Source organism: Pedobacter ghigonis (assembly GCF_903166585.1).
Classification (GTDB): domain Bacteria; phylum Bacteroidota; class Bacteroidia; order Sphingobacteriales; family Sphingobacteriaceae; genus Pedobacter; species Pedobacter ghigonis.
The window spans coordinates 1-57,671 of sequence record NZ_CAESCM010000018.1; the positions used below are offsets into that span (position 1 = coordinate 1).

General features: G+C 40.7%; 42 protein-coding genes and 2 riboswitches (1 of these 44 running past the window's edge). Of the genes, 21 read left to right on the forward strand and 21 right to left on the reverse strand.

Features of this window, described 5'->3' with window-relative positions; translation table 11 throughout:
- Window positions 1-171 precede the first annotated feature (171 nt).
- The 3 genes from HWV58_RS21035 to HWV58_RS21045 form a co-directional block, all read right to left on the reverse strand.
- Window positions 172-1,644: a recombinase family protein gene (locus tag HWV58_RS21035; protein WP_175635980.1), complete on the reverse strand. Its 1,473-nt coding sequence runs from the start codon at window positions 1,642-1,644 to the stop codon at window positions 172-174.
- Between the two features lie 686 nt (window positions 1,645-2,330).
- The gene (locus tag HWV58_RS21040) at window positions 2,331-2,858 is read right to left on the reverse strand and encodes a hypothetical protein (RefSeq protein WP_175635981.1); all 528 of its coding nucleotides are present in this window, start codon (window positions 2,856-2,858) and stop codon (window positions 2,331-2,333) included.
- A 12-nt stretch (window positions 2,859-2,870) separates the two neighbouring features.
- Window positions 2,871-3,311, reverse strand: coding sequence for a hypothetical protein (locus tag HWV58_RS21045; RefSeq protein WP_175635982.1), 441 nt, complete (start codon window positions 3,309-3,311; stop codon window positions 2,871-2,873).
- 711 nt (window positions 3,312-4,022) lie between these two features.
- Here HWV58_RS21045 and HWV58_RS21050 point away from each other — a divergent pair.
- Together HWV58_RS21050 and HWV58_RS21055 are read left to right on the forward strand one after the other, a co-directional pair.
- Window positions 4,023-4,967: a Hachiman antiphage defense system protein HamA gene (locus tag HWV58_RS21050; protein WP_175635983.1), complete on the forward strand. Its 945-nt coding sequence runs from the start codon at window positions 4,023-4,025 to the stop codon at window positions 4,965-4,967.
- Entirely contained in the window at window positions 4,957-7,614 is a 2,658-nt protein-coding gene (locus HWV58_RS21055) for a DEAD/DEAH box helicase (protein WP_175635984.1), read from the forward strand. Before HWV58_RS21050 ends, HWV58_RS21055 begins: the two co-directional genes overlap by 11 nt.
- Before the next feature lie 888 nt (window positions 7,615-8,502).
- Here the strand turns inward: HWV58_RS21055 and HWV58_RS21060 are convergent.
- Complete coding sequence (locus HWV58_RS21060) at window positions 8,503-10,479, reverse strand: hypothetical protein (RefSeq protein WP_175635985.1); 1,977 nt, start codon at window positions 10,477-10,479, stop codon at window positions 8,503-8,505.
- A gap of 132 nt (window positions 10,480-10,611) precedes the next feature.
- Between HWV58_RS21060 and HWV58_RS21065 the strand changes: the two genes are divergently transcribed.
- From HWV58_RS21065 to HWV58_RS21090, 6 genes are all read left to right on the forward strand, one after another.
- Window positions 10,612-16,482, forward strand: coding sequence for an AAA family ATPase (locus tag HWV58_RS21065; RefSeq protein ID WP_175635986.1), 5,871 nt, complete (start codon window positions 10,612-10,614; stop codon window positions 16,480-16,482).
- 97 nt (window positions 16,483-16,579) lie between these two features.
- A complete protein-coding gene (locus HWV58_RS21070; protein WP_175635987.1) occupies window positions 16,580-17,029 on the forward strand; it encodes a hypothetical protein in 450 nt (149 codons plus the stop codon).
- Between the two features lie 98 nt (window positions 17,030-17,127).
- Window positions 17,128-18,822 carry a hypothetical protein gene (locus tag HWV58_RS21075; RefSeq protein ID WP_175635988.1) on the forward strand — a complete coding sequence of 565 codons (1,695 nt, stop codon included), beginning with the start codon at window positions 17,128-17,130 and terminating at the stop codon, window positions 18,820-18,822.
- Between the two features lie 32 nt (window positions 18,823-18,854).
- Entirely contained in the window at window positions 18,855-19,607 is a 753-nt protein-coding gene (locus HWV58_RS21080; protein ID WP_175635989.1) for an abortive infection system antitoxin AbiGi family protein, read from the forward strand.
- A gap of 697 nt (window positions 19,608-20,304) precedes the next feature.
- Complete coding sequence (locus HWV58_RS21085) at window positions 20,305-20,715, forward strand: mobilization protein (RefSeq protein WP_175635990.1); 411 nt, start codon at window positions 20,305-20,307, stop codon at window positions 20,713-20,715.
- The gene (locus HWV58_RS21090; protein WP_175635991.1) at window positions 20,697-21,134 is read left to right on the forward strand and encodes a relaxase/mobilization nuclease domain-containing protein; all 438 of its coding nucleotides are present in this window, start codon (window positions 20,697-20,699) and stop codon (window positions 21,132-21,134) included. Before HWV58_RS21085 ends, HWV58_RS21090 begins: the two co-directional genes overlap by 19 nt.
- Here HWV58_RS21090 and HWV58_RS21095 read toward each other — a convergent pair.
- Window positions 21,105-21,920 carry a recombinase family protein gene (locus HWV58_RS21095; protein WP_175635992.1) on the reverse strand — a complete coding sequence of 272 codons (816 nt, stop codon included), beginning with the start codon at window positions 21,918-21,920 and terminating at the stop codon, window positions 21,105-21,107. The genes HWV58_RS21090 and HWV58_RS21095 overlap by 30 nt on opposite strands.
- A gap of 1,007 nt (window positions 21,921-22,927) precedes the next feature.
- On the opposite strand from HWV58_RS21095, the gene HWV58_RS21100 reads away from it, so the two are divergent.
- Genes HWV58_RS21100 through HWV58_RS21110 form a run of 3 tightly spaced genes read left to right on the forward strand, consistent with a single transcriptional unit; the run spans window position 22,928 to window position 28,641 of the window.
- Window positions 22,928-24,319 (forward strand): TolC family protein, encoded by a 1,392-nt coding sequence (locus tag HWV58_RS21100; RefSeq protein ID WP_175635993.1) that lies wholly within the window; start codon window positions 22,928-22,930, stop codon window positions 24,317-24,319.
- Between the two features lie 7 nt (window positions 24,320-24,326).
- The gene (locus tag HWV58_RS21105) at window positions 24,327-27,548 is read left to right on the forward strand and encodes an efflux RND transporter permease subunit (RefSeq protein WP_175635994.1); all 3,222 of its coding nucleotides are present in this window, start codon (window positions 24,327-24,329) and stop codon (window positions 27,546-27,548) included.
- A 13-nt stretch (window positions 27,549-27,561) separates the two neighbouring features.
- Window positions 27,562-28,641, forward strand: a complete 1,080-nt coding sequence (locus tag HWV58_RS21110) for an efflux RND transporter periplasmic adaptor subunit (protein ID WP_116250541.1) — start codon at window positions 27,562-27,564, stop codon at window positions 28,639-28,641.
- 198 nt (window positions 28,642-28,839) lie between these two features.
- Here HWV58_RS21110 and HWV58_RS21115 read toward each other — a convergent pair whose 3' ends face one another.
- The 11 genes from HWV58_RS21115 to HWV58_RS21165 all read right to left on the reverse strand — a co-directional run bounded on the left by HWV58_RS21115 (window position 28,840) and on the right by HWV58_RS21165 (window position 39,707).
- Window positions 28,840-29,253, reverse strand: coding sequence for a DUF6691 family protein (locus tag HWV58_RS21115; protein ID WP_175635995.1), 414 nt, complete (start codon window positions 29,251-29,253; stop codon window positions 28,840-28,842).
- Window positions 29,254-29,264: 11 nt separating this feature from the next.
- Window positions 29,265-29,822 carry a YeeE/YedE family protein gene (locus tag HWV58_RS21120; RefSeq protein ID WP_175635996.1) on the reverse strand — a complete coding sequence of 186 codons (558 nt, stop codon included), beginning with the start codon at window positions 29,820-29,822 and terminating at the stop codon, window positions 29,265-29,267.
- 143 nt (window positions 29,823-29,965) lie between these two features.
- Complete coding sequence (locus HWV58_RS21125) at window positions 29,966-30,586, reverse strand: class I SAM-dependent methyltransferase (RefSeq protein ID WP_175635997.1); 621 nt, start codon at window positions 30,584-30,586, stop codon at window positions 29,966-29,968.
- 7 nt (window positions 30,587-30,593) lie between these two features.
- Window positions 30,594-32,012 (reverse strand): MBL fold metallo-hydrolase, encoded by a 1,419-nt coding sequence (locus HWV58_RS21130; protein ID WP_175635998.1) that lies wholly within the window; start codon window positions 32,010-32,012, stop codon window positions 30,594-30,596.
- 90 nt (window positions 32,013-32,102) lie between these two features.
- The gene (locus HWV58_RS21135; RefSeq protein ID WP_175635999.1) at window positions 32,103-32,900 is read right to left on the reverse strand and encodes a sulfite exporter TauE/SafE family protein; all 798 of its coding nucleotides are present in this window, start codon (window positions 32,898-32,900) and stop codon (window positions 32,103-32,105) included.
- Between the two features lie 133 nt (window positions 32,901-33,033).
- Entirely contained in the window at window positions 33,034-33,666 is a 633-nt protein-coding gene (locus HWV58_RS21140; RefSeq protein WP_217707040.1) for a Crp/Fnr family transcriptional regulator, read from the reverse strand.
- A gap of 329 nt (window positions 33,667-33,995) precedes the next feature.
- Window positions 33,996-34,154, reverse strand: a complete 159-nt coding sequence (locus HWV58_RS21145) for a hypothetical protein (protein ID WP_175636000.1) — start codon at window positions 34,152-34,154, stop codon at window positions 33,996-33,998.
- Between the two features lie 240 nt (window positions 34,155-34,394).
- Entirely contained in the window at window positions 34,395-35,618 is a 1,224-nt protein-coding gene (locus HWV58_RS21150) for an exo-beta-N-acetylmuramidase NamZ family protein (RefSeq protein ID WP_175636001.1), read from the reverse strand.
- Window positions 35,619-35,891: 273 nt separating this feature from the next.
- A complete protein-coding gene (locus tag HWV58_RS21155; protein ID WP_217707041.1) occupies window positions 35,892-36,635 on the reverse strand; it encodes a LytR/AlgR family response regulator transcription factor in 744 nt (247 codons plus the stop codon).
- On the reverse strand, window positions 36,635-38,389 hold the full coding sequence (locus HWV58_RS21160; RefSeq protein ID WP_175636002.1) for a sensor histidine kinase: 1,755 nt from the start codon (window positions 38,387-38,389) through the stop codon (window positions 36,635-36,637). Before HWV58_RS21160 ends, HWV58_RS21155 begins: the two co-directional genes overlap by 1 nt.
- 133 nt (window positions 38,390-38,522) lie before the next feature.
- Entirely contained in the window at window positions 38,523-39,707 is a 1,185-nt protein-coding gene (locus tag HWV58_RS21165; RefSeq protein WP_175636003.1) for a TlpA family protein disulfide reductase, read from the reverse strand.
- Window positions 39,708-40,142: 435 nt separating this feature from the next.
- Here HWV58_RS21165 and HWV58_RS21170 point away from each other — a divergent pair, with 435 nt between their 5' ends.
- Window positions 40,143-40,598, forward strand: a complete 456-nt coding sequence (locus tag HWV58_RS21170; RefSeq protein WP_175636004.1) for a hypothetical protein — start codon at window positions 40,143-40,145, stop codon at window positions 40,596-40,598.
- A 71-nt stretch (window positions 40,599-40,669) separates the two neighbouring features.
- The gene (locus HWV58_RS21175) at window positions 40,670-40,888 is read left to right on the forward strand and encodes a hypothetical protein (RefSeq protein WP_175636005.1); all 219 of its coding nucleotides are present in this window, start codon (window positions 40,670-40,672) and stop codon (window positions 40,886-40,888) included.
- 279 nt (window positions 40,889-41,167) lie between these two features.
- On the opposite strand, the gene HWV58_RS21180 is transcribed toward HWV58_RS21175, so the two are convergent.
- The 3 genes from HWV58_RS21180 to HWV58_RS21190 all read right to left on the reverse strand — a co-directional run bounded on the left by HWV58_RS21180 (window position 41,168) and on the right by HWV58_RS21190 (window position 45,103).
- The gene (locus HWV58_RS21180) at window positions 41,168-42,706 is read right to left on the reverse strand and encodes an ArnT family glycosyltransferase (RefSeq protein WP_175636006.1); all 1,539 of its coding nucleotides are present in this window, start codon (window positions 42,704-42,706) and stop codon (window positions 41,168-41,170) included.
- On the reverse strand, window positions 42,703-43,269 hold the full coding sequence (locus HWV58_RS21185) for a phosphatase PAP2 family protein (RefSeq protein ID WP_175636007.1): 567 nt from the start codon (window positions 43,267-43,269) through the stop codon (window positions 42,703-42,705). The genes HWV58_RS21180 and HWV58_RS21185 overlap by 4 nt, the downstream gene beginning before the upstream one ends.
- A 286-nt stretch (window positions 43,270-43,555) precedes the next feature.
- Window positions 43,556-45,103 (reverse strand): sulfatase family protein, encoded by a 1,548-nt coding sequence (locus tag HWV58_RS21190; protein WP_175636008.1) that lies wholly within the window; start codon window positions 45,101-45,103, stop codon window positions 43,556-43,558.
- A 272-nt stretch (window positions 45,104-45,375) separates the two neighbouring features.
- On the opposite strand from HWV58_RS21190, the gene HWV58_RS21195 reads away from it, so the two are divergent.
- The 4 genes from HWV58_RS21195 (at window position 45,376) to HWV58_RS21210 (ending at window position 50,375) form a co-directional block, all read left to right on the forward strand.
- Window positions 45,376-46,491: a glycoside hydrolase family 88/105 protein gene (locus HWV58_RS21195; protein WP_175636009.1), complete on the forward strand. Its 1,116-nt coding sequence runs from the start codon at window positions 45,376-45,378 to the stop codon at window positions 46,489-46,491.
- Window positions 46,492-46,811: 320 nt separating this feature from the next.
- Complete coding sequence (gene kynU, locus HWV58_RS21200; protein WP_175636010.1) at window positions 46,812-48,098, forward strand: kynureninase; 1,287 nt, start codon at window positions 46,812-46,814, stop codon at window positions 48,096-48,098.
- Window positions 48,099-48,134: 36 nt separating this feature from the next.
- Window positions 48,135-49,103 (forward strand): tryptophan 2,3-dioxygenase family protein, encoded by a 969-nt coding sequence (locus tag HWV58_RS21205; protein ID WP_175636011.1) that lies wholly within the window; start codon window positions 48,135-48,137, stop codon window positions 49,101-49,103.
- Window positions 49,104-49,331: 228 nt separating this feature from the next.
- On the forward strand, window positions 49,332-50,375 hold the full coding sequence (locus HWV58_RS21210) for an alpha/beta fold hydrolase (RefSeq protein WP_175636012.1): 1,044 nt from the start codon (window positions 49,332-49,334) through the stop codon (window positions 50,373-50,375).
- Between the two features lie 18 nt (window positions 50,376-50,393).
- Here HWV58_RS21210 and HWV58_RS21215 read toward each other — a convergent pair whose 3' ends face one another.
- Window positions 50,394-50,990 (reverse strand): TetR/AcrR family transcriptional regulator, encoded by a 597-nt coding sequence (locus HWV58_RS21215; protein ID WP_175636013.1) that lies wholly within the window; start codon window positions 50,988-50,990, stop codon window positions 50,394-50,396.
- Window positions 50,991-51,008: 18 nt separating this feature from the next.
- Entirely contained in the window at window positions 51,009-52,598 is a 1,590-nt protein-coding gene (locus HWV58_RS21220; RefSeq protein WP_175636014.1) for an ABC-F family ATP-binding cassette domain-containing protein, read from the reverse strand.
- 585 nt (window positions 52,599-53,183) lie between these two features.
- A riboswitch (SAM riboswitch) is annotated at window positions 53,184-53,289 on the forward strand.
- A gap of 32 nt (window positions 53,290-53,321) precedes the next feature.
- A riboswitch (SAM riboswitch) is annotated at window positions 53,322-53,432 on the forward strand.
- A 175-nt stretch (window positions 53,433-53,607) separates the two neighbouring features.
- Here HWV58_RS21220 and HWV58_RS21225 point away from each other — a divergent pair.
- From HWV58_RS21225 to HWV58_RS21240, 4 genes are all read left to right on the forward strand, one after another.
- On the forward strand, window positions 53,608-54,927 hold the full coding sequence (locus tag HWV58_RS21225) for a peroxiredoxin family protein (protein WP_175636015.1): 1,320 nt from the start codon (window positions 53,608-53,610) through the stop codon (window positions 54,925-54,927).
- 21 nt (window positions 54,928-54,948) lie between these two features.
- A complete protein-coding gene (locus HWV58_RS21230; protein ID WP_175636016.1) occupies window positions 54,949-56,271 on the forward strand; it encodes a peroxiredoxin family protein in 1,323 nt (440 codons plus the stop codon).
- 65 nt (window positions 56,272-56,336) lie between these two features.
- On the forward strand, window positions 56,337-57,002 hold the full coding sequence (locus HWV58_RS21235) for a YceI family protein (protein ID WP_175636017.1): 666 nt from the start codon (window positions 56,337-56,339) through the stop codon (window positions 57,000-57,002).
- A gap of 170 nt (window positions 57,003-57,172) precedes the next feature.
- Window positions 57,173-57,671: the 5' portion of a cytochrome-c peroxidase gene (locus HWV58_RS21240; protein ID WP_175636018.1), read on the forward strand. The gene runs 476 nt beyond the window's last position; 499 of the gene's 975 nt are visible here — the first part of the coding sequence; the start codon lies at window positions 57,173-57,175; its stop codon lies off the right edge, out of view.

Below are 57,671 nucleotides of genomic sequence, written 5' to 3' on the forward strand. Positions count from 1 at the left end.
ATATTCTTTTCTTCAAGATAGATCTGAAGCTCTTTTGGCTCTTTTTCGACTTTGAGTATTTCGAAATAATCCAGAATGCCTTCTGGTAATAAAAAACTGATAAGGGTTTGTTCGGCCTGATTCAAGGGAATTTGTAATTGCTATAAGATACAAAAGAAACAAATTATTCCATCACCCCCAACTTTTCCGCTTGATCCTATGTTGGGCGGTTTCATTGACTAAAGTGGTTCGAAAACGGTCTCCATCATATACCAATTTTTCAATAAAAAGGGTACTTATCAAGTATCTCTTCCCTTCTACACTAGAATTTTCATAAAAAAGATCTAATTGCTTTAAATTATTAATAGCCCGCTCTGCTATTGGTCTTATACTCAAAACTTCTTTATTTTTGGTATTTAGGTCATTTAATTTAGATTCGACAATCGATATTTTTTCATTGCACTCAATTTTTATCGCTCTGAAATCTGTCGCTTCAATTTCGTTATCCAAAAGCAAATCCCTTGCTCTTTCTATTTTCTGGTTGAGCGCCCTTATTTGACCGGAGTATGTTTTACGCTCATCAAGAATAGAGCCTACTTGGTTTGTGTAGGCATCAGAAATTGTTTCTACGAATATTTCATCAAATCCATTACGCGGTAGGTATTCCATCAATTCTGTAGCGAAAGCTTCATTCACTATTTCGGATTTGAACCTAATGCCACAAGATGAAGAGCAATGATAGTAGGTGTGGTACTTATTTCTTCCCTTCGAAGCGCTACCACTTAGAGACTTTTCGCAGTTAGGGCATTTTAGAAATCCTCTTAATAGAAGTTCTTCGCGCGTGGCTATAGGCTGACCAAGAATTTTCTTCCTGCCATTTAGGATTTCTTGAATATTAAAGAACATGGTTTCTGTAATCAATGCTTCATGTAACCCCTTTGCTAAAAATGCATCTTCATTCTTGTATTTAGGGACGAAAACCTTTCCACAGTAAATTGGATTTCTGATGATGGTGTAGAAATTGTTCTTACTGCAGTTGAGGCCTTTTTCTCGTGCAGAGAATAATATTTGTTCCCCAGAATAGGTTCCCTCTGACAATTGGTCGAAAATCCATTTCATTATTGACGCTTCGGGTTGCTTGATAGCAATATATTTCTTTCCGTTTTCCGCAGTCTTATTAGTATATCCAAGCGGGGCTTTGCCTGTCCATCTTCCTTCTTTTTTTGCTTGTCTAATGCCTGCTTTCGTATTTAACCCTCTTCTGTCATTCTCAATTTCTGGAGTAGTAAGATAAACGGCTAGCATCATTTTATTTTCCGGGACATTTAAATCTAAAGGCTGTTCTATTGCTTGGGGGTCAATTCCCAACTTATTAAGCATAGCAATTGTTTGGTATGCGTCGCTCGTATTTCTGCTGAATCGATCCCATTTTGTGAACAACAGAAGATCTGTTTTACCTTTATGCTTTTTGAGGTCAATCACCAGCTTTTTCCATTCAGGCCTATTGAAAGTTTTAGCGGAGTAGTCTTCGACAACTATTTTTCTAATTTTTATGGTGTTTAACTCGCAGTATTTGGTCAGAACATCCTGCTGACTTCTCAAAGAATACCCTTTTTCTGCCTGCTCATCAGTGCTCACCCTTAAATATAAATCAGCTATTTTCATGATCTAATCTTTTTCTGGAATGTCTTTTGAATCCTTTTCTTTTGTCCTTAGTATAACGCTCCGGCAATTGACTAAGTGTTTCTTTCATAGATAAATTACTTAATTTATAGATCAGTTCCAAGATCTTTTGAGCTCTATCTATACTAACTACTATGCTATGGTTACTGAGGATTTTTACCATTTTTTCTGGTGTCATCGATCTTTTCTCTGTAATCTTGTAATAGTTCATAACCTTGATTTTTAATCAAGGTTCGATAGATAATTCAAAATGTTGACAGTAGTACTTGCGTAACTACTATGAATTCTATTTAAGGACATTTATTTAGTTTCCTTTCATTAAAGGGAATGATGAATTCTTTGAACACCTTTAAGGCTTTCTGGAGGTAATAAGTTGGAGGAAGAGGTTGAAAATGTTAAGAAGAAGTAGAATTTTGGTGTTCTAAAAACATTTCCGCCTCATGGTAGGGGAGATTTTTAGAACATTCATCTATTAAGAAACAACTGAGTGCTATCAGCAAGATAGTTAATGACTTTTTTATTGAAGATTTGAAACATACTGCAGAATTGGCGAAGTAAATATTGAAGATTTTCTAAGTCACTTTTATGTAAAAACTTATGCTATTTGAGGGGGGCGCCGTATCCGACCTAATTTATATAATAATCCCTGTCAACAAACAAACTGAGTATCATCGCATTGAATCTCTTTGTAATTTCGGCTTACATTTTTTTGTACGGGCGTGTGGGCGTATAATTTTAGCCTTTTTAGCTGTATTATTTAATTGAACAACAACCTCAACGGTATCCCGACAGCAAGTCGCGATGGTTTTGGATTCAATTTTTTTCTGGGCGGGCCTACCGTTGGTAGGAAAATTCCTTAGCGTAAAAATAATCATGAAAACCATTCCAAGGACAAAGAGCATAATTGCACTTACGGCTGGAAAGGTAATGTTTTTACTGTATACACTATCGGTGCTGCTGGTGGCATTTGCCCCGATATTATTTGCAGTTCCGATAATGGCAAATATTCCCCATAGGCAGAAAGCAATGCATGACACCATCAAAAACCAGCTCAGATAAAGACAAAACGAGTATTGGATTGGTTCCTCACCAATCATATCCTTCATGAAGGTCAGCGTAAAAGCCAGCACTCCTGTGGCAAGGGTGAGGATCAGCTTAAGTGCCTCATTGGCATAGTCAAACGATTTTTCTTTCATGTTTCCCATTTACTAACAGAATGGCCATATAGGACATAGACGGCTTAATGCTGCACTAATGTCCAATGAGGTGATCACAGGACCAGATTGGTATTCCATAATTTCACGGGTCAGGTGAATCACACTTCGCTCTAAAGGAGAGGGGAATTTATAATGAAATGTTGCTGTGTTTCGTCTATAGAATTTTCTTATTTTTTCTCTTCTGCTTGATCTGCCAAGGGTTAAATAAGTCGTACGATGAGGCACTCGAAAAACTTTTTTAGGATGTTTCATATGAAAGGGTTCAGTATCAGGTGATAACGCTGAACGGCTGACAGCTTCCCTCAAAGTTATGCCCATTGTATCCTGCGCGTCTTCGTCCATGGAAAATCCATGACTTTCGAAATTTTTCTTGACTAATGCAAAAAGAGAGGATTCTTTTGATGAGTGTACCAAGGTATCTGATTGAGGCATTATTGATGTTTTGTTTTGACAAATATAAGATTTCCTCATCAAGTAAACTATCCAGCGGCCGTATCTCGGTCAGGATATGGTATAGCTGATTTGGTGACTTTGCGGTTACGAAGATCCGCTTCAAGTAAATTTAGTGATATTTTCATAATATTAATTTTGAAAAATACCAAGGTATTGTATTGGTAAACAATGATAGAATATATTAACTACGTATTTCGGCAAATATGCTCGCTAATTCAATATTTATGCTGTTGAGCTTTTTCGGGGCAAGCTGGTAGTTTTTGCCTTTAGGATCATAACGCTTTTCTTTTACAATTTGATTCGTGAACTTCCTAGTTGGCCATAATCAATGATTGTATTTTGAATCTGAAAAGAAAGATTGACTTATGAAACGCCTATTTAAAGCTTTTAAGCTTCGTTTAAGTTATCAAACATTTGAATTGCAATCGAGGTTTTTTCTCTATATTAACGAATTTAATTTAAGTTTTTTGGAGAGGGAACAGGGAAGAAATGGATTTTCATTTGAAGGAAATATTAGTTCAGAAACAAAGGAATAAAATATACAATTTCCGGAATTCATTTTTACGACCAGTTTGAAACCGAATCGCCAGACTACTTTTGCTGAGATATGCCCTATTGTGGCAAATCATTAAATAAACATATATTTACCTCAACTATTTATCTTACATTAACCTCAAAATCAATACCTAAATGCCATTTGAAGATTGGTCAGCTCATATCAAGATCAACCGAGCCGAGATTCTGGGACAACTCGATCAGCATTATTTTGCCGTAAATGACAAGTTGGCCCTTAGGCTATACACGATTAGGCCTTCCGGTACAAGAATGTTGGTCAACGGTCTCTGCGATGCCCTACATAATGCGCTAGAACATTTCGTTTACAGTGATGAAAAGATCAAACAAGATCCTGGCTGGGCTGCAAGAAATGCAGGTAGGTACTTTGGTGGTAAAGATCCAAGTACCGATGGGAAATATGGTGAGCTTCTACTTTTTGTACTTGTGGAAAGTGTGTTGGGATGTAAAATGGTTGCCCACAAGCTTAAATCCCTCTCCAATTTTAATGATCAGGTAAAGGGTGGGGATGGCATATTCATTGGGAATTATGATCACCAGGGTAAAATAAGCCCAGCCTACCTTATAGGAGAATCGAAAGTCACGGCAACTTTCGGTCATGCACTTGAAGAGGCCCTTAAATCGCTTGATCGGTTTTATAATGAAAATGGCGGAGCAGCATTTTTAGATCAAGAGTTGATTGTTGCACAGGAGTTTATCGGTCAAGGCCACAATAACATCGATGAACTTTACGATAGACTTACCCCAACTAAGCAGGCCTTTAAGGAACAATTGTTGGTCCATCCAACTTTACTGATGTACTCAACTGCAAAATATGCTAATTTTGAAAAAGTAGCTTTGGATTCGAAATCTTTATCAGCTGCGATTTCCAAAGCCCTAAAAGGGCATGAAAAGACCTATTTAAAAAGTATAACCAGTAAATCCAGCCTATATCCAAAACCTTTCGCAAGTTACCTTGACTTTTTTATCATACCCTGCACCTCGGTAAATGATTTCAGAAATGCGATGTTCGAAAAAATACATTACATGCCATACGTAAAACCTGTTAAAAATGGCAAATAATAAACTGATAGAGGATATTTACGAACACCCTGTTTTAGATAAGGTTATAAACGCGTTGACCTATAATGAGTTTTTTCACAGCCGCTTAAATCTAAAACGAATAGAGATTTCTTTTGATGAATTAAGAAAGGCAATTTGGCTAACATCAATTCTTGCCACCAGTGAGAAAGACCTACATCGTAACAAGGCACAATTACTTTCCTCACTGGTTTTTTTGGATAATCCGGACAAGACAGACTTCGCCCGAGCAGCTTATATACTTTTTTCAAGGTTGGGAAACCTTACTGGTACCGGACTTTTGAGGTACAACGGAACGCCGTTTGATGAGCTTTCAGTGGAGCTCACATCCAACTTTTACGATGCTGTGCTTTCTGTGGAACTCAACAATGAGCTTACCGAAAATACTTTGATCAATGGTGAGGAAAGGATTGTTGCCACGAGATATCAACGGGGGCTCTGGGATCAGTTATCTGCAAATAACAACTTAGTAATCTCAGCACCAACCTCGTCAGGTAAATCATTTGTGGTGAGGAAATTTGTTGAAGAACAGATCGGCAAATTCGAAAAATACAATGCTGTATACATCGTACCATCGAGAGCTTTGATTAATCAGGTAAGTGAGGAATTCAGAAAGGACATTACTTTGAGTGATGTTAACATTAAAACAGTTTTCATTCAGGATGTTGAAAAAGACCCGCCGTATAATATCTACATCTTGACTCCTGAACGCTGTTTGCGGCTACTTAAGATTAGATGGGAAAAAGAGTTTCCTATTGACTTCATATTTGTGGATGAGATTCAGAATGTGGAAGATACCCAAGGTAGAGGAACATTATTTGAATATGTATTCAGAGAAATGTCAACACTGTTTCCAAAAGCCAAGATCGTTGCTGCTGGGCCTTACATCGATAAACCAGAACAATTGTATGTCAAGGTTTTTGAAACAGAAAGCTTACCAATCGTAACCACTGTATCACCGGTTTTTCAGATCAGGACCTCTATTAGACCGCTCGAAAATGAACGCTTAAAAATTACAGTGAGTAGTTTAAAAGGGTCTTATAGAAGTCTCGAGATAGAGATATCGATCGATCTCAAAAAGCGCTTTTCAAATATTGGCGTTGGCATAAAGGACTTAGTTAAGCTTTTTGCCAAGCCAGAGGAACAAAATATAATTTATTGCCCAAAAGGAAATTATACTACAATTTGGGCAGGAAAGTTTTCGGAACCGGATAACCAACCACCTGAACTGAGCGGTTCGCTAAAAGACCTCATAGAATTCGTTGAAGAGGAAATACATCCTATGTATGAGCTCATTCCTTGTCTTAAACAAAAAACAGCTTATCATCACGGATATCTTCCAGAGATTGTAAGAAAAGAGATAGAATATTGTTTTCTAGAAGGGGCCATCACAAATCTTTTCTGTACAACTACTTTACTGCAGGGTGTAAACCTTCCTGCCAATAATCTTTTTATTCCAATTGCTGAGAAGCGGAATATAAAACTAACACCATTTGACTTTTCTAACCTGATGGGACGGGCAGGTAGGATAAGAAATTCCCTTTACGGTACAATCTACTGTATTGAACGTGATGAGTCAGAGTGGTCTACAGAACTTTACGAGCGAGCCTCCCAAAAAGTTGTAAAACCTGCAAGTGAGATTGCACTCGAAGATGCTGACGACTTAATCGGAAAGATTCAACAAAAAGTTGGATACCTCAACCATAAGGAAAATAATAGCGCTCCAATTTTCTTTCTCCAAAAATACCTACAGGGGAGTGAGGGGCTCGAATCGTTCCTGAATTCCAGGAATATTGATCCTAGGACGATTGAAAGACTCTCTGAAACATTGTCCGAAGCTACCTCAGGCCTCAGTATACCCTACAGCTTACTTAGACTAAACCCTTCGATAGATCCAAGGGCTCAGGACGTGCTCTATAACAGGATTCTCCAAGATGGTGTTGAAGCTTGGATGATTACTCCACCCAGCGAGAATAAAAATTTTAATGTATATCTGGAGGAATATGCGGATCTTGAATATCGTCAACTTAGCTTCTATCTACAGTTAGAAAGTATTATTGACCGACTAAATGGCATATTTTTGTTCACCGCAGAAGCCTTTTGGGTATACGGTCTTCCCACTTCCGCTAGACAACTCTGTCTGAATGCTTATAGCTGGCTGCAGAATAAAACTTTTCGAGAGATTATTGATGCAGACCTAAAATTCTATGAAAGCCATTCTAACGATGAAAAGAAAATAGATAGCACTGATCCCAAACAGGTCAATTATCGAATCAATCAGGTAATAAAGGGTAACAATACCCTTATCACCCATATTCTGATCAAATACATGAAGTTGCTGAATGATCTTATCGAGCCCAGTTTGAGCGAACAGATGAAAGAAAGATATAAGTTTTCCCTGGCGCTCCCTACAATGCTTGAATTGGGTACAAATGAGGCTGTAGTTATCAGCCTTATTTCAGCTGGAATCTCAAGAAGTATTGCACTAAAGGTGTTCAGGGTATTTAGCAAGATCAAAAATCCCAATAACTTGACTGTATTTCAATGGATGGCAACTCATGATGAACTTCCGTTGAAACCAATTTACAATAGGTACCTGAAGAGAATGAACCTTTTAAAAAGATATTAATTGGCATGATTGATAATAGTTGTTGATCATCTATTCTGAGCTGTCAGTAATGATTAGTCGGACAATGTTTGGCTTTTAGGCTAAGCATTTGCCAATAATTGGATTTTACAATTTTTTAATAAACATTAAAATAGAATTGTGACGCAACAGAGTGCGTATTTCGGCGAAAGTATTCTCTAATTCCGCATTCCTGCTGTTGAGCCATTTCGGGGCAAGCTGATGGTTTTGATCTTTAGGATCAAAGCACTTTTCTTTTGAAAATTTGACTCACTTATATTCCGGTTAGCTATAGTCAATAGCAGTATCTTGAGGCTGACAAAAGATTGACTTTTAATGACCCTTTTTAGATTTTCTAAGCATCATTCTATCTGTTAGACAGTTTGAATTGTGAGCAAGGTTTTTCTCCTTTATCAGTGAATTAGTTAAAACTTTTGGAGCGGGAAATAAAGAAGAGATGAAAGTTGCGTTCTGATATGTATCTGTTCAGTGAGGAAGCCATAAGACATAAAATTCCCAGTATTCATTTTAGCGACCGGTTGATCCGAAATCGCCAGACGACTTTTGCCGATATAGATATCTCAATTATAATGGAATTTGTAAGGTCTTTGAAAGAGTATATTCGATACAACATGCTGTTCAGGATCTTTTTTAGTTCCACAGACTTTTTGAAGATTAGAAAACCCTTAGTAAAATGTAGTTGTTTTTCGATGGAGAGGACTAAGATTAGCCCGAGAAAAATATGTTGTAAATTAAATCACCCAGACTAATTAAAATCTTGATAATTTCAATTGCAAGGGTTACTGACAGAAATTTTCCATTGTTGTTGTCCGTCTTTTTTATCTGTTTTTTCATTGCCGTGTAATTAGTACCCGGCAAATAAATACAAAACTATCCGCCCGCATCCGCCGGTGATTGCCTTCGGCGGGATACGGGGCAAACTTTCTCCAATTGATCTTTAAACTCCCTTTCAAAAGTCGGCGAGTATTCTGAGATCGTCCTTCCACTAACGCCCAGGTTAAACTCTTTAATCGTATCATTCAATATCTGGGCAAGCGTTTCCCTGTTTATTCTTTGTTTGATAATACCGAGATGCTGAAGATGTTTAAACCATGATGCCACTATTCCTTTGTGTTTTGTCTTTCCGATATATACCCAATCTTCAGTTAAAAGGGGAGGTTTTGTCAAGGTCAATGCGTTAAAATATTTTGTGTAATCCTCTTCAATGAAAATATCTTTAATTCCCTGTTTTTGTGCCTGTTTACTGGCTTTTTTGTTCACAATATCCCAATTCAGAAGAGGGATATATTCCCCGGAAATATTAAAATCAGTGTCCTTTATTTCCGAATGGTGTTTCAGTTCAAGGATTTTATGTTTTTTTGCTTCTGTTCTTATTTTTTCAGCTAAATGGGCCAAAGACGCAACATATCCGTTTTGGATTTTCAAAAACATATCATCATTAACCGCTATCCCGTAATCATTATTAAGCTGGCCAAGCCTATATTTTCCAATTTTTGCAAACATCGGCATCAACTGTAAAATTTTGTTGTAATAAACCTCATTTATAAAGGCAGTAAGTCCTTCTGTATTTTGAATGTTATTAAGTAAGATATGGTTAAAATCCTCTAAGAAATCTTTCGCGAAATTTTCATATACAGCGTTCTGTTTTTCTGCTTTGAAACTGTTTCCGGACAACTCTGCGTGTATTGAATGCCAGGCACTGTTAAATGCCTCAAAGAGTTTATCTGATGAGGAATATGACAGGGGAAATGTTGATGGTTCATTTTTGGATAAATGGGTATCATCAGTACTGTGTTTATCGAAATCGCGGAAAAGGATAGGATATTTGGCAATCAGATCATTAACCTCGGAAACTATGCCGGAGTAATGCCCATATTCTGCTACGGTTTGGTGACTTAACATTAATGGGTACGTAGTTTTAACAAAACTCCATCCTTTCTCAAAGTTTTTAATCTCGCTATGATAATAGTGTTCATGTAGATCCTCAATGTAAGCCGATGAATTTCCACCATAAATTATTTCGGGCGTTATCTTGAAATTCTCGGAGAAATATTCTCTTCCTTTTTTGAATCCTTCGAGAAAAGTATTGATGTAGCCCATCGGGTTAACTCTCATGAATTCACCATCCCTTTGCCGCTTCACGCCAAGATCTTTTGTAGTTAAAGTATAAGCCAGTATATGGTTGTATATTTTTGCCTTTAAAGATGGTCCTATGATTTCCATATATCCTTGTCTCTCTATAAGCGATTTATATGTTTCAACTTCTATCTTGATAGTGTCAGCTTCATCGAAAATCTCTTTTAAAAGAAAGTTCTCATCGGCTTTTTCAAAGATTTCTACCGGATAAGACTTTTTCAAGCCCACCAAGTCTTCCAGTCCGGAATTTACAGTCTTTAGGTTTGCATTGATCAGGTATTCAATCTGTTTATCACGTTTATAATTTTGCCAGTTTTTTTGGCAGAATTTTTTCTCGGGGGTTTCGTCCTGAAAGGATAAAAACTCTTTTTCAATGAGTCGCAGCGTGGTATTGAACTGGGGATCCATGTTCTCGATCGGATAACCACCAAACCATTTAAGTATAAAACCGAATACTGTATGTTTTTCCCGGTTATCAAGGGGAAGCTCTTTAAGATAGGTGATGGTAGAGTGTGGCTTCTGTATATTGTCCTTAACGAAACCAAACTGCTTGTACAGGATGTTCAGAAATTCTAAAGGTTCAAAACTGTTTTTTCCCGGGCCTGTTTCAAAGTATTCGACTGTAGCAAATACCAGGTCCTGGTTGGGGATGTTGACGGCATTGTAATAAAAATCAAAATCGTTTTCCAATGAGATTTCATTCCTGTTCATAAAGGACAATATTAATTGAGTCAAATTAATAAAACATTCACACTTCCGGCTCCTTTTTGAAGGACTAATTTATATTGGTATCTTCATCGCAGCTAATCATATTTTGATTATCCCGATTTACCTTTCATCTAAATGATCCGAAAAAATCCTAACAGCTCTATTAGAAGCGGATATAAATTTGAGGACCTTCAAGTGCTACGTCTCTGTGCGGAATGGCTTGCAGATCCGGATAAATTTAAAAGAATTGAAATACAGTACCTACCTGATGGGATCAACGGGAAGGGGTTTGCCATGGATGATATCGTTGTGGAACTCAGTTCGGGTGAATATATTTTCTATCAGTTAAAGTATAAACAGAATCCTGAAACAGATTTCTGGACATTCGGACACTTGATAGAAAAGGGCTTACCAAAGTGGATAAGCTCTTATGCGAAGCTAAACCCGTTCAAGGGTAAAAAATGTATGTTGCTTACTAACGGAGCATGTTCAGCCGAAGTCGGGGAATGTCTTGAATCTTCGCTATTGAAATCTTCAAAAATCAAATCAAAATTTCCTAACGAGTATAATGCACTTTTAAAAGAATGCGGAGATGAAAAATTGCTTGAAGACTTTTTTGAAAATTTTAACTTTCATTTTGAAGAAAAGAATAAAGACTTTCTGGAAGGTGATTTGAGAGATAGCTTGTCTGCTGATCTTAAGGTTACCAAGGCAGGAATCGACAGTCTACTGCTGTTTATAGCCGATCAGGGGTCTGAAAAATACCCCAAATCAATTACGCTTTCTGAAATAAGAAAATATCTTTCTTGGGATAATCCCAGGGCATTAAACCAGAGATTTGAGCTTCCCGTGGATTTTGAATTCTATGATATTAAAAGCCATGAGAAATTATTAGAAGATCTTCATTCTTTGGAAGGTGGGGTTCGGGTTATTATTGGAAAACCTGGCGCCGGAAAGAGTACTTATCTTGCTAAGTTATACGAAACACTCACAACTAAGGGGGCTCCGGTAGTACGCCATCATTATCATTTGAATCCAAAGGATTCGAGTTCCCGCGAACGGCTAAACTTTCAAAGGGTAAAGGAGGCGATGAGGGCCGAGTTCAAAAAAGAAAAAAAAGAGGTTCTAGGAGAGCTGGCGACTATGAATACCGAGTTAGTTGGACTCCATCAGTTTATCGAAAAAATTGCTTCCCATTATAGCCGTTTGAACAAAACATTTATATTGATCGTAGATGGGTTGGATCACGTAATAAGAGAAGGTAAAGATGAGGAAGCGCTAAGGGAATTTCTCGATGAGATACTCTATCCACAGAAAGGCTTTTGGATTGTATTTGGTACACAGGAAATGGCTTCACACTGTTTCCCTAATCTGGTATTTGATTTATGTCCTGTAAAAGAATGGAAAGAAATTAAAGGACTGAGCAGAAAAAGCGTTGATCACATAGTGAAAAAATCCTTTCCAGACTTCTTTATAAATAACCATTCTGCGGTACATGTCAATTCATCTTTATCCGGTATTTTCAAATTGACAGGCGGGAATCCGTTACATCTGAGATACGTCCTTTCAGAAATAAAAAACAGAGGCAGTAATATTTCAGCTTTCGATCTTGATGAAATACCGGCATACAAGGGAGACATAAAATTATACTACGGGGATCTCTGGCGTCAACTTCCTGATCTGTCAAAAACTTTTTGTTTCGCTATTACCACCCTGGATTTTAAGGTTCAGAAAGAACAGTTAAGTGAGCTGGCTTCATATTTTACGGACGATCCAAGTAGTATTTCTGCCGCTTTCCGGTCAATTAAACACCTTCTGAGGATGGATTTAAAGGGAGTCGCTGTCTACCACAACAGTTTGGCTGTTTTTATGCTAAATCAGCCAGAGTTATCGGAGCAAAAAAAGCTTTTGTATAAAAAAATCAGACAATGGCTCACGGATTCAGATCAGGCCGACCTGAAGTGGTCTGAGCTAGCTAAAATTGAATACTTTCTTGGTAATCCTGTACCGCTGATGCAATTAGATGCCAACTGGGTTGTTACAAGTTATCTTGAATGTAGGAACGAGCAACAGATTGAAAACCTACTTTTGCTAGCGACCGAGGCATCTTTTTTATCCGGAAATTATCAGAAAAATATATATATTAATGTACTTTGGGCAAATTTTGCCAACCGTTACTATAACTTATCGGATAATCTAGCAAAGATTTGGGTAACATCATTCCGGTCAAGAAATGAAATTGATATACCATATCCTGACTTCCAGGATCATACCCATTATCAATTGAAAGAAACGCTTATTGCGCTTAAGGAACGCGGTAGGATCAAAGATATCCCAGAAGAGGCATATGAACGGATAAACGATCTTATGCATGGATCAGATGACTATGAGGATATTATCCGATGTTGGATTGAAGTGTTGCTCCATTTTTCAGACGGGGATGATAAGGGGATTCTTGATTTTATCTTAAAGTTCCGTAAAGACGGTTCCTCAACTGGCTATTTTGAATTTTACATTTCTCTATTACTAGAACAACCTAGGAGATATAGGTCAAGGTTGAAATCCCTTTTAAATTTTAGCCTGAATGGGGCTGAAAGATTGCAGGTTGTTTTTCTATTAATTTCGGATGATCTTACAAAAGGAAAAACCGAATGGGCCGACCAGGTAAACAAGACCGAATTTCTGGATAACCCGTTTTACCTGCTTTATAAGGTTTTTATCGGAGTAGAGATAAATAATAGTATTTCAATGTCGTCCCCTGATAATCTGCCTGAAAAGTATAATTCGTACTCTTCAGAGTCTATTGAAGCTGGGGAAACTTATATTGAAAATTTTTTTAATGCTTTTTTGTTGTCCATCCAGAAAAAAGAGAAAGAATTTGGTCCATGGCTGAATGCTAAGAACAAAAAATGGGATGTTGAGCTGATGAAGATCTCAATTATGGTAGCGAAGCGATTGAGCCAGTTGTTCAAACAGGATAAAGAGATTGATATCCGTGAGCTATTGGGAATGCTGGATGCCCTTCCTGAACTTGATTTTTTTAGAGACCGCGATATTTTTGAGCTTACAAGAACAGTTCTTCCAAAACTGATTGTAGAAATAATCTGGCTTTCGAAAGTAACAAATGTTAACAAGGGTTTTGTTTTTGAACTAAGCGTCGATGAGGTTAAATATCTGTTGTCGTATAAATGGTTTAAAAAAGACAGTATTTTTAATTCGCTCACCAGCAATCGACTAAAAATTTCTGAAGCAGCATTTCAGGTTTTTATGGATGCCGAACTTGAAATGCTCAAACATGAGATAACGGATTTCCGCGAAAAATCAGGACGTATGGTTAATCTTGCATTGCTTGCTAAAGGTAAAAAGTTAGAATCTGCCAAAAAAGTCCTCCTACAGAGAGCTGCGGAGAACATCATCGCCTATGGGCATCACGAAGATCCTTTATTGGGCGACATCCTTGAGAGTGTAGCAGCTTGCGGTACTGCGGGATCGAAAAGGATCAATGAGTTTTTGGATGCCATATTTTTATATGTTTATCATATAGAGGCTCTTACCGATGGGGATGCGACAGGGGTTCTGTTATATAATTATTCAGGCCTTTTAAGTGATTTTGATGTCCCGGTTCTTTATAATTTTTATGTTTCCAAAATTGCATCACGTGATTACGATGACTCGGAACTCGTATTTGGTGACATTCTGGATACACTGGATTTTAAAGAGAAAGTATCATTTTCACTTGGTATGACTATAATCAGTTCAACATCAATTTCGGCTGTAGAAAGATTAAGATTGAATGATGCTCATGCCAATGTAGTGTTGGATAAAGTATATGAGCACTTAGGTAAAATAGATTATTCATCACCAGAACAAGACAATCAAGAAGAACTGGTCAAAGAAATAAAACCGATAAATCCTGAAATGTCCAACATCCGGATTGGTATGCTGGAAAAACACCTGTCTGACATGGGGGGTGATGTGAGAACCCTGAAATATGAAAGACCAAAGATGATTAAAGACTGGTTCCGATACTGGATTTGGAAATCGGAGGATCGGGAAGAAGAGATTTTTAAAGAAGTCAAGAAAAATATTGAAGAAGATTTATCATTTATAGACTATGAGCTTTTAGATGAATTGTATGCTCACGCGTTAGTCTTTGACAGGGAATTCGCTTTTACTGTTATTTGCTGGGCACAGGCTAATAGCTATGGCTGGGCCGGGGATATAATTTCACGATTAGAAGATACAACCGAAAGATGGGATGAGGTAGGTCATGAATTTCCTGAAAGGATACACGAATTCTTTCGGTTCAGTATTCAAAATGCCGGCGCGAAGTATGGCAAAACAAATAAGAAATATGGGGTTCCGTTACCTAGAAGTGTACAGTTTTTTATAAGGACCGGAGATCTAGAACAGGCTGAAAATATAACTGCGTATTACATTGAGGCACTCAAAAGCCAATTCCCAAATATAGAACTTCCGGTTCCCGATTTTTATGCTAACCCAAAGACTATATCTGTTTTTGATATTCTTTTGACCAGGCTGGAATGGCTTAGCCCGATTGTAAGAGAACGGTCGGCCTTTCAGATTGCAGATCTTTTGATTAGTGACACTGACGGCAGTATACATGAGCTTTTCTTTAAATATCTTGAGAAGATAAAATTAGAAAATATCGCATGTCAGGGGCTCATTGTTCTTATAAAATCACTTGAAAACGAGGAGTCGCAAACCTTTGTATATCTGAATGGTACGAAATTGGGCAGACTTCTAAGTCTTAGGTGTATGGCTACAGATTTGCTTTCAATGACGATCGCCGATAGAATAGGAGTGAAACTTAAGTTAGGGATGGATCTCATCCTATCTTCATCAAGTTCAAAACCGGATATTTCGCGTGATGAATTTTTAAAGATGGTCGGACATGAAATTCCTAGAATGTATATAGATTTTTTCAAGGAAATAGAAGAGAATAATTCACAGGATCTCTGGAAATCATGGTACCACATGTACAAGAGTAAATGCTGGGAGCTCGGAATTAAGCAACATTATGACGATCAACGATATGCCAATGTTGCCGGGGAAGTCATGATCGGTAGATGTACTATATTTGGTGACATTCTTAAATCAACCTTTTTAAACCTGATTGATTCACAGCATAGTATCGGGGGTATCGATTACTTCGAGTTCTATAATTATACTGTTAAAATTTTTCCGGTTGATATTTCGATCTGGTTATTACCTATAAATGAAAAACCGGCCTGGTGGCCGGAACTCAGCGCTACTCCGTTGGAATATGAAAGCCCAGTAAGTCGTGATCTACTTGATATAAAAAAAATACTGAAATTGGATGATGGATTTGAACTTATCTACCTCAATGGAGCAATATCCCAGAAACAGCAGTTTTATAACAGTCGAAACCTATGCCAACTTACAATTGTTCCTTTTCTTTACAATGGCAGCGATTTAACGAAAATAGATCCTGAACAACTATATAAGAAACTGATTTCCAAACAAGGTGGATGGCATTCAGTGATCGAGGATACTATCAGTGTAAATTTTTTTTCAAACAGATTGGAACATATTAACGGCGAGCATAGTTTTTTTATGGAAAATCATCAAATATTCCCTCTGGTAAGCCCTATTAGACAGTTCGTCGGTACACTATGGCAGTATTACCGTTTCTTTTACCAGTTCAATCTATTTAATCCGATTTTTGCTGATGAGTTGCAATTGGAAATATCGATACAGGGATTGGAGTATAAATTAGATGGTTCTACCGTGGCAGTTATTTGTGATTTTGTAGATGGGTTACGGGATATATCCAAGGTAAATAATGCATTGCCAGCAGGAAAATATATTAAGATCAAAAGCGATGTTTTAACGAGAATTCTCGAGAACAAAAATTTAAAACGTGGTTACGTAGTTAAGGAGAAATTTATGTTTAACAAAGAATATCCCCGCAGTGGAGAACGTTTAAAAGACAAATTTCTCTATAAAATAGTGAATATATAGACTGTCATTAAAGCCGATATAAGGGATGTTCTAAGTATCGAAGAAAAATTTCTAGTGACCAATAGAAAAGCTTATTTTAGCTTTCTAATTCTCGCTCATGAACATTCCCGAAATCTGCATAACTTTTATTGCCGGAATACTTGGAGTTGCCTATCCAATACTATTAGAAGTGGTATCAAGATTAGATGAAAAATACTCATCCCTGGTTGTGGTAGATCTTTTCAAAAAAGAAAAAGAATACACAACCTTCAGGATATTTCTCACCAGTTCGCTCATTCTTGTATTACTTTACATAATATTTAATCTTCCATTTATACCGGTGTGGACTACTTTTGGTGTTATCGCCCCGATCTTGGTAGTGCTCATGGTTATTTCAACAACGACGTTGATTATTATCTTCTTGTTGTTTGTGAAAAAAGTGCTTATTTATTATTCTACTTATCAGGTGCTGCAATACCTCAATCAAAAAAAGGAAACGGAAGATCATTCTTACTTTCAGGCAACATTTGACATATTACACCTTTCGATAAAAAGCAAGATACTGTAGCAGCTAAGACGGCATCGGAATACATTTATAAAAATTTTCGGAATTTCCGTGTTGCTTCAGCCGGAACAGCCGTGTTATATCCTGATATTTATTATCAGATGACCTATAAAACAATACAAGAGCTGATTTTTTCAAAGGATGAGCGCTTCACTTATCTGGAACACAGGAGTATTGGTGGAATATGGTTTCTTGGAGAACATGAGAAAGCAGAAATAAATGAAATTACATTTAGTTGGATGTGGCGTTCTCTCGTGCTTTCCGTTAGATATGAGCGTGATGATATGTTTATGGAATATTGGGGGGTTGCCCATCAACACTTTATTTCTGAGCTGACCAGGGTTCAGGAAGATAGGGTTAGGGACGGTGAAGCTCTTAGAGTGGAGAATGGAAAAGAAGTTGCTAAAAGAGATGCTGAACGTGATAGATTTTTGGAATTTAATTATGGATTAGGAGGATTGTTGCTTTATAGGTCAAGATTCGATGTTATCAAAAGGATGTTCAGTTATACAACCAGTGTTCCGTACTCTTATGATTTACTTCCATTGTGGATGGATCAAGTTTTTTATCTATATTTTAAATTTAGGGATCCCTACGAATACAACTTTCCGTTTATCCATAACCGGTATTATTTTCCAGATGCCGAAGGTATCAATGGAGAAGGGGTTGTGAAAAATTGGATAACTAGATATGCGGCACTATTATTTATAAGGCAATACTCGATAATACCACATCTGAGTTTTATGGAACCTTTAAGATACCCGAACATTCCGGAGAAACAAGGTGAAAAGAGATTATGGATCGATAACTTAGATTATTTCAATCAGCTAGTGTCGGAAATACTCGGAAACCGAGAGCTTATGAAAGGTGTAGGATTGGGATACATGGATGATGATTGGTTCGCGTCCCACGACAAGATAGAACCAACAACATTCATCGATAACCTAAAAGCTAGTGTTATTCAAGAATTTGAAAATACAGAACAGAATCAGCCGATATCTGACGCAAAAAAACAAGCGTTTTTCGACACGAGTAAGAATGTTATCGAGACTTCGTTAAAACCATATACTGAAATCTTCAACAATGATATTCAAGGGGAAACCAAAAGCTGGTTTGTGTCTGGTATGAAGATGGTTGCTGAAAAGAGCGCTTTTTCTGACAATGCAGATGTTCATCACACGAATTTTGATAGCTTCCTCTCGTATAGGGTATCTGAGGGTTTTCAGAAAGCGATTTCAGAAACTTTTCATATGAAATCTCCGAAATCTTATTTGGTGAGAGGTTTAGATCTCTACAAGGCAATCGATAAATTGCCAGCTGATCCATCTGAAAATATTATCGTAAACTTTGGTATTGATCTTAATTATGATATCTCATACACCAAAGTACCAGGATTAACGGCGAAGCGCTATAAAGGGATGGACATTGTTTCTTTTGATAAATACAATAGAGGTTTAATGAATGCTACATTTTTTATACTTCGCAAAAAAGATTTACCCGAAGTAATCCTTAAACAGATTGATCAGGAAGCAACTGATAAGTACACCCTACAGATAATTGATGAGAATGGATTTATCAGGGCATCTGTTGTAGATCTTAATGCAAATGAACAGATAAAACAAGAAGTCGAAGCTGAAGGCAATCACACTAATCTTAATAAATCTGTATTAATGTATATTGCTATGAATATCGAAATACGCTGGAAGAAAGAAATTAAGATTGTTGAATTAGAGCGATACTCGGAGTTCAACAATAGGGGAGTTCCGATCGAACTTGCGGATATAAAATTTGAATAAACTTATATTTTTTAACTATTTATCGACTTGATATGGCTCTCAGTGCAAATTCATTAATTCATTATACTTCAAAAATCGACAATGTTCTTAGCATAATCAGATCGAGGGGATTCCGGTTTAGTTATTGCTCCGAAAAAATAAATACACGTGGCTCAAAGAATTTCAGTGGAGCGATTGCAATGGTTTCATTTTGTGATATTCCTCTATCGGATTATAAAAAGCATTTTTACAATAAAAAAAACACTGACGATCTAGGCTATTATGGTGATTATGGAATCGGACTTTCAAAAAAATGGGCTAACAGAAAAGGTCTCAATTCAGTGTTTTACATTGAATATAATTCCTATGTTAGCACTTCCATTCGTAAACAATTTGAAGTATTTATGTTGGGTGATAAAAGAGTGAGCCATATCGATACTCAACAGGTATTTTTATATACCAAGAACTACGAAGGGGAACTCTATCGTGATTCTAAATTAAAAAGACGTGATTACCGTTTCTATGACGAAAGAGAGTGGCGGCTAGTTCCCGATTCAACTACATTAGGTGGGAATCCAACGGTACTAGATGACCGAGTTTATAATGCTGATAAAGTCATGTATAACACCCTTATCTCTCATAATCTGCTCAAGTTTGAAATTTCGGATATCTCTTATATTATAGTAAAGAATGAGGCCGAGGTTCGGTTGGTATATCAAACTCTACATGATGTTTTTGATAAGGATTTGATTGATCTTACCACAATCCGGGTACTTACTTCAGATCAAATTACCAGTGATTTTTAACTATAATAAGCTTTATCACTTTGGAACATGGTTGACTTGAATGATCTAGATCGTGGGATAGGTTAAATCATTCAATACTCGTTATCTGTTGTTAAATTTGTGCTTTTTTGCTTGATATCTCCAGAATTATAACAATATCGGATATGAACGTCTACTCATCAACGAGTTGTTAAACCCCAGCCACGCTTAAGGATACTGAAAGTTAGTGCTGTCCAATTAAGTCTCTTCTAAAGGACGGAATTCTCCATTTGAATAAAATTCGGGGCTGGCTTATACAGCCCAAGGTTGGGCTGCGTTGGTGAAAAAAAGACCGGATTACGTTCGGAAGTACCAATGTAGTTTTGCTTATCTCATCACTTTTGCTATCTAATACCGTTACCATGATAAGCCAAAAGAAAATTCAGCATAAAAGACTGCGGGTTCGGCCAGGTTCTGCTCGCTATTACCAACATCTCCGATCGAACCTTCGTAGCGTGATCACATCCATCACAATCCCTGAAAATCAAGATAACGAGGATACTGCTTTTAATCACAAACAAAATTAACAGTTACAAAATAGAGTTATCTATAGGAATACTTTAACCACTCGGGTGTTTTGCAAGATGTACTTTTGTATACACAAAAGAATCTTGCGCCCTTGAGGTCGGGCATTTTTCTCGGAACTCGAAAATGCTGAAGACAGTTAAAACGCAAGATCATGCCTAGAAAAAAAGTTAAGAATCCAGAGCAGCTGCTGACCCATCCCATCATCATCAGGGTAAATGAAAATACCTTTAAGCGGCTTGAAAGAATCCAGATGCAGAGCAACTGCCAGTCCATAGGGGAAGTTGCCAGAAATATACTTTCAAAAGAAAAAATCCTGATGCTTACAAGGGATGTAACGATGAATGTTCCCATGGAAGAACTGACTTCGATAAGAAAGGAACTTAAAGCAATAGGCGTTAATATTAATCAACAGACCAGGCATTTTCATACTTCAGACAGTGAAGCTCAGCGTTCATTCTACTTCATGCGTACCAGTGACCTGTATAAAAATGTTGGTGAGAAAGTTGACCACTTATTGGAAATTATAACGCAGATGTCGCTAAAATGGTTGCGCGGATTTTAACCGGAAAAAGTATCAGGGGTCTTATCAATTACAATGAATCAAAGGTCGCTGAGGGAATGGCAGAGCTGATTTTTGCCAATCGCTTCGGGCTCGACATTGAACAGTTGGAGCTTCGCCATAAGGTTGCAAGGTTTGAGCATCTGACCAGGTTAAATAGTAGGATTAAAACCAACGCGATGCACATCATGCTGAATTTTGAACCTTCTGAGAAAATTACTGTAGAAAAACTTCAGTCAATTGCTGCGGATTATATGGAAAGGATCGGGTTTGGGGAACAACCCTTCTTGGTCTACAAGCATCAGGATGCCAATCATCCACATGTTCACGTTGTCACCACGAATGTAAAATCCGATGCTACAAGAATGGATATTCATAATATCGGCAAAAGCTTATCTGAGCAGTCGTCGTCTGCTCTTTAATAGTTCTTGAACCCTTTGAAATAAATCCTCTGAAATAAGGGGTTCGTGGATTCCCTTGATAAACTGTAATTCTTCATCTTTTGTTGCTGATAGCCTAACGATTCCGCAATAAATGGGGTTGTGCACTATACGCCAGAAATTGTTTCTCCCACAGTTGAAACCATCTAGAATCGCCATTTTTTTGACCTGTGCAATCGTATATGAACCAGATGCCAATTGTTGGAATGACCATTTGATAAAATCAGCCTGCGGTTGATTTGGTACAATTAGTTTCTTCCCTTCAGGCGAGGTTGTATTGGTATACCCTATTGGAGCTTTCCCAGGCCATCTTCCCATCTTTTTTGCCCTTCGCATGCCGTCTGAGGTGTTTTTTCCACGTCTGCTGTTTTCCGCTTCTGGAATTGATAAATAAACCGCCAGCATTACTATGCTTTCCGGGATATCAAAATCAATAGGCTGATCTATTGCCATTGGTTCAATGTTCAAACCCTTAAGTATTCCTATCATTTGATAGGCAAATTGGATGTTCCTGCTAAAGCGATCCCACTTAAGGAAAATAATTTTGCCGGAAGGTTTGTTTCTGTTTTTCTTGATTGTTATAATAAGCTTTTTCCATGCGGGGCGATTAAAGTCCTTGGCAGAATAATCCTCTCGGAAAATAGCGGTTACATGTAAATTGTTGATTTCACAATATTGTAGAAGTCGCTCTTCTTGTTCAATAAGAGAGTATCCTTGGCGCATCTGCTCATCTGTACTCACCCTGACATAGACATAGGTTGGTTTCATAATTGTTATTTTAAATCACTTGTTAAAATAGCCATTCTAGCGTTTATGTGTAAAACAAGGATTCATTCTGAGATGAACACAGTTCTTCAACAATCTTTCCCTTTGTCTTTGCCTTCTATTTCCCCCATGATCTACGGTTTTGATTCGTAACCTTTGCTTTTTTAATCGTTTTTGCTTTCATATCTGCTTTGAAAACTTGTCAGAGAAATGGTTTTCGATCAGATCTGTATATTGTTCAGAGGGAAAGGAACTTAGATAGGAATCATCCCGGTAATCAAATTCTTGGCCAGTTTAGCCCGTAACAGAGGGCACTTTAAGGTTCCCTTTTGGTGAAACATAATGAATTGGCTTGCTTAGAATCCCTTTCGGATCAGTGCCTTCACAAGGTATATAGTATTATTTTAACGATTTGGCAACAGCTTTGTTACTTTTTATTCTCTCATCTTTTTAGATTAATGCGGATTTTAGCGCCAATATATTTAGGTTGTTAAATTTGAAGGATGTGAAAATTAAGCAGGTGCCAAATTGCTCTATAATCGGAGTTGTTTTGTTATATCTGATCATCTCTTTGGGCAACATCTTTTTTTTATCCAACCTGTCCCTTTTAGAATCCGCACGAGGAATAAAATCAGCAGCCCAGTACAATGGCAGCTTTTCTCCGCTAGCAAAGGATTCAAAAATTACCAGACAGTTTAAGTGTATCCTTGATGAACGGAAGAAAACCGTGCTTCCCGTTCTGGAAGCTGTTATCATCGGGATCATTTTGTTTTTAGGGCTTTCGCTTTTAGCCTCCAACTTTAACAGGTATTTTCTTGAAATCAGATACAGGATTGCCGGATCAGTCCCAATTTATATTTCCAACCAGGTCTTTCGGATCTGAGATTTATCTCGAACTTTCTTTTATTGACAGGTACTTCATATGATGAGGTGACGACGGCCGGTTAATCACCGTGTTTCCTGTCCTATACGTCCGTCAAATTTTTTTCCTTAAATTTTAATTTAAAGACATGATCCGTATTAAACAGATTTTCTGTTTGTTCCTACTTTTATATATGGGGCTGGAAAGCCATGCCCAAACCTCTCCAAAACCCATCGGGATCGTCGATCTGATCGATCACGTGACCGCTTTTTCGCCCTCACTGGCCGCTGATTCAGCAGCAGTGGACATACGTGCTGCTCAGTTAAGAGAGACCGCGGCGAATGCCCTTCCAAACCTGAAGCTTAACTATCAGGCGGATCTGGGCTCAAACAATAATGTTGCAGGGCCTTATATGGCTTTTGGTATCGTTCCTTCCAATTCCAGGGGCGTTAGAACCGAAAGCACTACCAAGGCTGCACTTACTAATCTAGGCATCGTTTCCCTTGATTGGGAGGTGTATAATTTTGGTGCCTACAAGGCCCAGAATGCAGTATCCAAATCAGAACTTGTCGCTGAGCGTTCCAGGTTTGCCCAGCGGCGCTACCAGACCAGGGCCATTGCCATTGATGATTACCTGAGCCTTTTGAAGCTTCAGGATATGTTATCTATCCAGCAGCAGAATATCAGGCGCAACGAGCAGATCGGCCGGTCAATACTGTCCCTTGCCAGAAGTGGTGTGCGCCCGGGAGTAGATACCAGCATCGCCGGTGCCGAACTCTCCAAATCAAGGCTGAACTATATCGAAATGGACAATACCTATAAACAGGTCCAGCTCGATATTGCAGCAATCAGCGGGCTGAATCCGGAAAGTATTGTTGCCGATAGTACGATCCTCGACCGGCTAAAATCGCTTGAGATAAACCTATCTGTAAACCTGACCGACAGTTCAAGCCATCCGCTGCTTGATTTTTACAAAAGCAATTACCTCAGCAGCGTTGAGAAAGAAAACCTGGTCAAAAAAGCCTACAACCCAAAGGTAAGCCTGCAAGCTGCGGCCTGGTCAAGGGGATCAAGCATTGATGCCAATGACAATTTCAACAGCCTCTCGAATGGCCTGGAATGGCAACGGGAAAATTACCTCGTGGGCGTAGGGATCAGCTATAACCTATTTGATCTCCGCAGGCGTCAGTTGAAGCTTAGGACCCAGAAGGCGAGCAGCAACTTTTACTTAAAGGAACTGGAGCAGGAGAAACTAATGTTATCAAATGCCGCCCTTCAAGCGGGCCTTGAAATCAGTACTGCGCATAAAAGACTTGATGAAATACCAAACCAGTTAAAAGCAGCTGCCGCAGGATACCGCCAAAAGCTCTCCCTTTATAAAAACGGACTGACCGATATCATTGAGCTCAATGCAGCCCTGACCATTCTCTACCGCGCAGAAACTGATTTTGTTAACGCAAAGTACCTGTACGTCCGGGCTCTTTTTCAAAAGGCTATTGCCACCAATCAAGTAGATTCCCTGTTAAACGCATTAAAATAATAAAGATATGTCAATGGTTACCTCGGCCCTGAAAAAGCCGATTACAACAGTGGTGATCACCGCGAGTTTACTGCTTTTTGCAGTGCTCAGTGCGCTGAAGATCCCAATAGATATTTTTCCCCAGCTTAATTCTCCAACTATATATGTTATCGAATCCTACGGGGGCATGTCCCCCCAGCAGATGGAGGGTTTTTTCTCTACCCGTCTGCAGGATCAGTTCCTTTATGTTAACGGTGTAAAGAATATTACGGCCAAGAACATTCAGGGTTTGACGATGCTCAAGCTGAGTTTTTACGAAAGCACCAATATGGCTGAGGCCTCTGCCCAGGTTGCCCTCCAGGTTAACCGGGCCATGAAGTTCTTCCCGCCCGGTGCATTGCCCCCTCAAGTGGTCCGCTTTGATGCTTCTTCACTGCCTGTGGGCCAACTTGTGCTTTCAGCCAAATCGAGGAGCCTCAAAGAAATCTATGATATGGCGGCACCGCGTATCAGGCCGATGTTTTCTTCCGTAGCAGGACTTTCTGCGCCACCGCCGTTCGGTGCCAATTCCCGCTCGATTACCATCAGTGTAGATCCGAGTAAGCTCAGGAGCTATAATCTGACCCCGGACGAGGTGGTAGGGGCTTTATCCAAGTTCAATGTAATGTCGCCTTCAGGAAACCTAAGGTTGGACAATACCATGATGGTGACCTCCATGAACTCTCTGGTAAAGACAGTAGATGAATTCAACAACATTCCCATAGCCACAAAAAACGGCGTTTCGATATTGGTGAGGGATGTGGCAAGGGTTGCAGATGCTGCAGATGTTACGGTAGACTATGCGCTGATCAACGGAAAACGGTCTGTGTATATTCCGGTAGTAAAAACCGCAGATGCGTCGACCTGGTCGGTGGTGAAATCCCTTAAGGCCAAAATCCCGGAAATGCAGAGCCTTTTGCCGGACGATGTCCACATCTCTTATGAATTTGACCAGTCTGTAGCGGTTATAAACTCGGTAAAAAGCCTGATCACTGAAGGTGGTCTGGGTGCACTATTAACAGGTCTCATGGTATTGTTATTCCTGCGTGACCTGCGAAGCAGTCTCATTGTGGTTATTACCATTCCGGTATCGATTTTAATTGGCGTGCTTCTACTGGGCATGTTTGGTCAAACCATTAATATCATGACCTTGAGCGGTCTGGCACTTGCGATCGGGATCCTGGTCGATCAGGCAACGGTGACAATTGAAAATATCCACCAGCACCTGGAAATGGGCAAGCCCAAACGCGAGGCCATTTATGATGCCTGTGAGGAAATAGCCTTCCCGCTGCTACTCATCCTGCTGTGTATATTGGCCGTTTTCGCGCCATCCTTTATGATGAACGGGATACCAAAGGCAATGTTCCTGCCGCTATCCCTCTCGATTGGCTTTACCATGATTGTTTCCTTCATCGTAGCCCAGACCCTGGTTCCGATTTTATCCAACTGGATGATCAAGGAAGAACGTTACCAACACTATGACCATGGCAAGATCCATGCCCATGCAGGAGAGGCGCTGGATGAAAGGGAAGCAGAACAGGTTGAAAAGCACCTGGAAAACGAAAAGGATGAGCCGGAGAAAAACGATTTCTTTGAACGGGTAAAGGTGAGATTTATGGCGATCATCCAGCGGTGGATGCCGATGAAAAAAGGAATTGTCGGAATTTATCTTTTTGCTGTTATTATCCTTGCCGGACTGGGCTTTGTTTTTATTGGAAAGGATATGATGCCCAAGCTCAATAACGGACAGTTCCAGATCCGTATCAAAGCGCCTGATGGCACCAGGCTGGAGCGCACCGAGGAGAAATTCAAGCAGGTACTCTCCATTATTAATCAGACTGTCGATAACCATGTCGCAGTCAGTTCGGGCTATGTGGGGCTTATCCCGAGCAGTTACGGAACCAGTAACCTGTATATCTTCAATACCGGAACCCATGAAGCCGTGCTGCAGGTGAATTTGGATGAAGATTACAAGGTGAATATGGATGAGCTCAAAGATGCCCTGAGAAAGAATATAGCATATAAACTTCCTGATCTGCGCATCACTTTTGAGCCGATAGACATGACCGAAAAAATCATGAGCCAGGGTGCTGCCACGCCGATCGAGATCAGGGTGGCGGGAAAAGATATGGATCAGATCGAATCCTACTCTAATAAGGTGTTAGCAAAACTTAAAAAAATAGATTACCTCCGTGATATCCAGATTGCTCAGCCCCTGCATATCCCCGTGGTATCCATTACCCTTGACAGGCTCAAGGCGGCGCAGTTCGGACTGAACGTGGTGGATATCGCCAGATCGGTTACCGCAAGCACCTCTTCCAGCCGTTTTACCGAGAAAAACCAGTGGCTCGATGAAAAAACCGCCTATACCTACCAGGTGCAGGTGCAGGTTCCTGAATATGTGATGAATACGATGGATGAACTAAAGGAAATCCCCTTGGTAAAAGGACAGAGTAGCCCGGTACTTGGCGATATTGCAACATTCAATACCAGTTATCATCCTGGAGAATATGACCGCTCAGGACCAAGACGCTTTCTGACTGTTAGTGCGAACATTTACAAAAAGGATCTTGGAACCGCAACGGCCGATGTAGAAAAGGCATTAAAGTCCGCAGGTACACCTCCTAAGGGACTGACTGCGGAAGTGAAAGGTATGTCGAGCCTATTGACCGAGACACTATCTTCACTCCAGGGTGGGCTTGCCTTTGCGATATTGGTGATATTCCTGCTGCTTGCAGCCAATTATCAGTCTTTCAAGCTTTCGCTGACGGTGCTTTCAACCGTTCCCGCAGTAATCCTGGGCTCGCTGACCGCATTGTTGCTTACAGGTTCGACGCTAAACCTGCAGAGCTATATGGGGATGATCATGTCCACTGGTGTATCAGTGGCCAATGCGATATTGATCGTGACCAACGCTGAAAAACTCAGGCTGGAGTACAAGGATTCTACCCGGGCGGCAGTGGTGAGTGCCGGGATCCGTTTAAGACCGATCCTGATGACCAGTTTTGCGATGATCGCGGGGATGATTCCAATGGCCTCAGGGCTGGGCGAATCCGGTGAACAGACTGCGCCACTCGGCAGGGCCGTTATTGGGGGGCTATTCTTTTCTACCCTTGCAGCGCTCTTCATCCTTCCTCAGGTTTTCGCCTGCGTACAGAAAAAAAGCAGCTTAAAAGAACCCAATCTAATGCCTAGAAAAACAAGAATTTAAAAAGATAAACAACATGAAAACCAGATTCATTCCAATCATAATTTTGATCAGTACCCTGGCCGCCTGTGGCGGAAACCAGAAGCCTGTGGACATCAGCCCCGCAAAAAATGGCAAGGAAGCCAAATATGAAACCGCCAAGGTCGAAGAGCAGGCCCTTTCCAGTTATACCCGTATTCCGGGAATGCTCAAGCCTTTCAATCAGGTAAACATTTTTCCGAAAGCCAACGGGTTTGTGAAGGCCATATTGGTCGACTTGGGTTCTAAGGTTACCAAGGGCCAGCTATTGATGACACTGGAAGCACCAGAACTTGAATCGCAGTTACAGTCAGCAAATTCCCGCTACCTGCAGGCACGTGAGACTGCATCAGCGAGCAGTGAGAAATACAGACGGTTAAAAGAGGCTGCAAAGGAGGAAGGTTCGGTATCTCCATTAGAACTTGACAATGCGCTTTCCAGGATGAGAGGGGATAAGGCCATTGCCGAGGCCGAACGGTCAAATGTTTCTTCTGTACGCACCATGCAGGATTACTTAAAAGTATATGCGCCTTTTGATGGGGTGATCGTAGACAGAAATGTTTCCCCAGGAGCACTGGTGTCAACAGGGAAATCTTCAGATCTGCCCATGCTGGTATTGCAGGACCTGACCCACATGAGGCTTGAAGTATCCATTCCCGAAGATTATGTAGACAAGGTAGACCTGAGCCAGATGGTCAAGTTCCGCTTCAATGCACTGCCGGGAGAACAGCGCCAGGCAAAGATCAGCCGGTCTGCCAACTCACTTGGCAATATGCGCCAGGAAGTTGTGGAGGTTGATGTGGCCAATAAAGATAACCGGTTAAAGGCCGGCATGTATGCCGAGGTTGAAATCCCACTTAAATCCGGTGCCACGTCGCTTCTTGTGCCAAATTCGGCTATTGTCCGGTCTACAGAGCGGAAATATGTGGTGGAGGTGGAAAACGGTAAAGCCCTGCTCGTTGACATCAAGGAAGGGATGAAAGGGACGGACATGACCGAGATTTTCGGTGCAATCAAAGCAGGGGCAGAGATTGTCTCGCCTGCGAACGATGAGATTAAAAGCGGTCAAGCGCTTTAATACTTTGGCAGGCGGAGCGCAATCCGCCTGCCAAATCTTTTTATTAGTCAGATAAGAAAAAGGAAAAACAGCCAAGGTGTATGTCAATTCACCCAAATGGATGTCTAGGCCGTTCTTTTTCTAATCTTTCCCTTCCGGCATCTTGGGTATCAATGTTTGATAATTGCGTTAAGTTTTGTCATTAGTTGGTTTAAGCGCTTAGTGAGGTAACTTGTTTTTCAACACTCCATACAAATACGTTCCAAAGAGCGCGCCAAGGATGACCACCACCATGCCGGCATATCCGTTTCCCAGGTTGACAAACATGGGCCCGGGGCATGATCCTGTGAGTGCCCAGCCCAGGCCGAAAATCGTCCCCCCGATCAGGTATTTGCGGTATGCTTTATCCTTATCGTGAAAAACGATCGGGTTTCCACCAATATCCCTGGCCTTGAATTTCTTAATCAGGTATACCGAGATAACGCCTAGGAGGACCGCGGTACCGATGATTCCATACATGTGGAAAGACTGGAAACGGAACATTTCCTGTATCCTGTACCAGGAAACTGCTTCAGATTTAGTCATAATGATGCCGAAAAGTGTGCCGGCAAGAATAAATTTAATGAATTTCATTTTTTATGGATTTAGAAGATGATTGGCATAAGCAGGAAGGTCATGACAAGGCCTCCTATAAAAAAACCGATTACGGCAACTAATGATGGTATCTGTAAATTGGAAAGCCCTGATATGGCGTGGCCTGAGGTACAGCCACCTGCATAGCGGGAGCCAAAGCCTACTAGTAGTCCTCCAGAAAGCAGGATGGCCAGCGTTTTGAAATCTTTCATAGCCTCAAGGGAGAACAGGCCGGATGGGTTCAGGCCACCATCAAAGCTGACGCCGAGTTGTTGGAGGTCTGCTATCGTGGCTGCAGAAAGCTGCAGTGGGGTCGGCTCGCTCAGGTAATTGGTAGCGATGAAGCCGCCCAGGACAGAGCCAGCAAGGAACATCAGGTTCCAGATCTGGCCTTTCCAGTTGAAATCGAAGAATTTTACTTTCTTTCCCGCTCCAGCCATGCTGCACATGGTGCGTAGGTTGGACGAAAAGCCAAAAGACTTGCCAAAAAAAAGTAAGAGGAGCATGATGAGTACGATCATTGTACCCGAAAAATACCAGGGCCAGGGTTGTTTAATGAAATCAATCATAATGTCTTAAATGAGATGTGAATAAGGGTGTTTTTGTTCTTGTTAAACTCGTTTTTGAAATGGTAGCTGTCGAAGTCATACGGACCTTTTGAAAAGAAACAGCTCAGCATCTGAGATAATTTATTCATTTTTTTTATTCTGATCTAATTGATTTTATCTTTTTTAAAACTGCAGAACAGAAAATCCTGACTGCTCTGCATTGGGGTAAGGTGTTCATGCTGTCTGGATTCTATTTTGGTAAATCCGTTTTTGAATACCTCCTGCAGCCCGTTCTCATCATATCTGGATACAGGCAGGCCACTGCACTTTTCAGGACCGGCGGGCGAAAAGGTAGCCATGACCAGGTAGTCACCAGTAAAGCGTTCTGCCATGGTTACGTAGCGTTCAATTTCTCCTGGCGAATCAAGGAAGTGAAAAGTGGCGCGGTCATGCCAGACTGCATAAGTTCTTTGCGGCTTAAATTCCATAATGTCTGCAACTATCCAATGAATTTGACCAGCCAAATCTCCAAGCCTTTGCTTTGCTTTTTGCAATGCCCGGGCAGATATATCAACTACGGTAATATCAATGAAGCCTTCCTGAAGCAGAAAATCTATAAGCAGACTGTCTCCTCCTCCAATATCGATTATCGGAGCGGATTTGTCCAGATTGAAGCCCTTTATCATTTCCATTGAAACTATCGGATAGCTTTGCGTCCAGCTGACCTGGTCAGGACTTTTTTCAAGGTAGACCTTTTCCCAGTGCAATTTTTTCTTATTGTCCATCTCCGGATTATTTTAAGGTACTTGGGCATACAAAGGCTGTGATCGGTATATGTCCGTTATCATGGATGGCCTTAAAACCACCTGCAATGTCGATAAGGTTGTTGTATCCCCGTGAGCGCATAATGGAATTGAAAATTACAGAACGGTAACCGCCGGCACAGTGGACAAAGTAGATCTTGTTTTTATCGATGCTGCCAAAGTTTTCATTGATATAATCCAGGGGAAGATTTGCTGCACCCTCAACGTGTTCGCTTAAGTATTCATTTGCTTTTCTGACGTCCAGTATACTCACCTCTGCAGCCTTGCTGATTTCTACAAGTTTCTCCGCAGAAACGGACTTTATCTCGTCGGTTTCTTTACCTGCATTTTTCCAAGCGGTAAAGCCACCTTCTAAATAGCCAACGGCACCATCAAATCCTACTCTGGATAATCTGGTGAGAACTTCTTCATTTCTGCCCTCATCATTTACCATTAAAATAGCCTGTTTAATATCAGGGATTAATGTTCCTACCCATGGCGCAAAATTTCCATCTATGCCTATATTGATCGAATTTGGGATAAAGCCCTTTACAAAAACCTGAGGATCTCTGGTATCTAAAATGACCGCACCGGTTTCATTTGCTAGCTGCTCAAAAGCATCTGGATTTAGGGCATGCATGCCTCTTTGCATCACCTTATCCAAACTATCATAGCCATGAATGTTCATCATCACGTTTTTGGGGAAATAAGCAGGAGGCGGCAGCAGGCCATCGGTTACCTCTTTGATGAACTCATCTTTAGACATATCTGCCCGTAAAGCATAATTGTTCTTTTTTTGATTTCCCAAAAGATCTGTTGTTTCTTTGCTCATGTTCTTTCCGCAAGCACTCCCTGCTCCGTGAGCAGGGTAAATGATAATGTCATCGCTCAAAGGCATGATTTTATTTCGCAGAGAATCAAATAGATATCCTGCAAGCATTTCGCTTGTGAGCTCGCTAACAAGTTTTTGTGCCAGATCGGGCCTGCCGACATCGCCTATAAAAAGTGTATCTCCAGAGAAAAGCGCAGTTTCTTTTCCCTCCTCATCGCTCAGCAAGAAACAGGTGCTTTCCATGGTGTGCCCTGGGGTGTGCAGTACTTTGATCTTTGCCCCGCCAAGCTGTAAAACTTCTCCATCTTTTGCAGCGTAAAAATCAAAATCAGGCTTTGCATTTGGCCCGTAGACAATCTTTGCACCACTTTCTTTGGCAAGGTCCAGGTGCCCGGATACAAAGTCTGCATGGAAATGTGTTTCGAGCACATATTTGATTTTTGCGCCGCTCTTTTCGGCACGCTGAAGGTATGGTCTTACCTCACGGAGTGGATCTACTATAGCGGCCTCTCCGTTACTTTCGATGTAATAGGCACCCTGTGCCAGACATCCGGTATAAATCTGTTCTATAATCATGATGATCAAATTAATATTTCAAAATTAGCGCTTTACGGTTTTGTTATCGGTGACTTTTGTCACACAGCTTAGTTTTTTGTTTTGGATTTTTTATTTGAGCACTACTTCTTTGAGGATGATGTAACAACCCATTATGAGTACAAACCATCCAAAGCCTTTCTTCAGCTTTCCCCCATCTATTTTTTGATTGATCATTCCGCCCACAATAATACCGGCAATGGCTACTGTGGTAATTTTGGCCAAAAAAAACCAATCGATGGGGAAATGTCCGAGATCGCCGGTAAATCCAATAAGTGAGTTGAGTGCTATAATGAAAAGTGATGTTCCAACGGCCTCCTTCATGGATAAGCCTACTAGAATAACTAAGGTAGGAATGAGCAGAAAACCACCGCCAGCACCTAAAAATCCAGTTGCCAGGCCGATGATAACACCATAAAACAATAGTTTTGCGAGCTTAAGCTTTGGCCTTTCTCTTTCCGCAGAAGTTTCATCCTTTGCGCCCTTGATCATTGCAACAGCGGCTGCCACCATAAGGACTGCAAAGAGCACCATCATCAGCATGTTCTCACTTAGCTCAAAATTTCCGATTTTCAAGATAGTCTTGGGGATGAGTGGTATAATTAGCTTTCGGGTTAAAAAAACAGTTGAGATTGATGCGCTGCCGAACAGTAACGCTGTTTTGATATTGACAAGGCCTCGTTTAAAATTTCCAACTGTACCGGCCAAACTGGTAGAACCGACAATAAACAATGAGTAGGAGGTTGCTAGTAGCGGGTTAACACCGAAAAGGTAAACCAATACGGGCATCGTTAATATAGATCCACCACCGCCGATCAGACCAAGGGAGATGCCGATCAGGGCAGCGGCAACATAGGCAAGGATTTCCATTTTTTGTTATTTTTTTAACAAAATTCGGATTCTCATGTGCTGATGTCGGTGACTTTTGTCACACTGCATGATTTTTTAAAAGAATACGCAGTGTGACTGCAGGTATGCAGGTTGAGCAGTGAATAAAGGTTTTTTAAGATAGATATGCAATGTAATTCCGGTGCATTTTGATTGCCCCAGCCTGCTCCATTTTTTTGAGCAGCCTGGAAATAACCTCCCTTGAGGTATTCAAATCCGAGGCAATCTCGCTATGGGTGAGCTGTAGCTCTTTTGTATTTAGATCGGCGGATTGTTTTTTTAGGTAAAAGGCCAGCCGTTCATCCATCGCCTTGAAGGCAATATTATCGATTACAAATAGCAGTTCCTCAAAGCGCATGCGATAGGTTTCGATTACGAAGTAATACCAGGTTCGGTAGTCGCGCATTAGTGTATCCATCAAGGTAATTGGAATCATGAGAACCCTGGTCTGTTCGATCGCTTTGGCCATTACCTGGCTCGTTTCCTGTTTAGTTGCGCAGATCATCGAAAGCGCACAGGCATTTCCCGGCTGAAGGTAGTACATAAAGAATTCCTGTCCATCTTCTCCCTCCCTGTAGAGTTTCACCATGCCCTCTACAATAAGCACCGTGGAGCGCATGTTCTGCCCGGTCTGCATCAGCATGTCTCCCGCCTGAAAATCCCTGAGCATGGCATTCTCGATAAGGATTGCCCTTAACGCAGGCTCAAACTGGGGAAAAAGCCTTTCGATGTATTCCGCGATGATCATATCTTTTATTTTAACTGTTGGGTTTTAAATATAGTTATACTAATGTCTCGCACCAAAATTTTTAAGCACTGACCGAGGTGCATTTCTTTTCTTCTCCAGAAATGGACGCTTCGCAAAACAGGTTTATTAAAGATGTGGAAAGATCTTTGTATATAATTTAAAGTCGTTGAGAATCAAATATGCTTACAGATTGATCGAGCACATTATTTCAACAGTTTGTTTCAGGTGGATCACAAAGAATAATGTTTGTTTAAGGTCATATGACAATTTTTAGATACTGTTAACATTTTGCAGTATCGACTAAAACTGACTCGTGCTGGATTTACTTATTAGTCATCCAAAATATTAATCATCCACTTTTTAAGTAATACTTTTCTAGATTTTCTTTTAGCTCTGATTTTTTTCTTTTTGTCAACGACTTTCGGAATTAATGCTTCTTTTTCTTTTCTCAATTTTAGCAATCTACCAAGCTCATCGTACTCTGTCATTTTAGTGTCTAGTTCTGCGATTCGCTTTAAATCGGCAATGAATTTATTGCTTATCCGAACTGTTGCCGACCCCGAGTTTTAAAAGCAGTTCTGAAAAGAGCTGCTTTTTTTGTTTTCAGGGTATTTTCTGCTATCTGCAGCAATCTTTGTGGAGGAGAGTTTAAGGATCAAGCGGAAAAGTTGGGGGGTATTGAATAATTTCTTTCTTTTGTATCTTATAACAATTACCCATTCCCTGGATCAAGGATATAAAAGGTATTTCGATCGGATAGTCTTAAATTGCTGTAAGCCCGGCTCCCAGCTTTTTCTGATATCAGCTTCCGATATACCTGCAATGATTTGTTTTCTTAATTGATCGGTGCCAATACGTAGATCAAAAGCAGAGACTCCGTTACTTCTTTCGCGATTAAAAAAATTGGCTTTGTCAGGATAGGCATTGTATAGTTCAATTAGTAAGGATAAATCAATTTGGCGGCTATTGCGGAGCTTGTTAATATTATAATTGCGAAGATCTAAACCATAACAAAGGGTATCTTTATGATTTGGCCGCTCACTCATCCCCGGAATACTTACCGGTTTGTACGAAAATGAATATATGCCTTTCAGTGCGGGCGCTCCCAATATAGTGAAGGGCATTCGGGTTCCGCGACCTTCGTTTATAGCGGTTCCCTCAAACATACATAAGCTCGGAAAAAGCATCACAGCCTGTTGTGTATTTAAATTTGGTGATGGATTTACAGGTAATACATAAGGCATGTCATGATTATAATTGACAACCTTTATTACCTTAATTTTGCAGGGCTTCTTAAGGTAGCCTTCGCCATTAAGGTAGCCGGCAAATTCGCCAATGGTCATGCCGTGGGTCATGGGGGTATAATGTATGCCGATGGCGGATTTAAATCTATCTTCTGTCATTACCGGACCATCAACAACATATCCGTTAGGATTTGGTCTGTCAAGAATCAGCAATTCTTTATTGTTCTCCGCACAGGCCTGCATCACGTGTTCAAGGGTGTTGATATTGGTGTAGTAGCGGCATCCAACATCCTGGATATCAAACACCATCAGGTCGATACCCTGCAGTTGTTCTTTGGTTGGTTTTTCATTTCTGCCATATAAAGAAACAATTGGAATACCGGTTTTAGGATCTTTTTCATCGCCTACCACAGCTCCATTACTGGCATTACCCCTAAAACCATGCTCCGGACCAAACACTTTTACAATTTTGATTCCCAGGCTTAATAAACTGTCTACACTACTGCTTTTGCCGATTATTGAACTCTGATTGGCAACCAAACCAATTCGTTTCCCTTTTAGATAGGACAGATATTGCTGCGTTTGATCCGCACCGGTAATAATACCTGGTTTAGCGAATGTGTGTTGGTTTGGTGCCGCCAGTAGGGTATACCTGAGGCTATTGATCGCCAGAAGTGATAGAAACAATAAAGCAATAAATCTGATCATGCTAAAAAGGGTTAATTTTCTGCAGTATTATTGGGCTATGGTATAGTACCTGATCCCGGTTTGCCTGCTACATTCATCTGTAGTTCATTCTTTTCTCAAAATGCAATTGAATTTTGAAAACCTACAGGCCTCATATTAAAGTTAAATAAATATTATTGATAAGGTAAAATATCAATCGATAGGCATAAAAGAAAAGCATGAGTTCTTTTATCAACTAATCGCGACACTAAATAATCAAGAGGCACCTGCTAAAGTTCAGCAAACGGCAAAGGCTTAAAGCTCCTTTAACAGGTGCCTGCGCTGGCGGCTAACCGGGATGGACATTTTGTTGTCCATAATGAGATAACCGCCATCTGCTTTTTTGAAGGAATCGATATGATTACTATTGATGAGCCAGGATTGATGAACGCGTAGAAAACCATAAGGATCAAGGATCTGTTCATATTCGGAAATGGATCTTGAAACAACAACCGGACGGCTTTCTCCCTTTAGATAAAAACTGGTGTAGCTGTTATCGGCCGAACAGCAGACGATATCCTCGATGAGGACGTAACGGATTTCATGCTGATCGGCAAGGGCGATGCGTTTCTGTGTATGCAGCCGCTGGTTTTGGTAGGACTGCAACAGCATGACAATTTGCTCAGACTGCGAGTGCTTAAGCTGGCCTACTTTATGCACTGCCGAAATCAGCTCTTCGGGTTTTACCGGCTTTAGCAGATAATCTGTAGCAGAAAACTTAATGGCCTGAATGCCATATTCATCATGGGCGGTAACGAAGATGATGTGTGCCCGGTTTTCGGGCAATTGTTTCAAGAGGTCAAAGCCCGATTCTTGCTGCATTTTGATATCCAGAAAGAGGATGTCCACCTGGTGGAGCTTTAAGAAATCGTGAGCATTAGCTACTGTATTGGCACTCCCTGCAATGGTGAGGTGTGGGCAATACAGGGACAGATGTCCCGAGAGCGATGCTACGGCACCAGATTCATCATCTACAATATAGCAGCTAAGCTTATTCATTACAGCCAGTTTTGAAATGTAAAAGTAGTTATTGTTCCTGTTCCAGCCTGATATTTTACCTCCATCTGAATGGGCAGGGATTCGAGTTTTTCGTTGTAAACAGCAATGCGTTTTCTAATCAGCGATAATCCGTGACCTTCAATCGCTGCTGTATGTTCCCAGCTGTTATTTCCATTATCCGAGGCTTCGACAATGAGTGAAGTACCTGAAGAAAAGATCCTGATGGAAATACAGGGAGAACCAGGCTGTTTTCCAAAGGCATGCCGGATACTGTTTTCCAGCACGGGTTGTAAAATCAGTGGGGGAAAATCGATGAGTGGGGCTGAAAGATCAGGGGATACATCAATGGAATACGAAAAAGCTATTCTTTCCTGCTCCAGACGCAGGTAATCTTCTTCCATTTTGATTTCTTCCTGCAGGGAGATAAACTCCTTCTTTCCATTATCCATTACATCACGCATAAAAGCAGCAACATTGCCAATATAGGTACTTGCTTTCCTCGGATTGTTACTATTGATTGTACCCTGAATGGAATTTAGTGAGTTGAATAGAAAATGGGGGTTCAGCTGCCCACTTAAAAGCGCCAGGCGCGCTTCGGTATCTTCAGCTTTGCGTTTTAATGCGGCTAGTTTTCTTTTGCTGCGCCTGTTCCAAAGATAGAAGGCTACACCACCTGTCAGCAGTAAAACCATACTGATCAATGCAACCTTTCCCCAGGGGATTTGAAAAGGGCTTTGTTTTACTTTTACTGTTATTTGATGTACCGTTTCGGGCTGACTTTTATAGCGTAAAAAAATATTCCGTTTAGTTCCTGCAGGGAGATCATTTTCCAGAACAATATATACCGTGTTTTCGGGGCCGATGGACTGGACCGAATGCCAGGAGCCGAGTTTGTTTTCAAAAGCATATTGCAGCTCTTCATTTTTGCCCAATGTACCAAACCTTAAAATACCCAGTGTTCCGTAATCCTTTTCAAAGGTATTCTGTTCCGTTCCTTTGTAAACTTTGGGTACTCCTGATCCATAATTCAGGATGTGCTGAAGATTGGTGCTAAGCGCTTCACCCTCCAGCGGCAGCTGGTAAAAAATAAAATTATTGGCCTTATCTTCCGGTCTGATAACCATAATCGTTTTTATCACCTTTCTGCTTGCTATATTCCTGACCATCAGTTCAAGGGTATCGCCAATAGCTAAGCTGAAATTTCCGGCAAAGAACGTTGGATACCGGCTTTTAGTAACCGAGTCATCAGCAAGGTTTTTACTCCCCAGAAAAACATGGTCTTTATTTTGCTTCAAATCAGCAAGGGGTGTCCAGTCTTTAATAACCGTGTGACGCTGGATTGCAGAAAATTCCAGCTTGTTATAATCTTCCCCTTGAAATTTTCGGTAAAGCTGTGTCCTTTTACCGTTTTTCATCATAAAATTTGGGAGAAAGGTGATTCCGATAAACCGGTTTGAAATCAGCTGTATCGAAGTATTCTCACTGCTCAGGTAGGCGTTTTTGATCTTGCTCAGGTTGGTGTAAAACCGCCTGGGAGTATGTTCTGATCCGGTTAGGATATAACTAAATACTGGTTCGGCACTAAGAGCAAATTCGACACCACAGGTATCGCACACCTTTCCAGCTACTTTCTTTTTAACCTCCACGTTCGAAAAACCGCTCGCCTGATCCTGTTTTCGGGCAGGTTGTTGTTGGGCAAAACCTAATTTAAAGGCGGTGCCCAGGAGCAGGGTAAGGAGGATTCTTTTAAACATTTGGTCTGTTTTGCACTTATTTCTGGATGTGGTTTCGTTTGTAGGTTCTTTGGAGTACGAAAACGCGGTCAAGATCGGAAAAAACGCTAATTTATATTTCAAAAACATATTAAAAAATGTTGGGAATGATTGGTTAATATTGGTTTGTGCTGGTGGCGAGTGGTTTGGGAGGAATAGATAGGGCAGCACTGATGGCTTGCTCCAGTTTGGCTTCCGTGTCTGGTGCTTCGCCAATTTCTACCAGTTTTATCCTGCCGTCTCTACCGATAATGATGGTAGTGGGAAAGGCGTAGAGTTTATAACTATTGGTCATGTTTTCAGGCTTGAAAAACTGGCGATAGCTGATGCCTCTGGCTGAGAGAAAATCCTGTATCTGCGTGGCAGAAGTGTCGACCATGTTGATGCCTATTACTTCAAGCCCCTGTGCTTTGAATTTATTCTTTAGATGCTGGATTTTGGGCATTAAAATCCTACAAGGCATACAGGAAAGGTACCAGAAATCAAATAGTACTACTTTTCCTTTCAAGGCCGGAAGGATGGTCTTTTCGCCTGTGCTTAATTCAGTAGCCGAAAAAGCAGGAGCCAACCTATCGGTACCGATGGTTTCAATGCTGTTTTTTTTAACCTCCATTTCAATTAGCCCTTTCAGAAAAGTTTCAGGATCGAAGCTGCGCTTTTTTCCGGTGTTGATTTTCGCAGTGAAATCATAGATATCAATCGCCACTTTTCCATTTTCCAGTCTTTTAGAGTACATCATCCGTCTTAAAGGGAGCATCGTTTTCTTATCAATCCAATAGCGATTGAAATAGGCGAGGCTCTGGATTTCTGTAGTCCTGTAATCAGGCTTTTTAACAATATCAATGACAAAAAAAGCGCTGTTTTTTGTTTCTAAGCAGAATTTAAGCGCGGCTACATCTTTAGTGAATGTAGGGCGGTTTTGTCCAACGAGATTATAAATACTAAAAGAGGCCAACTCATGGCTGTTCCATTTAATGGTGTAGGATGTTTGGCTGGAGGAAGCAGGGCTTTTTTTGTACAGGGTGTCTCTGCGGATAAGCCAGGCAGAACGCTCACCAAAGCGGATATGCCAGAAAACATCCTTTTCTATTTCTCCCTCCAGCGTGGATTGGGTAACAGTTATGGGGCAGCCTTCGCGGATCATGGTGTCTTGTTTTTCCAGTTTGTAGGAGATATAATCCATAGCTTCAAGCCTGTCGTAGGCTTTTTGAAGAACAGCGAGAGCAGTGGAATCGATAGACTGGGTCCAGCCGCAGGAAGCCGCAAGGACGAGCGAAAATGAAAGTGTAATTCTTTTCATCGTGTTTGTTTTGATCAAAAATGAAAAGGATTTACACGGCTTTATCATCAATAACTGAATCCGGTATGACTTCGTTTGAATTTGGTAAATTTTGGGGGGAGCAGAAACGGATGCTGTGTTTAGAAGGTGTATTGCCCCGCTAACCGGCGTTTCTCAGTTCTCTCTTTCTGATCGAATCTTTTTGATTCTGCAAAAAAAAATAATGGCTGCTGGGAATATGTCTTTTTTTGTTAAGGATCTTGTTGTAAGTAGTTTGAATGGTTTTTGATATTGGCGGCCGGGATTTGGACGAGTAAGTGCATCTAAATTGAGCTTAACAAGCTAGATAAAACTAATGTTTTAATTGTAATTATCAGAATACAATTAGTTAAGCAACATTTTGTTTTTTTGCTTTATAATTTTTTGGGATATTCGATTGTTAATGGCAACTGTAAAATGATTAAAATTTTATGCACATTTCTTTTGTTTTTTTTGATCTGTGGATGCCATAATATCGATAATAGCTTACTTTTAAGTAAGGCTGACATTGGTAAAGAGGAGGAATTGGACACTTTGGAGTCCTATCCCGCAAGGGATTTATACATTGTTCAGGTTGTTCGTCACAGGGGATTTGGTGATTTTTCCTCCAATTATGGTGTATTGACACACAGTAGAGGAAGAACAATGTTGTATGAGATGATAGGGACGGGCAAATATGGTAAAAGGATTTCCAAAGAGTTTATTGCAGAGGTCGAACCCTATGGTAAAACAAACTGGGGCTGGTTTTACGTTAAAAACGGTAAGCTTTCGGATACGCTGCCTGGAATGTCTGAGATCCTTTTGAGGTGGAATCTGAAAAGGGCAAAGGGGAGTTCATTAAAGAAACAAATGGCTATATTAATTTTTATTTAAATGGTAAGACCGTAAAGGAAGCTAATTATGGCGATTATGTTATTAAAGATTCGGTTTTGAATTTCTCTGGCATGAAATACGGTTTGTACAAGCTTTATAAAGGCAGTCTTAAATCAGTGGGGGAAAACGGGAACGATATTTTTAAAAAGAAAGATGGGGTGTTTTTTATCTCACAGCCAGGATATGGGATTATAAATAAATATCGGAAAAGTCAGATCTTGGATGCGGTTGATTCTGCTGTACATCTGGGCGGGGAACTAAAAAAAATATGGATAAAACCAGATAATTGATCTAATCAAAAAAATCAATAGCAATACTCCTTTTCTGAATAAACTGATGACACAGTTTGTTTTACATACCTAGTGTATATGAATTTCATATTTAAGCTATTTAGTTTTAACGGCAATCAGTAGGAGGATAGGATTTGTTAACTATCCTCCTATATGCTAATATTTATTGAATAATTTAGACTTGATGTTCTGACTAGTTTGGATAAACCATGAGGAATAAATAATCGAGCAACACTTGCAGCGCATCCAATAACATCAAACCTCCCCAGATCTCAACACTCAAAATTTTCTTTGATAATTTTCGAGCCTGAATATCAAAATGTATTTACAAATAACACCATTTCGGTATATTGGAACTGATAATGGCGGGGAGCAGTGCGCATAACTCTTTTTAATTTTTTCCAGTTCAGCTTCATCAAAGAGATTGGATGGGAGTAAATAGTAAGCATCTTCTCCATAACGGGGTTTGTGTTTAATCTGATTGGAAAAAATATATTGGTGTAAATCGCTGGTATCTCCCATGCCATAAGTTTCCAACTGATTATTGTGACATGCATAAAAATCAAGGTGTGCCGCAGGAAACCATTTAGTAATGATGAGGGTTTTTATCTTTTTCTTACCGACCTGATTTTCATTTCGATATACTGAATCGATGATTTTACCAGTTTCCCTCCAGCCATAAAGATCGAGGGTGGGGTCTCCTTTGCCAAAGCTTAGGTTGTCCTTGTTTGAGGAAAAGGTTTCCGGATAGCAATTGATTATTAAGCCCCCAAAAGTTATCACAAGAAAGAAGAAGCCGGCCGATATGCTTATCCAAAAACGTGTGCGCGACTTAGACCACTGCTCTAGTTTTAGTGCCGCAAGCGGGATAAGACTGGCGTAAGCAGGGCCCGACCAATGTGGCAGGGTGTCTCTGAAAAGTGAAAGAAGCATCAGCGTTAACATGAGCGGTAAGGCGCAAAACAATAAGATCTGTTTCTCCTGTTCCTGGATGCGACTCTTATTGTAACCTGAACTTAAGACCGCAATCCAAACCAGGACGAAGTTGATTGGGTTGTTGTAAAAAATCTCTCCGCTAATCTCCCTTAAAAACGATAAAACATTAATCCCGGCATGAAAGACGTTTACCCTTGCACTATGATAGCTATAGGTGATAAACCCATGCTGAAAGTTCCAGAGCAATACCGGCAGGAAAAATAAGCAGGCGATTGAGAAGGCGATATAAATGCCCTTGTAGTACATTAACCTTGGATGTTTGAACAGGATTAATAAAGCCATAGCCAGCAAAAGGAACACACTATGCACCTTACATAGTAGGGCTAAACCAACCATCAAACCAAACCAGCACCAAGCTCGAAGGTTTTTTTCTCCGTTAGCTATACTTCTGTTAATTTTTAGCAACAGGAATACCGCCCCTAACCAGAAAACCATTTGAGGGCTATCCGGAAGGATGAAGGTACCAGCGATAATGCTGCAGTAAAATGAGCTGGAATATAACAGTGCTGCATACCAACCTGTACGCTGGTTGTTGACAAACGCACCCAGACGGAAAATTATAAGTGTGCAAACCGATGAAGAAAGGATTGCGCCTAATCTTACTGCTAACTCCTGGCGCAGGTTGAGGTTTAGCGTAGAGGCCCTGATTAACCAGGCCACAAATGGAGGATGATCAAAATAATTCCATTGCAACTTTAGGGCATAAGTCCAGTAGTAAACTTCATCATTGCCCAGGTTGATGGATGTGGCCAATACAATTTTGATAATGGCCATAAAAATAAGAAGCAACCAAACCTTTAGCGGAAACCTGGCCTGCTTCATGGGGTACTCGTTTCAAGTGCTCTTAACCTCTTTAGTCGTTTGATGGCTTTGGCCGGTCGGAAAAGCTTTTGTACATAAACCTGGTTGAAAGCCAGTAGTGCGCCAAATAATCCTATGATTGCACCAAAGAGTACATCAAGCAGGAAGTGTTGCGCGAGGTAAATACGCGAGTAACCAATTGCTGTGGCCAGCACAAGGCAGGGGAGAGAAATCTTTAATTTTTTATGCACAAGCACCAATACTGTTGCCAGCGCAAAGGCCGAAGTTGTATGGCCTGAAGGAAAGGAGTGATGATCGTGAAGGTTGATACCGCTTACGAAATTGATATAATCGAGGTGCATTTGTTCCAGGTACAATCTCGGCCGCGGCTGGTCAAATAATTTTTTAACAGTTTGTGCCAGCAGGCTCGAATAAGCATAGGCAAGCAGTACGGTTATCGCTTTTTTACGTTTTTTCAGTATCAAGAGCACAATACCCAGTAAAATGCACAACAATCCATCACCGAGATTGGTTAACAAACTGAAAAATGCGTCTAAAAACGGACTGTGATAACTGTTCAGCATAAAAAAGCAGTCGGTTTTGCTTAGGGAGTAGCAAACTATGCCCGCCAATAGTAAGATTAGGCTAAGGCCGGTAAAATATAAAGGTAACCGCTTAATCCGCTTGATCATCTGTTGAAGGTTTTAGGCAAAATTACCTTACATAGTTAATCACAACGTTAAGGAAGCGTCATGTTATTGTCATGCGAAATTTATCGAGTAGTTAAAACTCCTTATTCGTAAAATTAAAAAAGTCATCTCCGGGTTAACCCAAAGGATGACTTTTTGATAAAAATAATACTAATTCATATTAATGCGGTGCTGCCAGTAGCGGTGTAGCAAGGATCTTTCTGGCTTCGGTATCTTCGTATTTATCAATTTGCTTTTTCAGTTGCCCCATCAAATCGGCAGTAAGCTTTTCATATCCTTTCTTTCCGAAGATGTTGGTGTTTTCGTTCGGATCTGTTTGCAAATCGTACAACTCCCAGCTGTTTACCCGTGTGTAAAAGCGGATAAGTTTATACCTTTTGGTTTTGATACCAAAGTGTGGCGATACCGAATGTTCACCATTTTCGTAATAGTGATAATAAATGGCATCGCGTCCTTTAGTTTTTTTTCCGCTCAGCAGTGGTAAAAACGATTCGCCCTGAATATCTTTCGGAATAGTTACTCCGGCAGCTTCGAGTATGGTAGGGGCAATGTCCATATTCAATACATAATCGTTTGATTTGGTCCCGGGTTTAACCACGCCCGGGTAACGCATCACCATAGGCGTTCTAAACGATTCTTCGTAAATCCAGCGCTTATCGAACCAACCATGCTCGCCAAGGTAAAAGCCCTGATCTGAGAGGTAAATTACAATGGTATTTTTAGTCAGATTGTGCTTATCGAGGTAATCAAGCGCGCGACCAATGTTTCTGTCGAGCGAGGCTGCCGTACTCAAATAATCGCGCATGTAGTGCTGGTATTTCCATTCGGTTAAGGCTTTGCCTGATAAATTACGCGCTTTTAAATCAGCATCGATGGGTTTGTAATAAGCATCAAATTTAGCCCGTTGATCGGCATTCATCCGGTCAACCGATGGTTCACGTCCGTTTTTGCTATACGATAACATTTTCAGGTCGTAGCTCATTTGCATGGTTTTACTGATGCTCATATCCTGTATTTTGGCTGCTTCGCGATTGGTATAGTCATCGTAAAAATTGGCCGGCAAAGGAAAATTAACTTTATCGTACATGCCCATATCGCAGGTATCGGGTATCCAGGTGCGGTGGGTGGCTTTATGGCCTACAACCAAACAGAAAGGCTTGCTTTGGTCTCTGTCATCTAAATATTTCTCTACCTGATCTTCGATCACATTACTGGCGTAACCTGTGATGTGTTCTGTTTTTCCATCCATTCCGATAAAATCAGGATTGTAGTATTGACCTTGTCCGGGTAGGATTTTGTAGTAGTCAAACCCTTGTGGGGTACTTTCGAGGTGCCATTTACCAATCCATCCGGTTTGATAACCTGCGGCCTGCAGGTCCTTTACAAATTCATTCTGGCTCCCGTCAAATTTATAGTTTACATTGTCTCTGAAGCCATTTTTATGACTGTACTTTCCGGTTAATATTACTGCTCTGCTTGGGCCACAAATAGAATTGGTTACATAAGCCTTGTTAAAAACAGCACCTTCTTTAGCTATTCGATCAATATTGGGTGTTTTGGCAATTTTGGCACCGTATGCACCTATGGCCTGGTAGGCATGATCGTCTGATATAATAATCAGAATGTTGGGCTTTTGCTGGGCCACACTAATATTTAGCTGCAAAACCATAAAGCATAACATACAAAAGATGCGGATAAGTTTTTTCATTTTTTGGTTAGTAGAAATTTTGGTTTGAAGTGTTAAAGTTAATACTTGTTCAAAGGTATTCAACCGCTTATCTAAATTGATACACGATTAAAAAGGGGGCAATTAAGGCTATAACGCATAGTTTTTTATGCTTAATATCTTCCACGGGCTTAAACAAACGTTTGTGCAGGTTTTGTTTATCCGGGTAAATAAATTACTTCATATTTTAGAAGAAACATAGCCAATAACTTTTTTAGCAACAACAAAACCCAATATATTCAATAACACAATTTATGCGTAAAATTTTATTCCTGTTCCTTTGTAGCTTCGTAGTTTCGGTTCAGGCACAATCGTTAAGACCTGATAGTATTTTTGGCCAGATGAAAAAAGTAGCCGACTGGCAATGGAAGACTTTAGAAACAGATGGCTGGAAAAACCCTAAAAAAGACTGGACCTCGGGAGCCATGTACACCGGTATGATGGCATTTGCGAAGCTGGCTAATACCGATATCTACTACCAGAAACTGATTCAGGTTGGCGAAGATAATAAATGGAAAATCGGCCACTACCGCCATTTTGCCGATGATTATTGTGTTGGACAACTCTATTCGGAACTGTATAGCATTTACAAGCGACCAGAATATATTGCCGATTTTAAAAGTCTGGCCGATTCTGTAGTTATATTGCCTCATACCGAATCGTTAGAATGGAAAAAGAGCATTCAATTAAGGGAATGGGCCTGGTGCGATGCTTTGTTTATGGGCCCTCCGGCACTGGCTTATTTAACTCAGGCTACGGGCGACGCGAAATATCTGGATAAAGCATCCGAATTGTGGTGGAAAACAACCGCTTATTTATATGATAAGGATGAGCATTTGTTCTACCGCGATAGCCGTTATTTCGATAAAAAGGAAAAGAACGGTGCGAAAGTATTCTGGGGACGTGGAAACGGTTGGGTAATTGCCGGATTGGTGAGGGTGCTTGCTCACATGCCGCAAAGTCATCCGGATTATAAGCCTTTTGTAAAGCTGTATAAAGACATGTCGCGCCGCTTAGCAAAGCTGCAACAGTCAGATGGTACCTGGCATGCCAGCTTGTTAGACCCCGAAAGCTACCCAAGTAAAGAAACGAGCGGAACAGGTTTTATTACCTATGCTATAGCCTGGGGGGTAAACAGTAACCTGTTACCTTATAGAAAATATGAAAGTACATTAAGTAAAGCCTGGGCTGCACTCAGTACCTCGGTACACGCTGATGGCAAGTTGGGTTATGTACAGGCGCAGGGCGCAGCGCCTGATAAGGTTGGTTATGACGATACCGACGTGTATGGTGTGGGCGCTTTTCTGTTAGCCGGAACAGAGCTTTTTAAACTGAAAACAGGCCAGGGAAGCAAAGGTTTTATTAAATAAGTCAGTAATACAACAAGAGCGGTTAACCATAAGCGATTAACTAAGCTCTGATCCATAACTCAATAAAGCCAGGGTAGGCTTACCCTGGCTATTTTTTTGCCCTTGCTTTTAAATATTTGCTACAATAATTTTTTTGCGGTACATTAGCTGCCGTATTCATGGTAAATATTCTTAAAAATATCATCAATAGACCTTCTTAATCAGGCCCTCGCCTGAAAGACTGCCTGATGTGCAGTTTATTTTAATTATTTTTATTTCAACACGTGCTGCCGGTAGATTTCTAGCTATCGTTTAGTTTCATTATACGTAATTTTAAAAACATGATTTTTGAAAATAGTTTGGCATTTGCCCAAAGTATGGATCAGCAAGATCCGTTAAGCCATTTGCGCGAGGAGTTTTTCTTCCCTCAGCAAAATGGAGAGCCGTTTATTTATTTATGCGGAAATTCTCTTGGGCTTCAGCCTAAAACAGCAAAAAGATATATCGATCAACAATTGGTTAACTGGCAAAATCTTGCCGTTGAGGGTTGGTTTGAAGGCGATACACCATGGATGTTTTTCCATAAGGCCCTGAAAGAACTCATGGCACCTATTGTTGGGGCGAGTAGTCAGGAGGTTTCGCCAATGAATACTTTAACCGTTAACCTGCACCTGTTGATGGTGAGTTTTTACAAGCCAAAAGGCAAAAGGTTTAAGATTATTATGGAGGCCGGAGCCTTTCCATCCGATCAGTATGCTATCGAAAGTCAGGTTCGGTTTCATGGTTACAATCCAAAAGAAGCCATTATCGAAGTGAGCCCGAGAGCCGGCGAATATACTTTGAGAACCGCAGATATTTTAGCTCAAATTGCCGAAAATGCTGATGAAATTGCGCTGGTACTGTTTGGCGGCATCAATTACTTTACCGGCCAATGGTACGATATGCCTGCCATTACCAAAGCTGGTCATGAGGCAGGCGCAATAGTTGGCTTTGATCTGGCCCATGCTGCCGGCAACGTACCCTTGCAATTGCACGATTGGGACATTGATTTTGCCTGCTGGTGCTCGTACAAATATCAAAACTCAGGCCCGGGAGGGATTAGCGGTATCTTTGTTCACGAAAAGCACTTTAGCGATACCAGTCTGGATCGTTTTGCCGGTTGGTGGGGCTATCAGGAACAGGAAAGGTTTAAAATGACCAAAGGTTTTGTACCCGAGGTAGGAGCGGATGGCTGGCAGGTAAGTTGCACACAGGTAATACCGATGGCCTTATATTATGCGTCATTGCAGATTTTTGATAAGGCAGGGTTTATTCAGCCATTAAGGGAAAAGAGCAAGCAACTAACGGCTTACCTGAGCTACATCATTAAAGAGATAAACGGACTATTGGGCGAAGAACAATACCAGATCATTACCCCCGAAACCGAAGACGATCGTGGTGCCCAGTTGTCGATTATTGCCAAACACAATCCCAAAGCAATATTCAAGGCATTAATGGAACACAATATTCTGGGCGACTGGCGCGAACCTAATGTGATTCGCCTGAGCCCGGTTCCGCTTTACAATAGTTTTGAAGATATCTTTAAAACAGGCTCGGTGCTGTTAAAGATCAGTAAAGAGCTGATTTGATTTACGCCAAATTATTGATCACAAACAAACATAAGAATGGAACTTACTCCTGAAATTACCGAACGCCTTCGAAAGCTGGAGGAAAAATATACTGCAATGGGCCAGGATATGGGCTCATACCTGGATGGCTTGCTTTACGCCGATTTTTTAACTTATTGGGATTATATTCATCTGGATACTTTACTAAGTCTGCAAAATCCTAAAACACCGTTCCCTGATGAGGAAATCTTCATCATGTATCACCAGATTACGGAACTGTACTTTAAACTAACGCTCCACGAATGCAGGCAAATAGCCGAACATCAGGAGCTTACAGCTGCATTTTTTACCACCAGGGTGAAAAGGATCAATGCTTATTTTAATGCCTTAACCACTTCTTTTGAAGTAATGGTTGATGGGATGGACAAAGAGCAATTCCTGAAATTCAGGATGTCGCTATTGCCGGCAAGCGGTTTCCAGTCGGGCCAGTACCGGATGATTGAAATCTGTGCTACCGATTTTAACCGTCTGGTTGATAAAAGCAAACGTGCAGAACTGGCCAATGCAAGTATTGAGGAACAATTTGAACACATTTACTGGAAATTTGGTGCTACTGAACTGGCTTCGGGAAAACAAACTTTAACCCTGAAACAATTCATTAAAAAATACGCCGGCCAGTTTTTACAGTTGGCTAAAGAAAGGGTTCAAACCAATTTTTCGGCACTTTATTTACAATTGCAGGCCAAAGGTGAAGATGTATCGGCGCTGGCCGAAGAGCTGAGGAAGTTAGATTTATATGTAAATGTAGAGTGGCCGCTTTCGCATTACAAATCGGCAGTGCGCTACCTAGAGAAAGATCCGGTTGATGTAGCGGCTACCGGTGGTACCAACTGGCAGAAATATTTGCCTCCGCGCTTTCAAAAAAGGATTTTCTATCCCTTTTTGTGGACTGAAGATCAAATGGAAGAATGGGGGAAAGGCTGGGTATTGGATGTATTAAAAAGCCACCGCAAAGAAAAACCATAATTTTAAAATGGATAAAAGCTGTCTCAAAATATAGAGGTAGCTTTTTTGCTTTAATAGAATCCGCATATCTTCTTAAAGCAGGGGTCTGGTTTATCCTGCCAACTGTCTAGCTCACCTTTGAATTTGTCTGGTTCAGTACATTATTGCTGTTTTTTGCCTGTTAAAGCCACTAGTTTTGCTATACAATCACAAGAAAAGAATAAATCAACCATTAAAACCAATAAAATCATGAACAGATTATCAATTAAAAAACAGACAGGTCTTTGGGGTAAAATAACAGTATATTTTGTTGCCTTTCTGCTAAGCGGTTTGGGTGTTGCACAGGCTGCTGAAGTTAATTTAACCGACAGCAATATTTTAACCAGCAAACCTTTGGTGGCACAAAAACACGTAAAGGCGGGCGTACTGAATGTTGGTTATGCCGAAGCAGGTCCGGGTGACGGGGAAACGGGTATTTTGCTTCATGGCTGGCCTTACGATATAGACAGTTATAGTGAAGTAACGCACCTTCTTGCGGCAAAAGGCTACCATGTATTCGTTCCCTACTTAAGGGGCTACGGTACAACGAGGTTTCTTGATACAACTACTCCACGCAACGGGCAACAATCGGCAGTTGCGGTAGATATTGTGGCCTTTATGGATGGTTTGAAAATTAAAAAAGCCATATTGGGTGGTTACGACTGGGGGGCTCGTACCGCCGATATTATTGCAGCCATCTGGCCTGAACGTGTTAAAGGATTGGTTTCGGTAAGTGGTTATTTAATTGGTAGCCAGGCTGGAAATGTGGCTCCTTTGCCACCAAAAGCTGAGCTGGCCTGGTGGTATCAATTCTATTTTGCAACGGCGCGCGGTGCAGCGGGTTATGCCGCCAATACCAAAGCCTTTAACAAACAAATCTGGCAGCTGGCCTCACCAAAATGGAACTTTAGCGATGCAACCTACGAGGAATCGGCAAAAGGCTTCGATAATCCTGACCACGTACAGGTGGTGATCGATAACTACCGCTGGCGATTGGGCTTAAGCAAAGGAGAAACTAAATACGATGCACTTGAAAAGAAACTGGCTGCTTCACCTGCTATTTCGGTACCAACAGTAACCCTTGAGGGTGATGCCAACGGGGCACCGCATCCCGATCCTGCACAATACGCCAGTAAATTTACCGGTAAATATGTACACCATACCATTAGCGGTGGCATTGGTCATGTGCTGCCTCAGGAGGCTCCACAAGCTTTTGCCGATGCTATTATTGAGGTTACAAATCTGGCCCGCTAAGCATTTCTTCATCTTTGATTATCCGCGATGTATAAAAATAAGGTCCATAATCATTGTTTTACGGGAAGTAATGAGTTCATCAAAAGCATTATCGGTGAGTTGAAATAACTGCTTGTACAAAGGGGCCATGATCAGGGGATACGATAATAATGAAAAAAGGTTCATCAGGAATTGGTAGGGAGGCATCGTTTTAACATGGCCCGAATCCATTTCCTGTTGCACTTCGTTTAAAAAGTTTTTAACAGGACCTGAATCGATATTTCCAACCAATTGCTTGCCCAGCGTGTTGATTTCGGTTACCAGGAAAGTTTCCTGATAGGGGAAAGCCATCATATCCTTTAAAAATACTTCGATTAGAAATTCGACCTTTTGCCTGAATGGTTTGGTCGAGGTCATACATTCGTTGAGGCGCTCGCTTAGCCCTTGCATAGCTTCCTGAAAAACAGCTGCTATGAGTAAATCCCTCGAGCGGAAATAGTAATGCAATGCGGTACGGTTTACTCCGGCTGCATCGGCAATTTCCTGCGTGGTAGCATGCAATTTACCTTCGGCAAAAATAAGCCTTTTGGCAGTGTCCTTAATCAGTTGTTCGGTTCCGGTATTTTTAAGTGGCATGTTATCGTTTAATCGCTTTTAAGTTAAATTAATGTGCCTGTTTATGCCAATTTCTCCGATAAAATATTCATCGTGAGAGATCACCAGCAATGTGCCTGCATAATCTTTTATGGCCGCAGTAAGTACATCCAGGCTCTTCAGATCCAGATTGTTTGTCGGTTCGTCCAGAATAAGCACGTCGGGTTTAAGGTTACTTACAGAAAGACAGCAGAGCGCCAGTTTCATTTTTTCACCTCCACTCAGGCCTGCACATTTCCGGTCGAAAGCGGCTGCATCAAATTGCGAATGCACTAAAAATGCCCTGATTTCGTGTTCCTGCAAGCCAATCGAATTGTACTCCTGTATGTGGTCGTAAATGCTTAGGTCAGGCTTAATCATCGCATAATCCTGATCGAGGTAAAGATAGGAAAAATCGCTGGCGCTGTAATTTCCCTCCAGGGGCTGCAGTTCAGCGGTTACGATTTTTAGCAAGGTACTTTTGCCCGAACCATTTGCTCCTTCAATCTGCAGCCTTTCGCCCGATCGGAGCTGAAAACTTAGGGCTTGTGGTAGTAAAGGAAGCGTATATCCGAAGTTAATTGCTTTGGCATCGATCAGTAATTTTCCATGGTGCATTTCGGATGCCTTGATGTTGATCTTTAACACCTGATATTGTTGAATTTGTGACCGTGTTTCCTGCATGTTTTCCTGTAAGCCCGTTATTTTTTCGTGCTGGGCATCCAGTACTTTGGCAGTACTTCGTTCCGATTTACTTTTCAATCCACCAGCAATAATGCGGGGAAGCGAGTTGCTTTGTCCGGCACTTTTACCACGCTGTTCTTGCTTTTGGCGCTGGTAGGCTACATCGCGTGCCTTCTTCTCTGTTTGTTTAAGTGTTTTGGCCTGTTCGTTAAGTTGTGCGTGCAGGGCATTAACCTTTTCCAGCTTTTGCTGCTGGTAAAATTCAAAATTGCCACCATAAACCTCAATCCCTTTTTTACTCAGCTCGAGGGTTTTGTTCATCAGGTTAAGCAGGCTCCTGTCGTGACTTACTACCAGAATAGTGGCCTTGCTCTGCGCTATCAATTGGTACAATTTTCTGCGGGTTTGGATATCCAGGTGGTTGGAAGGTTCGTCGAGTAAAATTAACTCTGGCTGGTGCAGGTCTATACTGGCCAGGAAAAGCTTAGTTTTCTGCCCTCCGCTTAAACCACCAAGCAGCTGATCGGCTGATAAATGTTCTAGCCCCCATTTTTTTAGTGCCGAACTTACTTTTTGTTCAATTTCCCAGTCATCATCCAGATTGGTAAAATGTTGCTGATCGGCATCACCTGAAAGGATAGCTTGCAGGGCTTCTAGTTTCTGATCGATGCCAAGTGCACGCGAAACGGTATACTGATCGTATTCGCCCAAATGCTGCGGAATATACCAGGGTTTCTCATGCGTAATAATTTCGCCCGAACCGGGTTGCAAAGTTCCTGCAAGCATTTTGAGCAGGGTCGATTTGCCTACGCCATTAATGCCTACTAATGCCACTTTATCGCCGCTGGCAATGTTTAGCGAGAGGTTATGGAAGAGCTGTTCGTTATCGGGATGGGTGTAAGAAAGGGATCGGATGATTAAACTCATAGCAGCTAACATTAGTAAGTTGAAAAATATTTATGCTGCAAATGTATTATTCTTTTTTGTTTAACAAAAATGTTAAGTAAAAATAAAACAAAAATTATCATGTAGTAAGAGACAGAATATGAGTTAATTGGATGTTAATATGCTTAATCGCCTACCATGTTGTGCCAGCTTATTTCGCCCAGTAAAAGAAATGAGATAGCAAGGGAAGCAAAGCTATGGCAAGGCAAAATAAGAGGGAGACTGATTATTTTTAATAAAGTATACTAAAATGGTCGACTTTTTTCTATATTTGGCCAGTCACCAGGATCGCGTTGTGGTCAGTCGGGTGAATTTCAACAATTCATAAAAAAATAACATCCTGGTTGTGCAATATGCGGCGCTTTATGTAATGGTGGAAAATTCATTTGGCACACATGGCGTACAATCCAGGATGTTATTTAATGCTTTTCACAAGTTACGATTAAGCCATCATTACTGCTCGATTATCACAGAAAAAATAAATACTATAAAATCTATAGATTTAATTGCTTTTTAATATTTTTTGTTTTACCTTTACAGCATCTAGTAATTCCACCAATAGTAGATAATTTATACAGAAGAAGGGAGAGGGAGCCTCATCGATCTTCTAGCAACTTTTCAGTAATGAAATAAGTGCTTTACTCATTCCGGAGGTATTCCGGAAAAATAAATTTACTGCATCTAATAATTCCACCACTAGTAGATGATTTATACAGAAGAAGGGAGAGGGAGCCTCGTCGATCTTCTAGCAACTTTTCAGCAATGAAATAAGTGCTTTACTCATTCGTCCGAAATTTTTCGGGGGAAAAATAAATTAACTAAGATATGAAAACACTTAAACTACAAAACTCCTGCTGTTGTAAATAGCATTTACAGCTTCAACATGCTTTTCTTTTTTGATTAAGCGGCTGGTAATTTACCGGTCATGGAAGAGGTATGTCTGCTGCACAGGGTTTTAAAAAACAGGATTACTAAACTAAAAACCATAAACATGAACTTTAAAAACTATCTACCCGCACTTAAAGGCCTCACCCTGGGGCTGTTTATCAGCAGTTCGGCTTTTTCGGCAACCAACAACCCGCCGGCAGCTTTTATCAAAGAAGGTATCTGGCGTGGCGTGTTCACTGTAAGCGAATCGGCTGTTCCTTTTAATTTTGAATTCAAGGGCAAAGATCCCGAACATGCTGTTTTTACTTTGCTAAATGGCACCCGTCGCGATGATTTCCATGTGCAGCGACTTGGGAAGGATTCGATTTTCGTTAAAATGAATACTTACGATGCTGCCCTGGTGGCCAAAATAGAACCCAATGGTACGCTAAGTGGTGAGTATCGGAGTTTGGTACCGGGTTTCAGGGGGAACTCTCTGCCATTTACGGCCGAGCCGGGTAAAACCTACCGCTTTGTAGAGCCCGGTAAAGATGTAAAACCTACTGCCGACCTATCGGGCAAATGGGAACTTAAATTATACAGCAAAGAAGCTGTTCCGGCATCAATTGCGGTGCTGAAACAAAACGGGAACAAGCTTACGGGCGTAATTATGACGGTTGTAGGCGATAGCCGTGAAATTGAAGGTACTATACAGGGAAATGAATTTGCTTTATCAGGTTTTACCGGCCCAAGCCCGTTTATTATTAAAGGCAAGGTAAATGAAGATGGCACGCTTTCAGGCGATCAGGGTTTTGGTATCTATAAAAACATCAAGTTCGATGCCACTAAAAACAACGATGCCAACCTGCCCGATCCCTATAAATTAACCTTTTTAAAAGAAGGCTATAAAAAACTCGATTTCACTTTTCCTGATCTTAAAGGTAAAGCCGTTTCGCTGAGCGACGATAAATACAAAGGCAAAGTGGTAATTGTAGAAATTGTGGGTACCTGGTGTCCGAACTGTACCGACCAGACTGTTTTTCTTTCGCCCTGGTTTAACAAAAACCAAAAACGTGGTGTAGAAGCCATTGCCATTGGTTTTGAGCAAAAAGATAGTCTGGCTTATGCCCAATATACGCTCGGAAAACTGAGAGACAAATACGATATCAAGTACGATATTTTATTTGGCGGGCTGGCCGATAAGAAGCTGGTATCGCAGAAACTACCGGCACTTAACAAGTTTATTGCTTTCCCAACCACCATCATCATTGATAGAAAAGGAGAGGTGCGTGAAATTTACACTGGCTATACCGGCACCGTAACGGGTAAATATTACGACGATTACGAAAAGAAATTTAACCGCGTGCTCGACGAACTGATTGCTGAACCGGCACCTGAAACTGCGGCGATAAACAATCAGAATCAATTATTAAAAGGAAAATAGTCATTAAAAAACCAATACAAAATGAGCGTACATAAAATTTTTAAAGGAGCAGTTTTGCTCAGTTCACTGTTTATCGGTGGACAGGTTTTGGCCGATGGTGTGCTACCGGCACCTGTACAAAAAACAATAAAAGAAGGAGTTTGGCGTGGTGTATTTAATGTAAGCGAAACCCAAGTACCTTTCAACTTCGAATTTAAAGGCAAGGATTTCGAACATGCCACATTTACCCTGTTAAACGGCACCCGTCGCGATGATTTCCATGTAAAACGCATTGCACCCGATTCGGTATTTATTAAAATGAATACTTACGATGCCGCCCTGGTAGCCAAAATAAATGATGATGGTACATTATCAGGCGAGTACCGCAGTTTAGTGCCGGGTTTCAGAGGCAATTCGCTTCCTTTTACTGCCGAGCATGGCAAAAAGTACCGCTTTGTTGAACCGGGGAAAGATGTGGCACCTGCGGCCAATATATCGGGCAAATGGGAGCTTAAGTTCTATTCAAAAGAACAGGTGCCTAACAAGGTGGCCATACTAAAACAAACCGGAAACAAGCTAACCGGGGTAATTATGCAGGTAACAGGCGATAGCCGGGAACTGGAAGGTACTGTACAAGGCGATGAGTTTGTGCTTTCGGGCTTTACAGGGCCAAGTCCTAAAATTTACAAAGGTAAAATCAATCCGGATGGTACCATTAGCGGCGTAATTTCAGCCGGAATTTACGATAATACCAAATTTGATGGTGTAAAAGATGATAAAGCCGAATTGCCCGATCCCTACAAAATTACATTCTTAAAAGAAGGCTATAAAAAGCTCGATTTTACCTTCCCCGATCTTGCCGGGAAATCGGTTTCGCTAAGCGACGATAAGTACAAAGGTAAGGTGGTAATTGTAGAAATTGTGGGTACCTGGTGTCCGAACTGTACCGATCAAACGGTATTTCTTTCGCCATGGTTTAACAAAAACCAGAAAAGAGGAGTAGAGGCCATTGCCATTGGTTTCGAACAAAAAGACGACCTGGAGTACGCCAAATACACACTGGGCAAACTGCGCGATAAATACGATGTAAAATACGATATCCTTTTTGGTGGCCTGGCCGATAAAAAACTGGTATCGCAGAAATTGCCGGCACTCAATAAATTTATTGCCTTTCCAACTACCATCATCATCGATAGAAAAGGCGAAGTACGCGAAATTTATACAGGTTACACCGGCACTGTTACCGGAAAATACTATAAAGAATACGAGAAAAAATTTAACGCTTTGTTGGATGAACTGATAGCAGAAGATGCTACGGCTACTGCTTCGGTAACGGGTGATAAAAACACGCAAAAAAGCAAATAATCATATCCTTACGCCGGTTAAACTGATGGTTTAACCGGTATTATCTAAAAAAAATAAACCCAAAAATGAAACTAACATTAACCATTTCGCTATTAACCCTGGCCTCTTTAGGCGCTTTATCACAGTCGAACCGCTTTGCTGCGGCAAACCACAACGGACCTGCTGCAAAGAAAATAATTACCACACCTAAGCATGCTTTAAAAGCACAATCGTTCAAAGTAGATAATGCCAGCAGCAAACTAACCTGGTTGGCTAAAAAAGCCACCGGCGAACACAGCGGTAACGTAAAAGTGAGCGAAGGAACATTTGTAATTGATGGTACAACACTAAAATCAGGCAGTTTTACCATTGATACCAAATCGATTACCGTAACCGATGTTACAGATGCTTCGACCAACGGGAAATTACTGGGCCATTTAAAAAGCGACGATTTTTTCAGTACGGAGAAATTTCCGACATCAACTTTTGTAATTACATCTGCCAAAAAAGGAAGTGGCAACCAGTATAACTTAACTGGTAAACTAACAATTAAAGGCATTACCAACGAGGTAAGTTTTCCGGCGGCCATTGATGTTGCCGGTAAAAAGTTAATCGCAAAAGCTAAAATTACCATCGATCGTACTAAATATGATATCAAGTTCAGATCAAAAAACTTTTTCGAAAACCTTGGTGATAAAGTAATATACGATGATTTTGATATCGATGTAGCCTTAGTGGCCAATGCCGGATAATAAACCAACCTAAACTAAAACGCTTAATAGGAAAGGCTGTATTGTTGGCTATCGTTATGGTGAAGCCGATGGGCTTAAAGCAAGTTCACAATACAGCCTTTCCAATTTAAAACAAACTGCCAAACGATTTTATAAGCTTAATCAGGGCTAAAAGAAACAGAATTGAACCGATGAAAAAAAGAAGTGCTATCATCATACTGAGCTTTATTGTGCTGTTGCTTACCCAGGCAGCTTTTGTTGGAGGCGGCGTAAGCGAAATCCAAACCAAAGAAGAACTTGGGAGCAGTTTATTTTTCGATAACATCCTTTCGAAAGACAGAAGCATTAACTGCTCATCGTGCCACCGGCCCGAATTTGCCTTTGCTGATACGGCCACTTTTAGCATTGGTATTGGCGGTAAACTAACCGCACGCAACTCGCCGGGGTTTACCAATTTATCTGGTCGCACACATTTTTTCTGGGCTGGAAGGGCAGCTTCGCTCGAGGAACAGGCTTTAGGCCCCATTACTTCACCCGATGAAATGGGATTGAGCATTGAAGAAGCTGTAGAAAGGCTGAACAAGGATAAGGCATACGCTGAGGCTTTTGCAAAAGTATTTAAATCGCCGGCTACCAAAGATAACCTGTTAAAAGCACTCGCTGCTTTTGAGCGTACCTTAGAAACCAATA

Bases quoted from the DNA above. Each gene is read 5' to 3' on its own strand.
- HWV58_RS21230 (WP_175636016.1), top strand. From the start codon at position 54,949: ATGAGCGTACATAAAATTTTTAAAGGAGCAGTTTTGCTCAGTTCACTG.
- HWV58_RS21105 (WP_175635994.1), top strand. From the start codon at position 24,327: ATGTCAATGGTTACCTCGGCCCTGAAAAAGCCGATTACAACAGTGGTG.
- HWV58_RS21095 (WP_175635992.1), bottom strand. From the start codon at position 21,920: ATGAAACCAACCTATGTCTATGTCAGGGTGAGTACAGATGAGCAGATG.
- HWV58_RS21165 (WP_175636003.1), bottom strand. From the start codon at position 39,707: ATGAAAAGAATTACACTTTCATTTTCGCTCGTCCTTGCGGCTTCCTGC.
- HWV58_RS21190 (WP_175636008.1), bottom strand. From the start codon at position 45,103: ATGAAAAAACTTATCCGCATCTTTTGTATGTTATGCTTTATGGTTTTG.
- HWV58_RS21125 (WP_175635997.1), bottom strand. From the start codon at position 30,586: ATGGACAATAAGAAAAAATTGCACTGGGAAAAGGTCTACCTTGAAAAA.
- HWV58_RS21225 (WP_175636015.1), top strand. From the start codon at position 53,608: ATGAACTTTAAAAACTATCTACCCGCACTTAAAGGCCTCACCCTGGGG.
- HWV58_RS21035 (WP_175635980.1), bottom strand. From the start codon at position 1,644: ATGAAAATAGCTGATTTATATTTAAGGGTGAGCACTGATGAGCAGGCA.
- HWV58_RS21045 (WP_175635982.1), bottom strand. From the start codon at position 3,311: ATGCCTCAATCAGATACCTTGGTACACTCATCAAAAGAATCCTCTCTT.
- HWV58_RS21130 (WP_175635998.1), bottom strand. From the start codon at position 32,012: ATGATTATAGAACAGATTTATACCGGATGTCTGGCACAGGGTGCCTAT.
- HWV58_RS21080 (WP_175635989.1), top strand. From the start codon at position 18,855: ATGGCTCTCAGTGCAAATTCATTAATTCATTATACTTCAAAAATCGAC.
- HWV58_RS21075 (WP_175635988.1), top strand. From the start codon at position 17,128: ATGACCTATAAAACAATACAAGAGCTGATTTTTTCAAAGGATGAGCGC.
- HWV58_RS21220 (WP_175636014.1), bottom strand. From the start codon at position 52,598: ATGAGTTTAATCATCCGATCCCTTTCTTACACCCATCCCGATAACGAA.
- HWV58_RS21090 (WP_175635991.1), top strand. From the start codon at position 20,697: ATGGTTGCGCGGATTTTAACCGGAAAAAGTATCAGGGGTCTTATCAAT.
- HWV58_RS21115 (WP_175635995.1), bottom strand. From the start codon at position 29,253: ATGAAATTCATTAAATTTATTCTTGCCGGCACACTTTTCGGCATCATT.
- HWV58_RS21040 (WP_175635981.1), bottom strand. From the start codon at position 2,858: ATGAAAGAAAAATCGTTTGACTATGCCAATGAGGCACTTAAGCTGATC.
- HWV58_RS21100 (WP_175635993.1), top strand. From the start codon at position 22,928: ATGATCCGTATTAAACAGATTTTCTGTTTGTTCCTACTTTTATATATG.
- HWV58_RS21215 (WP_175636013.1), bottom strand. From the start codon at position 50,990: ATGCCACTTAAAAATACCGGAACCGAACAACTGATTAAGGACACTGCC.
- HWV58_RS21235 (WP_175636017.1), top strand. From the start codon at position 56,337: ATGAAACTAACATTAACCATTTCGCTATTAACCCTGGCCTCTTTAGGC.
- HWV58_RS21175 (WP_175636005.1), top strand. From the start codon at position 40,670: ATGAAATACGGTTTGTACAAGCTTTATAAAGGCAGTCTTAAATCAGTG.
- HWV58_RS21070 (WP_175635987.1), top strand. From the start codon at position 16,580: ATGAACATTCCCGAAATCTGCATAACTTTTATTGCCGGAATACTTGGA.
- HWV58_RS21170 (WP_175636004.1), top strand. From the start codon at position 40,143: ATGATTAAAATTTTATGCACATTTCTTTTGTTTTTTTTGATCTGTGGA.
- HWV58_RS21135 (WP_175635999.1), bottom strand. From the start codon at position 32,900: ATGGAAATCCTTGCCTATGTTGCCGCTGCCCTGATCGGCATCTCCCTT.
- HWV58_RS21205 (WP_175636011.1), top strand. From the start codon at position 48,135: ATGGAACTTACTCCTGAAATTACCGAACGCCTTCGAAAGCTGGAGGAA.
- HWV58_RS21110 (WP_116250541.1), top strand. From the start codon at position 27,562: ATGAAAACCAGATTCATTCCAATCATAATTTTGATCAGTACCCTGGCC.
- HWV58_RS21160 (WP_175636002.1), bottom strand. From the start codon at position 38,389: ATGTTTAAAAGAATCCTCCTTACCCTGCTCCTGGGCACCGCCTTTAAA.
- HWV58_RS21180 (WP_175636006.1), bottom strand. From the start codon at position 42,706: ATGAAGCAGGCCAGGTTTCCGCTAAAGGTTTGGTTGCTTCTTATTTTT.
- HWV58_RS21150 (WP_175636001.1), bottom strand. From the start codon at position 35,618: ATGATCAGATTTATTGCTTTATTGTTTCTATCACTTCTGGCGATCAAT.
- HWV58_RS21050 (WP_175635983.1), top strand. From the start codon at position 4,023: ATGCCATTTGAAGATTGGTCAGCTCATATCAAGATCAACCGAGCCGAG.
- HWV58_RS21210 (WP_175636012.1), top strand. From the start codon at position 49,332: ATGAACAGATTATCAATTAAAAAACAGACAGGTCTTTGGGGTAAAATA.
- kynU (WP_175636010.1), top strand. From the start codon at position 46,812: ATGATTTTTGAAAATAGTTTGGCATTTGCCCAAAGTATGGATCAGCAA.
- HWV58_RS21140 (WP_217707040.1), bottom strand. From the start codon at position 33,666: ATGATCATCGCGGAATACATCGAAAGGCTTTTTCCCCAGTTTGAGCCT.
- HWV58_RS21195 (WP_175636009.1), top strand. From the start codon at position 45,376: ATGCGTAAAATTTTATTCCTGTTCCTTTGTAGCTTCGTAGTTTCGGTT.
- HWV58_RS21185 (WP_175636007.1), bottom strand. From the start codon at position 43,269: ATGCTGAACAGTTATCACAGTCCGTTTTTAGACGCATTTTTCAGTTTG.
- HWV58_RS21055 (WP_175635984.1), top strand. From the start codon at position 4,957: ATGGCAAATAATAAACTGATAGAGGATATTTACGAACACCCTGTTTTA.
- HWV58_RS21065 (WP_175635986.1), top strand. From the start codon at position 10,612: ATGATCCGAAAAAATCCTAACAGCTCTATTAGAAGCGGATATAAATTT.
- HWV58_RS21085 (WP_175635990.1), top strand. From the start codon at position 20,305: ATGCCTAGAAAAAAAGTTAAGAATCCAGAGCAGCTGCTGACCCATCCC.
- HWV58_RS21060 (WP_175635985.1), bottom strand. From the start codon at position 10,479: ATGAACAGGAATGAAATCTCATTGGAAAACGATTTTGATTTTTATTAC.
- HWV58_RS21120 (WP_175635996.1), bottom strand. From the start codon at position 29,822: ATGATTGATTTCATTAAACAACCCTGGCCCTGGTATTTTTCGGGTACA.
- HWV58_RS21155 (WP_217707041.1), bottom strand. From the start codon at position 36,635: ATGAATAAGCTTAGCTGCTATATTGTAGATGATGAATCTGGTGCCGTA.
- HWV58_RS21145 (WP_175636000.1), bottom strand. From the start codon at position 34,154: ATGACAGAGTACGATGAGCTTGGTAGATTGCTAAAATTGAGAAAAGAA.